This is a genomic window from Serratia sp. BW106 (assembly GCF_002607755.1).
Classification (GTDB): Bacteria; Pseudomonadota; Gammaproteobacteria; order Enterobacterales; family Enterobacteriaceae; genus Serratia; species Serratia proteamaculans.
In genome coordinates this window covers 115,344-172,099 of record NZ_MCGS01000005.1, presented here as the reverse complement: position 1 = coordinate 172,099, position 56,756 = coordinate 115,344, and the positions used below count along the sequence as shown (strand labels likewise).

Here is a 56,756-nt window from a genome sequence, read left to right as displayed (position 1 = left end):
TTAAGTGAACGGTGTTAGCCTTAGGGCGCCTTTTTTATTGCTGTTTCCGCAGTGGGCGGTTTTGTGTCAAACCTGTTCCTTTTAACGCTGCCAATAGCTCACCGACTTGGGGGGTGACTTGGGGGGTAGGGCTTTATTTCAGCGCTCTCAAATCATGTTCGACATGGTTTCAGATATCGCTATTACTCCCCTTTCACCGAAGAATAAGCCCCAAAAGGTGAATCGCGTATCGTATCGCACTCAGTTGATCTATTCTTATAGGCGCAGGGAGTGCAGAAAAAGGGACGGAGTCCGATGAAAAAGCAGGTTTATAACAGGAGTTATGTCACATGGCGGTAGGGATCCAGAGCAGAAATTTCGCGCGTTGGTTGGCCCCGGTATTGGCATTGTTGGTGGTCATGCAATTGACTGCTTGCGGCGATAAAGAGCCGGAACAACGCAAGGCGTTCATTGATTACATACAGAATACGGTGATGCGCAGCGGCGCGAAAATCCCGACGCTGAGCGAAGATCAGAAACAGAAGTTCGGCAACTATGCCGGTGATTACGCCATTTTGGTCGGTTTTTCACAGCAGTTGTCCAAATCACTGGATGCCAGCCTGACGCCGGCGTTGGATCAAATTAACCAGATCCGCACCGCGCAGGACTACATGAGCAAGCGTGATATGCTGCAACAGTCCGTGGGGGCGCTGAACCTGCTGGGGCAGCAGATCCAGTCAGCCAAGTCACAGGCGGATACCGCCCGGGCCGCACTGAAGCAACCTGACGACCTGAAAGCGGTGTATAACCAGGCCTATGACAAGATTGTCACCGGGCCGGCCAATGCGCTGATGCCGGTTATTCCTACTACCGCCAGTTTCGTTCAGGATCTGGTGCAGGTTGGGGATTTCCTGCGTACTCAGGGTAATCAGGTGAGTTTTAACAATAACGGCGTGCAGTTCCGTACCTCCCAGCAGGCAACGCAGTACAACACCATGATGTCGAATCTGGTGGCCAAGCAGCAGGATTTACTGAACGCACAGAAAACCGTTTCAAGCGTCACCCAGTAATAGTGTAAACGCAGAAGCCGGCATAACGGCTTCTGCCATTTTCCTCCTGCCATTGCTTTCCCTTCCAGTCTTTCCAACAACTTGCTCACTTCCTGACCGACGCTTCTGTACTACACTTCAATTAATCATCGTTTTCCAATATGTAGTTTTCTTTCATTCATCGCACCGCTATTTCCCGACGGGATGAATGCTCACAGGGAAGAACGTCCCCCAAACCAGGATTCGGTAGCCACCGATAAATAAATTGTGACCAACATCACAATTCAAAAACAAACACGCAATATTAAAGTGTGATGTATATCTCATTTTTATTGGTTTTCAGGGCGAATTCAGACCATTGTCTTTTTTTTACACCGAGTAAGTGTGACGCATATCACTATAACCACCCTGCCAATGGGGTGTTGTTGGTGATCTGCGTCACAAATGTTCGGAAGGTTCGCCGGGCAAAAAACAGCGTGATAGAGTCCATTTAGTAGACAGCACCAACACAGCTGGACCGTTACAACAATAATCACGCGCTCTATTGTCAGCGCGTAACAATAGGGGTGTGTTTTATGTTTTCACCAGACATCAAAGTCAAAGTTCAAAACTTTGGCCGCTTCTTAAGCAACATGGTGATGCCCAACATTGGCGCATTTATCGCCTGGGGTATCATCACCGCGTTATTCATTCCTACCGGCTGGCTGCCGAACGAAACCTTAGCCAAGCTGGTTGGCCCAATGATCACCTACCTGCTGCCGTTGCTGATCGGCTTTACCGGTGGCCGGTTGGTGGGCGGCGATCGCGGTGGCGTGGTCGGTGCCATCACTACCATGGGTGTGATTGTCGGTGCGGACATGCCGATGTTCCTCGGCGCGATGATTGCCGGTCCGTTGGGCGGCTGGGCGATCAAGCATTTTGACCGCTGGGTAGACGGCAAGATCAAAAGCGGTTTTGAGATGTTGGTGAACAACTTCTCCGCCGGCATTATCGGTATGTTGCTGGCCATTCTGTCGTTTATGGCCATTGGTCCGCTGGTAGAAGGGTTGTCGCATATCCTGGCTACCGGTGTAAATATCATGGTGACCAACAACCTGTTGCCACTGGCGTCGATCTTCGTGGAGCCGGCGAAAATCCTGTTCCTGAACAACGCCATTAACCACGGCATCTTCTCACCGCTGGGCATCCAGCAGGCGACAGAAACCGGTAAATCCATCTTCTTCCTGATTGAAGCCAACCCAGGTCCGGGTATGGGCGTGCTGATGGCCTACATGTTCTTTGGTCGCGGCAGTGCCAAGCAGTCTGCGGGCGGTGCGGCGATCATCCACTTCTTCGGTGGTATCCACGAAATCTACTTCCCGTACGTACTGATGAACCCACGCCTGCTGCTGGCGGTGATCCTGGGCGGTATGACCGGCGTATTCACCCTGACCCTGTTGAACGGCGGTCTGGTTTCTCCGGCTTCTCCTGGCTCGATTCTGGCGGTGTTGGCGATGACGCCGAAGGGCGCTTATTTTGCCAACCTGGCGGCCATCGGTGCGGCATTTGTGGTGTCATTTGTGGTCGCCAGTTTCTTGCTGAAAACCTCAAAAGTGAAAGAAGAGGACGACCTGGAAGAGGCGACTCGCCGCATGCAAGAAATGAAGTCGCAGTCTAAAGGCGGCGCAGCGGCTCATGCCGCCGTGGATGGTGACCTGACCACGGTACGTAAAATCATCGTTGCCTGCGATGCCGGTATGGGCTCCAGTGCGATGGGGGCCGGTGTGCTGCGCAAGAAAGTGGCAGATGCCGGGCTGAAAAACATCTCGGTGACCAACAGCGCGATCAACAGCCTGCCGGACGATGTGGATCTGGTGATCACTCACCGTGATCTGACCGAGCGCGCGATGCGCCATGCGCCACAGGCCCAGCATATCTCGCTGACCAACTTCCTCGACAGCAAACTGTATAACGATCTGACCGAGCGCCTGGTGGCGGCCAACAAAACCACCGATAACCAACAGAAAGTCATTAGCACGCTGGACGACAGCTTTGAAGCGAGCGAGCAAAACCTGTTCCGACTGAGCGAAAGTAACGTGTTCCTTAACCTGCAGGCCAGCGACAAAGAGCAGGCGATCCGCTTCGCCGGTGAGCAACTGGTCAAAGGTGGCTACGTTGAACCGGAATACGTCCCGGCGATGCTGGAGCGCGAAAAACTCACCTCCACCTATCTGGGCGAATCGATCGCCGTGCCGCACGGCACCATCGAAGCCAAAGACCGGGTGTTGCGCACCGGCGTGGTGTTCTGCCAATACCCGCAGGGCGTGCGTTTTGGTGATGAAGAGGATGAGGTGGCTCGGTTGGTCATCGGCATCGCGGCTCGCAATAACGAACATATCCAGGTGATCACCAGCCTGACTAACGCGTTGGATGACGATGGTGTCATCGAGCGGCTGGCGAATACCACCAGTGTGCAGGAAGTGTTGGATCTGCTGGGTGGCAAAAAAGTTGGATAACAGAATCATTTTAAGGGGTGCAGCTTGCTGCACCCTTCGACATTAGAAAGGTAGGAATATGAAAGCATTACATTTTGGTGCGGGAAATATTGGGCGTGGTTTTATCGGCAAGCTGCTGGCAGACGCGCAGGCCGAACTGACCTTTGCCGACGTTAACCAGACGGTGCTGGACCTGCTGAACAGCCGTAAAAGCTATCAGGTCCACGTGGTCGGCGAGCAGGCCCGGGTCGAACAGGTTAACAACGTCAGCGCGGTGAACAGCGGCAGTGAAGAGGCTGTCGCTCTGATCGCCGAAGCGGATATCGTGACCACCGCCGTGGGCCCGCAGATCCTGGCTAAAATTGCCGGGACTATCGCCAAAGGGCTGATCAAACGTCATCAGCAGGGCAACAGCCAACCGCTAAACATCATCGCCTGCGAGAACATGGTGCGTGGCACCAGCCAGTTAAAACAGCACGTGTTCGATGTCTTGCCGCAGGATGAGCAGGCATGGGTCGAACAGCATGTCGGCTTTGTCGACTCGGCGGTTGACCGTATTGTGCCGCCGGCCGAAGCAGGCAGCAGCGATCCACTGGAAGTGACGGTAGAAACCTTCAGCGAGTGGATTGTCGATCAGACCCAGTTCAAGGGCCAGCCACCGGCGATCGCCGGCATGGAGCTGACCGATAACCTGATGGCGTTTGTTGAGCGCAAGCTGTTCACGCTCAATACCGGCCATGCGATTACCGCCTATCTGGGCCAGCAGGCCGGGCTGCTGACCATTCGCGATGCCATTCTCGACCCGGCGATCCGCCGCGTGGTGAAAGGTGCGATGGAAGAAAGCGGTGCGGTGCTGATCAAACGCTACGGTTTTGATGCCGCCAGGCACGCTGCTTACATCGACAAAATCCTCAGCCGCTTTGAGAACCCGTATCTGCACGACGACGTTGAGCGTGTGGGCCGTCAGCCGCTGCGTAAGCTGAGCGCCGGCGATCGCCTGATCAAACCGCTGCTCGGTACGCTGGAATACGGTCTGCCGCATGCCAATCTGATCCAGGGGATTGCTGCTGCCATGAGCTACCGCAGCGAGCAGGATCCGCAGGCCAAAGAGCTGGTGGAGCTGCTGGCCAAACTGGGGCCAAAAGCGGCGCTGGCGCAAATTTCCGGCCTGCCGGCGGAAAGTGAGGTTGTAGAACAGGCTGTTGCTGTGTATAACGCCATGCAAAAGTAGATTCGGCATGATGAATCTTCGGGCGCAGCCCATTGCGCCCCTACACCCCGACTTCGGCATTGACGGCGCCACCCAGGCCATTCGAAAAGCGACGATGGAAGAAGCACAGGCATTTGAAAATCAGGTTCTGGAACGACTGAACGCAGGCAAGACGGTGCGCAGTTTTCTGATCGCGGCAGTAGAGCTGCTGGCGGAAGCGCTCAACGTGCTGGTGGTGCAGGTGTTCCGCAAGGACGACTATGCGGTGAAGTATGCCGTCGAACCCCTATTGTCCGGTGCCGGGCCATTGGGTGAACTGTCGGTGCGCCTGAAGCTGATGTATGGGCTGGGGGTGATTTCACGTCACGAGTACGAAGATGCCGAACTGCTGATGGCGATGCGCGAAGAACTGAACCACGATGGGGAGGAATACCGCTTTGTCGATGATGAAATTCTCGGGCCGTTTGGTGAACTGCATTGCGTGGCCGCACTGCCACCGGTGCCCACCTTCCTGCAGCCTGGTGAGGCGGACGAATCGCTGATCGCCATGCAGCGTCAGCGATATCAGCAGGTATTGCGTTCGACTATGGTGCTGTCGGTCACCGATCTGATTGCCGGCATCGGTGCCAAGCAACCGTCCCGGCTTTCCCCGCTCGGCCGCAATTAAGCAAAGGCCGCGCGCCACTCGTCGAATAACAGCCACAGAGCCGTGGCTGCCATCAACCCCGCCATGACGCCATTAAACACCCGCAGTTTCCAGGTCACGCGCAGCGCATCACGCAGGCGATCGCCCAATATCGCCCATACCAGTACGCAAGGAATGTTCAGGGCGGTGAAACCGGCAATGATCATCAGCGTATGGCTGAGGCTGGCCCCTTCGCGTGGGGTGAACAGAATGGCCACGTTAATTGCCATCAGCCAGGCTTTGGGATTCACCGCCTGAAACAAAGCGCCGTGGATTAAGCGCATCGGCTGTGCCTGCTGTTTACCGTCCGGCGATGCCGCCCTGAACAATTTCCATGAAAGCCACAGCAGGTAGGTACAACCGATCACCGCCAGCGGAAAGCGAATCATACCGGCTGAACTCAGGATCAGGGCCAGCAGGGTGGTGGTCAGAGCCAGTTGTACCGCACAGCCGACGCTAATGCCAAACACCATTGGCAGGGTGCGACGCAGACCAAAATTAACCCCGGACGATGCCAGCAGCAGGTTGTTGGGACCAGGGGTAATCGACATGACGGTGACATAACTGATAAAGGCGGAGTCCAGCATAAGGGTTCCTTAAAAGGCCGAGGAGCAAGGGAACCAGCATAAAACCTACGGGCAGATGGTGACAGAACCAAAAACCCGCTATTGTCATGGATACAGTTGTATCAAATTCGAACTGTACCCATTGCCTGGAGACAAACTGTGACCCTGCTCGATGAAATGCCGGAAACGCGTTATCAGCAACTGGCGGATACGCTGGCGGAAGCCATACGCCGCGGCACGCTGCTGCCCGGCAGCCGTTTACCTTCGGTGCGCCGCTGCGCGCAGACCCATAGCGTCAGTATCAATACCGTGGTGGCGGCTTACCGCACGCTGGAAGATCGCGGGTTGATAGAAGCACGGCCACAGTCTGGCTTCTATGTGTGCAATACCTTACCGGCGCTGAAAGCCGCCTCACCGACCAGCAGCCGGATAGAGCCACCGGCGGATGACGTACTGGCGTTGATCGACACGGTGTTCGCCGCCCAGCAGAATTCGGCGTTCACCAACCTTTCGCTGGCCTGCCCGCAGACCTCTGATTTCTATCCCGGCGGCAAGTTGGGGCGAATGCTTTCCTCGCAGTTACGCCGTCAGCCGAATCTGATTGGCCAGTACGCGCTGCCGCCCGGCAGCCTGCGGCTGCGCCAGCAGATAACCCGGCGTTCGATGACGTTGGGCATGCTGCTGGAGCCCGGCGATATCACACTGACTCACGGTTGCATGGAGGCGCTGCAACTGGCGCTGCGTGTGACCACCAGGCCGGGCGACTGCGTCGGGCTGGAGTCACCGACCTATTTTTATCTGCTGCCGCTGCTGGCCAGCCTGGGGTTGAAGGCGCTGGAAATCCCTACCGATCCGCAGCACGGGTTGTCGCTGGATGCGCTGGAGCTGTTGCTGAACGAGAAGCGGCTGAATGCGGTGATCGCCATGCCGACGGTGCAAAACCCGTTGGGCTGCACCATGCCGTTGGCGGCCAAAAAACGTCTGGCGCGGCTGATGAACGATCATCAGGTGCCCCTGATTGAAGACGGGCTGTACGCAGAGCTGCAGTTCGGCGGTGCGCTGACCCCGGCGGTGAAAGCTTTCGATCGCGACGGCTGGGTGCTGTTCTGCTCCAGCTTTACCAAGACGCTGGCGCCGGACTTCCGCATCGGTTGGATCAGCGGCGGCCGCTTTAACGAGGCATTGCGCAAGCTGAAGGCGGTATCGTCGATGTCGGAATCGCAGTTGCTGTCGGAAACGCTGGCGATGTTCCTGGAAACCGGCGGCTACGATCATCACCTGCGCAACCTGCGAAAACGCTATGCTGCCCAGGTGGATGAAGCACGGGCGCTGATTGCACGCCATTTTCCACGCGGTACCCGGGCGACTCAGCCGGCGGGCGGTTTTGTGTTTTGGGTGGAGTTCCCGGCCGGGGTCGACAGCGTGGCGCTGTTCCACCAGATGCTGGAGGAACAAATATGCCTGACGCCGGGCACGCTGTATTCCCCCAGCGGCCGCTATCGCAACGCATTGCGGCTCTCCTGCTGTTATCCGTTTAATGCGCGTTACAGCCAGGCGCTGGCGCGTGTCGGTGCCAAAGCCTGCGAGATGAGTGGCTTGCCGCCGGGCATTGCGCAAGACGAGTAACCACGCGCGCATTTTGCTACAATGTGGTCATCATTGATTAGCGTGCCGTACAGGCACAACAGGCCAGAAACCATGAAAGAGATAGAAAAGGCAGAGATCAAGCGCCTTAGCGACCTGCTGGACGCACTGAAGCACAAAGATACCCTGGTAATCCAACAGGGCAATCTTGACCTGATCGCTCAGCACACCAAAGAAAAAGAGAAGATGGCAGCAGAAATCGAGCGCCTGAAAGGTGTGCGCGTTGAGAAGCTGAGCGCCGAAGCGCAAAAGCTGAGCCAACTGCCGTTCAGCCGTGAAATCACCAAGAAAGAACAGGCGGACATGGGCACGTTGAAGAAAAACGTGCGCGGCCTGATCGTGGTGCACCCGATGACCGCACTGGGCCGTGAAATGGGCCTGAAAGTGGTCACCGGTTACGCCAAGAAAGCCTTCTGATTAGCGGTACCCGTCATACTTGAAGTTGCATCTGTGTTAGCTGCGAGCGCTTACCCCAGTCACTGACTTGAGTCAGCTCCTGGGGACTCTCGCTCTTGCCGCCTTGATGCAACTCCAATTATTTTGGGTATGTGGCGCCCGGTTTTCATAGCTTGGTGGTGAAATACGCCTTGGTTTGATAGGGCACGGTCACGCTGTCCTTACCCTGCAATTCCCCTTCCTCTGCCACCAACTGCCGAATCTGTTCGATCACCTGTTCCTGCTGCTGTGGCGGTAAGGCGGCGATAAAGCTGGTGGAGCGCACCCGGTTAAAAATCACATCCTCAACCGCACCCTGATGACCGAGCATAAACACCTGCTCCTGCAACGCATCTAAGCCTTTGAACGGGAAAAGCTTACGCCATTCACCGGTGTAGAAACGCGGCGCGTCGCCTTCGTGACGGTCAACAATCTGATTCAGCTTACGCACCCAACTCACACGCGCATCGCGCATGTTCCACACCAGGCCAAGTTTGCCGCCGGGCTTAAGGATACGTTGGATTTCGGCCAAAGCCTTTGGTGTGGCGAACCAGTGGAAGGATTGCGCGCAGACCACCGCGTCGACCGACTCATCCGGCAGCGGGATAGATTCGGCGGTGCCCGCCAGGGTTTTTACCTGCGGCAGTGCGGCCGACAGCTTTTCCAGCATCTGTGCCACCGGTTCAACGGCGATCACCTGCGCACCGGTTTCCAGCAGGCGCGGGGTGAACTTGCCGGTACCGGCACCGAGATCGATCACCGTCATACCGGCGTGCAGGCCGATGGTGTCGCGCAGCCAGGTGGTGATTTCCGGTGGGTAGTCCGGGCGACCTTTAACGTAACGATCGGCGTTGGCCTGGTAGCCTTCGGCTGCCGCGTGGTGGATCGAATGAGACGGGGTGTTCATAACTTTGCTCCTGCCTGAAAGAGGGGGTCGGAACGACCGACGCTGAACAGTATAGGCCGATGAAAGCTTTTAGCGCTGCATGCGGCCATCAGGTTTGATTCCTGAGCGGTTATATTCAGCGGCCGAGCAAACGGCGATTAAAGTCTTCAAGACGGCCTTCGCTGATGCGCATCAGCATGGTTTTGCTCCAGCTGGCGGACAGCCCGGCTACCGCCAGCAGGCGGCGATACTGTTCTTCATCAAACGGCATATGCCAGGCAATACCGATGGCCTCGGCAACCGAGACATCGCTGCTGCGCGTCACCAGTTCCAGCGGATGATCGCCGCTGACTTTACCGGCAGACACCACGCGGTACAGCCAGCCACAGCGGCCGCTTTGCTGCATCAGCACCGAGATGTCATCGATATCAAAATGGTAGTTGAGCTTAAAGCATGGAGAGCGGGGCTGGGTGACCTGGATCAGCGCTTCGCCCCAGAGGAAGATATCGCCCATAAATACGTTGTGCTCAGTCAGCCCCAGGGTGGAAATGTTCTCGCCGAAGGCCGGTGCGCAGAACTGTTCTGCCTGCGCCGGAAACTGCTCGCGCCAGTGGTGGTAATGTTCACGAGGATAGTGACACAGCGCGCGGTCTGGCCCGCCGTGATAACTTTTTTCCGCCTGTTCGTCGCCTTCCAGGCCGAGCGGGGTCAGCTTGACGGCTCCGTCCACCAGACGTTTGGCAATGCCGCTGGGCCGCCCGCCTTCGTAGGGTTGGATAGTGCCGATGTAAACCTCTGGGTGATGCATATGCGCCTCCATGTCTCGCGTCGAAGGTCCAGCATAGCCTGAGTTGGCAGGGAGGAACAATAACCCGCCCGAGAGGTTTCGGGCGGGGGAAGTATCAGAAGGTGGTCCAGTTGTCTTGCGCGGCGGTATGGGTAGCCTGGGGTTTGCCGACCGGTGTTTTGATGGCGGCGCTTTTCACTGCGGCAGGGGCCTGATGCTCCGCCAGTCGGAACACCGAGACGCTCTGCAACAGCATTTCCGCCTGTTCTTCCAGCGAGTCGGCGGCGGCGGCGGATTCTTCCACCAGCGCGGCGTTCTGCTGGGTGGTGTGATCCATTTCGACAATCGCCTGACCAATTTGGGCGATGCCGCGGGTTTGCTCGTCGGAAGCGGCAGCAATCTCCGCCATGATGTCCCGCACATGGGTGACCGACAGAACGATTTGCTCCATGGTATTACCGGTGTTTTCCACCAGGCTGGTGCCGGTCTGTACCCGACTGACCGATTCGGTAATCAACCCTTCGATCTCTTTGGCTGCCTGGGCGCTGCGCTGTGCCAGGTTACGCACCTCGCTGGCCACCACCGAGAAGCCGCGCCCCTGCTCACCGGCGCGCGCGGCTTCTACGGCCGCGTTGAGCGCCAGAATATTGGTCTGGAAAGCAATGCCGTTGATCAGGGTGGTAATTTCGGCGATCCGCTGCGAACTGCTGGAGATATCACGCATGGTGTTGACTACGCTCGCCACCAGCTTGCCGCCCTGTTGGGCCGTCTGAGAAGCATCGGTGGCCAACTGGTTGGCATGGTGGGCGTTTTCGGCGTTCTGCTTCACCGTGGCGGTCAGTTGTTCCATGCTGGCGGCGGTTTCTTCCACCGCGGCGGCCTGTTGCTCGGTGCGTGAGGACAAATCGGTGTTACCGGCGGCAATCTCTGCGGCGGCGGTGGACACCTGGCTGACCCCCATCTGGATTTTTTCAATCATATCGCGCAGGTTCTGGCTCATCGCTGCCACGGCGTTCAACAGCTGACCCAGTTCGTCGCGACGGGTGCTGGTCTGAGCCTGGCGCAGATCGCCGCTGGCGATGCGTTCCGCCAGCGCCAGCGTACTTTGCAGCGGCCGGGTGATCTGCAGCGTGATGCGCCAGGCCACCAGCAACCCGGCAATAATGGCGATCAGCGTGGTGATGCCCATCTGCCACTGCGCCGAATTGATATCGTTATGGGTTTGCGTCAGTTCGTCCTGCATAAAGGCGTTAACCAGCGTGCCCACTTCCTGCGCGCTGTTGCCCAGCCGTTGGCTGATCGCTTGTTCCTGCTGATAGGCCGGCAGGTAGGCTTCAATACGGTTTTTGTAGTCGTCGAGCGCGGTCAGCAAGGGCTGCAACAGAGGGCGCTGGGCGTCGCTGAGCCGCCGACTGAGCGCGTTGGCCGCGCTGCGTGCATCGTCAATCGCTGCCACCAGCGGGGCTTCAGATTCCGCACTCAGGCTCAGCAACAGGCCACGGGCCCCGTAGCGCACCAGAGTCAGTTTCTGGTTCAACTGAATAAAGGCCAGTTGCAGATCAGCGTTGGTGATTTGGCGCTCCACCTGGTTAAGACTGTCCTGCACTTCCGACATGTTCCAGCTTTGGCGCACCGCGTCTTTCGCCGCCACCGCTTGCTCGAAGGCGTTTTGCTGCTGCTGGTATTGGCCGATCAGCCCAACCAGGCGCTGCAGGTCTTTTCGGCTCTGGGGATCCCAGTCCAGATCCTGGCCCTGGTTGATCAGCTTCACCGCGTTTTCGATATTGGTGCGGTTGTTTTTCAGGTATTCCGGTTTGTAGGTTTGGCCGAACAGTGCACGGTTGTATTTGGCCTGATTGATCTCGTCGTTCAGCCGGTTGCTGAAGTCGATGCGATCGGCGCGGGATTCGATAATATGCAGATACTGCGCGCCGGTTCCGGCGATGATTGCCGTCAGCAACAGCATCAGACCAAATCCAAGGCCGAGCTTTTTACCCACGGTGAGATGAACGAATTTTCCTGCCAATGTTTGCAATGCCGCCATAGTGATTTTCCTTTCCGGGCGAACGTCAATTGAACAAACTATCGGCAAAGGAAGGTCAAACTTTAGCGAATTTTGGGCAAAAAAATGCCCGCATTAAGCGGGCATCTTCATAGCCGGGGACGAATTACTTCTTCGCCGCGAAGCGTGCTGCTGCTTCGTCCCAGTTAACCACGTTCCAGAATGCCTTGATGTAATCTGGACGTTTGTTCTGATATTTCAGGTAGTAAGCGTGTTCCCATACGTCCAGGCCGACGATTGGGAAGCCTGAAGCGCCGGCAACGGCTTCGCCCATCAGCGGGCTGTCCTGGTTAGCGGTAGAGACCACAGCCAGTTTGTCGCCTTTCAGCACCAGCCAGGCCCAACCTGAACCGAAGCGGGTCGCTGCGGCTTTCTCGAATTCTTCCTGGAATTTCTCAACGCTGCCGAAATCACGTTCGATAGCGGCTTTCAGATCGCCACCCAGCGTGGTGCCGATTTTCAGGCCTTTCCAGAACAGGCTGTGGTTAGCATGGCCACCGGCGTTGTTACGCATGAAGGTGCGCTTGTCAGCAGGGACTTTATCCAGGTCCTGGATCAGTTCTTCAACGCCGTATTGAGCCAGCTCTGGGTAGGCTTCCAGCACGGTGTTGGCGTTGTTAACGTAAGTCTGGTGATGTTTGGTGTGATGGATTTCCATCGTCTGCTTGTCGAAATGCGGTTCCAGTGCGTCGTAGGCGTACGGCAGGGATGGCAGTGAATAACTCATGATCATCATCTCCAATGGTATAGGGGCGGCGCAATATGTGAGCACCGCGTAAGCAGTCGGATCATTATAGTTATTTAAATGATATTGAAAATGATTATCAATGCCCTACTTGTTGTAGGGTTTTTGGTTAGTCCACAATACGCTGCGGGTGGGTAAACACCGTGGCGCGGCCGGGTTTGCTGAAGCCGACCAGCGTCAGGTTGCTGCGTTCGGCAATTTCCACCGCCAGTGAGGTGGCCGCAGAAACCACAAACAGGATCTCGACGCCGCACATGGCCGATTTTTGCACCATTTCGTAACTGGCGCGGCTGGAAACCAGGATAGCTCCCTGCTGCCAGTCTTGTTTCGCGCGCACCCCGAGCAGCTTGTCGAGCGCGACGTGGCGGCCTACGTCTTCACAGCCACCCAGCAGTTCACCCTGCGGCGAAATCCAACTGGCGGCGTGGGTACAGCCGGTGAGTTGACCGACGGCCTGCACCTGCTTGAGTTGCCCCAGGGCACGGTCGAGGTTGGTGAGGGAAAAGGTCTGGGTGAACGGCAAAGCAGGCAGCGGGCGAAAAATATCCGCCAACTGTTCGATGCCACACACCCCGCAGCCGGTGCGGCCTGCCATGGCACGGCGACGCTCTTTTAAACCGGCAAAGCGACGGCTGGAGAGCTCGATTTGCACCTCCAGTCCATTACAAGTTTGGTTAATCTCTATACTGTAGATATCGCGCGGTGACTCAATGATGCCTTCGGACAGAGAAAAACCCAGGGCGAAGGCCTCCAGATCCTTGGGGGTACACATCATCACCACGTGAGAGATGCCGTTGTAGACCAGTGCGACCGGAACCTCTTCCGCCAGCCAATCCTGTTGTGCGGTAGTGAGTTGCCCACGTTGATAAACCTGAGACTGGGTTACCCCCGTGAGCAAGGTCTCATTGATGTCATTGATATGTTGGTCTGGCTTTATATTGTTCACTTAAGTGGCACCTGTCTGTAACAACCACATACACGCTGTGGTAATATTGCCGCGTAAAAACAACAGTAATTTTAGCGCTTCCCGCTTCCAGGGGGAAAGCGCCATTTGAAACAATGTGACAATCGCAAGTGAAAGGAGACCCCCATGCAGGTCAGCAGAAGGCAGTTCTTTAAGATCTGCGCTGGCGGTATGGCAGGGACGACGGTGGCTGCTCTGGGCTTTGCCCCGGAAGTGGCGTTAGCGGAAACCCGGCAGTACAAACTGCTGCGCGCCCGTGAAACCCGTAATACCTGTACGTATTGTTCCGTCGGCTGTGGGCTGTTGATGTACAGCCTTGGTGATGGCGCCAAAAACGCCAAAGAAAGCATTTTCCACATTGAAGGCGACCCGGATCACCCGGTCAACCGCGGCGCGCTTTGCCCGAAAGGCGCAGGTTTGGTCGACTTCATCCACAGCGCCAGCCGTCTTAAGTACCCGGAGTACCGTGCGCCAGGCTCTGATAAATGGCAGCGCCTCAGTTGGGACGACGCCTTCACCCGCATCGCCAAGCTGATGAAGGAAGACCGTGACGCCAACTTCGTTAAAACCAACGAACAGGGCGTGACCGTCAACCGCTGGCTGAGTACCGGCATGCTGTGTGCCTCGGCTTCCAGTAACGAAACCGGTTATTTAACGCAAAAATTTAGTCGCGCTCTCGGCATGCTTGCCGTAGACAACCAAGCACGTGTCTGACACGGACCAACGGTAGCAAGTCTTGCTCCAACATTTGGTCGCGGTGCGATGACCAACCACTGGGTTGATATCAAGAACGCGAATCTGATTATCGTCATGGGCGGTAATGCGGCGGAAGCGCATCCGGTGGGGTTCCGCTGGGCGATGGAAGCCAAAATACACAATAAAGCCAAGCTGATCGTCATCGATCCGCGCTTTACCCGTACCGCATCGGTGGCGGATTTCTACACGCCGATCCGTTCCGGGACCGACATTGCCTTCCTGTCGGGCGTGTTGCTGTACCTGATGACCAACGACAAGATTAACCGCGAATACGTCCACGCCTATACCAACGCCAGCCTGCTGGTACGGGAAGACTTTACCTTCGAAGACGGCCTGTTCAGCGGTTATGACGCGGAAAACCGCAAGTACGACAAAACCACCTGGAACTACCAGTTCGACGAAAACGGCTTCGCCAAGCGTGATCTGACGCTGCAGGACCCGCGCTGCGTGTGGAACCTGCTGAAACAGCACGTCAGCCGTTATACGCCGGAGGTGGTGAACAATATCTGCGGTACGCCGACCGAAGATTTCATCAAGGTCTGTGAATACATCGCCGAAACCTGCGTGGCGGATAAAACCGCGTCGTTCCTGTACGCCCTGGGCTGGACTCAGCATTCGGTCGGCTCGCAGAACATCCGCACCATGGCGATGATCCAGTTGTTGCTCGGCAACATGGGCATGGCGGGCGGCGGCGTCAACGCGCTGCGCGGCCACTCCAACATTCAGGGTCTGACCGATCTGGGTCTGCTGTCGCAGAGCCTGCCGGGCTATATGACGCTGCCGTCGGAGAAACAGACCGATCTCGACACCTATCTGAAAGCCAATACGCCGAAGGCGCTGCTGCCTGGCCAGGTGAACTACTGGAGCAACTACCCGAAATTCTTCGTCAGCATGATGAAGAGCTTCTACGGCGACAAGGCGCAGAAGGACAACGGTTGGGGCTTTGACTGGTTGCCGAAGTGGGACAAAGGCTACGACGTGCTGCAGTACTTCGAGCTGATGTCACAAGGCAAGGTCAACGGTTACTTCTGCCAGGGCTTCAACCCGGTGGCGTCGTTCCCGAACAAGAACAAGGTGGTGGCCTCGCTGTCAAAACTGAAGTTCCTGGTGACCATTGATCCGCTCAATACCGAGACCTCCAACTTCTGGCAGAACCACGGCGAGTTCAACGACGTTGATCCGTCGAAGATTCAGACCGAAGTGTTCCGCCTGCCGTCCACCTGCTTCGCCGAAGAAAACGGTTCGATCGTCAACTCCGGGCGCTGGCTGCAGTGGCACTGGAAGGGCGCGGATGCCCCGGGTGAAGCGATGAACGACGGGGAAATCCTGGCGGGCATCTTTATTCGTCTGCGTGAGATGTACGCGCGTGACGGCGGTGCGGTACCGGAACAGGTACTGAACATGACCTGGGATTACCTGACGCCGGAAAATCCTGCTTCGGAAGAAGTGGCGATGGAAAGCAACGGTAAAGCGCTGGCGGATGTGCTCGACGCCGACGGCAAAGTGTTGGCGAAAAAAGGTGAGCAGCTCAGCACCTTTGCCCATCTGCGTGACGACGGCACGACGGCCAGCGGCTGTTGGATCTTCGCCGGTAGCTGGACGCCGGCCGGTAACCAGATGGCGCGGCGCGATAACGCCGATCCGTCCGGCCTCGGTAATACGCTGGGTTGGGCCTGGGCCTGGCCGCTCAACCGCCGCATTCTGTACAACCGTGCGTCGGCCGATCCGCAGGGCAAGCCTTGGGATCCCAAACGTCAGTTGCTGGAGTGGGACGGCACCAAGTGGGGCGGGGTGGATATCCCGGACTACAGCGCCGCCGCACCGGGCAGTGATGTTGGGCCATTCATCATGCAGCCGGAAGGCATGGGCCGCCTGTTCGCCACCGATAAAATGGCCGAAGGGCCGTTCCCGGAACACTACGAGCCGTTTGAAACGCCGCTCGGCACCAACCCGCTGCACCCGAACGTGGTTTCCAACCCGGCAGCTCGGGTGTTCAAGGACGATCTGGCGGCAATGGGCACGTCCGACAAGTTCCCGTACGTCGGGACCACTTATCGTCTGACCGAGCACTTCCACTACTGGACCAAGCACGCGGTACTCAACGCCATCGCGCAGCCGGAACAGTTTGTGGAGATTGGCGAGAAGCTGGCGGAGAAAAAAGGCATTCAGCACGGGGATACGGTGAAGGTCAGCTCCAACCGCGGCTTTATCAAGGCCAAGGCGGTGGTGACCAAGCGTATCCGCACCCTGCAGGTGAATGGGCAAGACGTCGACACCATCGGTATCCCGATCCACTGGGGTTACGAAGGGGTGGCGAAGAAAGGCTTTATTGCCAACACGCTGACGCCGTTTGTCGGTGATGCCAATACGCAAACGCCAGAGTTCAAGGCGTTCCTGGTCAACGTGGAAAAGGTGTAACGGAGACGAATTATGGCAATGCAATCTCAGGACATCATTCGTAAATCCGCCACCAATGGCTTCACGCCGGCGCCACGCGCCCGTGACCACCAGGAAGAAGTGGCCAAACTGATCGATGTCACCACCTGTATCGGCTGCAAGGCCTGTCAGGTGGCGTGTTCCGAGTGGAACGACATCCGCGATGAAATCGGGCATAACGTCGGGGTGTACGATAACCCCGCCGATCTGACCGCCAAGTCGTGGACGGTGATGCGCTTCTCCGAAGTGGAGGAAAACGGCAAGCTGGAGTGGCTGATCCGCAAGGACGGCTGCATGCACTGCGCCGATCCGGGCTGCCTGAAGGCCTGCCCGTCGGAAGGGGCAATCATCCAGTACGCCAACGGCATTGTCGACTTCCAGTCCGAGCACTGCATCGGTTGCGGTTACTGCATCGCCGGTTGCCCGTTCGATGTGCCGCGCATGAACAAGGACGACAACCGGGTGTACAAGTGCACCCTGTGTGTCGATCGCGTTGATGTCGGCCAGGAACCGGCCTGTGTGAAGACCTGCCCGACCGGCGCTATCCATTTTGGCACCAAGGACGCCATGAAGGAGATTGCCGCCGAGCGCGTCAGCGAGCTGAACACCCGTGGTTATCAGAACGCCGGTCTGTACGATCCGGCGGGCGTGGGTGGCACCCATGTGATGTATGTGCTGCACCATGCCGACAAACCGCAGCTGTATCACGGTTTGCCGGATAACCCGACCATCAGCCCGGCGATCACGTTCTGGAAAGGCGTGTGGAAACCCCTGGCGGCCATCGGCTTTGCCGCCACCTTTGCAGCGAGTGTGTTCCACTATGTCGGTGTCGGTCCAAACCGCGTCGAAGAGGAAGACAACGACGAGCTGCACGATGAGGAGACGCGCAAATGAGGAAGGAAAAGCGTATTCAGCGCTACAGCGCGCCGGAGCGGATTAACCACTGGATTGTGGCGTTCTGCTTTGTGTTCGCCGCCATCAGCGGACTGGGGTTCTTTTTCCCCTCCTTCAACTGGCTGATGAACATTTTCGGTACGCCGCAGCTGGCGCGCATTCTGCACCCCTTCGTTGGGGTGATCATGTTTGCGGCCTTCCTGCTGATGTTTTTGCGCTACTGGAAGCATAATCTGATCAACCGCGAAGACATCGTCTGGGCCAAAAACATCCAAAAAATCGTCATGAACGAGGAAGTGGGTGACACCGGGCGTTATAATTTCGGTCAGAAATGCGTATTCTGGGCGGCAATCATTAGCCTGGTGCTGCTGCTGGCCAGCGGTGTGGTGATCTGGCGGCCGTACTTTGCGCCGTCCTTCCCGATACCGCTGATCCGCATCGCGCTGCTGGTGCATTCGCTGGCTGCGGTGGGGTTGATCATCGTGATTATGGTGCACATTTACGCCGCGCTGTGGGTAAAAGGCACCATTACCGCCATGGTGGAAGGCTGGGTGCCGGCGGCCTGGGCTAAAAAACATCATCCGCGTTGGTACCGAGAGGTCCGCGAGAAACAACAGGAAGACAAACCCTGATGAGCATCCGCATTGTTCCTAAAGAGCAACTAGGGGCACAGCGTGAGAAGTCCACAACGGCGGAAACCATCCCGCCGTTACTTTTCGCGAATCTGAAAAGCCTTTACAACCGCCGTGCTGAACGCCTGCGCAAGCTGGCGACCGACAACCCGCTGGGCGACTACCTGAACTTCGCCGCCCAACTGGCCGAGGCGCAACATCATGCGCTGCACGACAACCCGCTGACGCTGGATTTGACCGACGCGTTGCAGCAGAGTGCCGCCAGCGGCAAACCGCCGCTGGATCTGAGCGTCTACCCGCGCAGTGAACACTGGCACAAGCTGCTGGCCTCGCTGATTGCCGAGTTGCGCCCGCAGGCGCCGGAACACATTCTGGCGGTGCTGGATAACCTGGAAAAGGCCTCGTCACACGAGCTGGAGTTGCTGGCCGACGCCTTGCTTAACCAGGATTTCGGCAAAATTGGCAGCGAGAAAGCGCCGTTTATCTGGGCCGCGTTGTCGCTCTATTGGGCGCAGATGGCCGGGCAAATCCCTGGCAAAGCGCGCGCGGAATATGGCGAACACCGCCAGTTCTGCCCGGTATGCGGTAGCATTCCGGTGTCCAGCGTGGTGCATATCGGTACCGTCAGCGGCCTGCGTTATTTGCACTGCAACCTGTGCGAAAGCGAATGGCACGTGGTGCGGATCAAGTGCAGTAACTGTGAGCAAACGCGCGATCTCAACTATTGGTCGCTGGACAGCGAACTGGCGGCGGTGAAGGCGGAAAGCTGCGGTGACTGCGGCACTTACCTGAAGATTTTGTATCAGGAAAAAGACCCGCAGGTTGAAGCGGTTGCCGACGATTTGGCCACGCTGGTGCTCGACGCCAAAATGGAAGATGAAGGCTTTGCCCGCAGCAGCATCAACCCGTTCCTGTTCCCGGGGTCGTAATCTCTGGCATATTGGGCTGAATGTATTCGGCCCTTAGCATTTACCGGATGATTAATTTCGGATTGGGCTTCTGGCATTCGCCCGGGCGAGTTGCTACGTTTACGGCATGACGCGCGAAGCGAAAGGAAAGGGATTGACGATGTTGAAGACCATTGCGAAATTGACGGCGGTTGCAGTTTTGACCCTTGTGCTGGCGGCCTGCGACAACAAGGACGACACCAAGCCGGAAGTGCCGAAGCCGGATACCAAACCGACCGTCACTCAACCTGCACCGCCACCGCCGGTGGTGGAGGCCCCACCCGCGGCGCCTCCAGGCCTGAAAGTCTCGATGCAAAAGGGCAAGATTACCTTTGAATTGCCGTCGGGCTTTAGCGATCAGACCGAGAACAGCGGCATTATCAACGACAGCAAATCCACCATTCAGCGCTTCCTTGACGGCAAGTCGCGTCAGAGCACCGTCTCTTCCGAAGTGATCCCGCCGGACGACATGAAGCTCAACAGCAGCGATAAAATGCTGAAAGAGCTGACCCAGAGCATTATCACCGAACTGGGCGACCGCTATCAGAACATCCAGACCACTAAAGAAGAGAGTTTCACCGTTGGTAAACAGAAATTCCATCGTCTGGATACCGAGCAGAGCGTCAACGGGCAGAAGGTGATGTCCACCATCATGCTGACGGTATTCAATAAGCGGGTGGTGACGTTGCAAATGTTGTCGCCGGCCAAAACGCCGGAGGCGCATCAGGCGCTGGTTCAGCAGGTTATCGACACGCTGGCGGTGAAATAACACCGCTGTGGTTTGCAAACCGAGGGGAAGACTGATGAAGCTTATTGGCAGTTACACCAGCCCTTTTGTCCGCAAGATTTCCGTGATGTTGTTAGAAAAGGGGATCGCGTTCGCATTCGTTAACGATCCGCCGTATGAGCCGGGCAGTCGGGTGGTGGAGCTGGATCCGCTCGCCAAGGTCCCGGTGCTGGTGGCCGAAGACGGTGCCGTCTTTTACGACTCGCGGGTGATCGCCGAATACCTCGAACTGCTGTCGGTGGCCCCGGCGTTTTTGCCCGCCGATCGCGCGGCAGCGCTGCGCATTCGTCAGGTGGAAGCCCTGGCGGATGGCGTAACCGAGGCCGCCGCCACGCTGTTTCGCGAGAGCAAGCGGGCGTCAGAAAAACAGGACGAAAACTGGATCCTGCGCCAGCGCGCCAAGCTGACGCACGGACTGGACGCGCTGGAAAAACTGGCGCAGGAAAAAACGCTGCTGAACACCGACACGCTGACGCTGGCCGATATCGCCACCGGCTGCGCGCTGGGCTACCTTAATTTCCGCCGCATCATGCCCAACTGGTGCGTTGAGCGACCGGCGTTGATCAAGCTGGCCGAACGGCTGTTTGCCCGCGAAAGCTTTGCCCGCACCTCGCCCCCCTGATCTCCCTCACCCCGCTGCTGCGGGGTTTAGATTGATGACAAACACCCGAAAAACGTGGTTTTCGGATGTTTGGGGTAAACCAGGAGACATAATTCTTTTGTTTTTATTGGTACTCAAATCATTACGTTAACCACCAAGGCTTGGTCAGCAGTCTTACCCCGCTGCTGCGGGGTTTTGCTTTATGCCGAGACCACTACATTAAAACCGAGCGACCATGAGCACTGAATCCCAGTATCTTTACAGCCAGTTACCCGCCATTGACCGCCTGCTGCGCGATCCCGCTATTGAACCGCTGGTGGAACAACATGGCCAGACGCTGATTAGCGACCTGCTGCGCCAACTGCAACTGCAGGCGCGTGAAACCATTAAACAACATCAACGGCTGCCCGACTGGTGCGCCGATTGGCCGCAGGCGCTTGGCGCAGCGCTGGCACAACGGCAGCGCACGGCGTTGACACCGGTATTCAACCTGAGCGGTACCGTGCTGCACACCAATCTGGGCCGTGCCCTGCTGGCGCAGCCGGCGATTGAGGCGGTGACGCGCTCAATGGGAGAGCCGGTGACGCTGGAATACGATCTGGATGGCGCCGGGCGTGGGCATCGCGATCGCGCCATCGCGGATTTATTGTGTCAGCTGACCGGCGCGGAAGACGCCTGTATCGTCAATAACAATGCGGCAGCGGTGCTGCTGATGCTGGCGGCAATCGCACCCGGCAAGCAAGTGGTGGTGTCGCGCGGTGAGCTGGTGGAAATCGGCGGTGCATTTCGCATACCTGACGTGATGCGTCAGGCGGGCTGCCAGTTGGTGGAGGTGGGCACCACCAACCGCACTCACCTGAAAGACTACCGTAACGCCATTAACGACCAGACCGGGTTGCTGATGAAGGTGCATACCAGCAACTACAGCATTCAGGGCTTTACCGCCGCGGTGGACGAAACCGAACTGGCGCAGCTCGGTGCAGAGCACGGCCTGCCGACCGCCACCGATCTGGGCAGCGGCTCACTGATTGATATGGCGCAGTATGGTCTGCCGGCCGAGCCTATGCCGCAGCGGTTGCTGGCCGCCGGGGTTGATCTGGTGACCTTCTCCGGTGACAAACTGTTGGGCGGCCCGCAGGCCGGTATCATCGTCGGTAAAAAGGCGCTGATTGCCCGACTGCAGCAGCATCCTTTAAAGCGTGCGCTGCGCGTTGGCAAGCTGACGTTGGCAGCGCTGGAGGCTACCTTGCGGCTCTATCAGCAACCCGAGCTGCTGGCGCAACAGCTGCCGACGCTACGATTGCTGACTCGCCCACAGCAGGCGATGCAGCAGGCTGCCGAACATCTGTTACAGGTGCTGACGCCACAATTTGCCGGGCATTTCCAACTGCGTGCCGAGCCCTGCTGGTCGCAGATTGGTAGCGGCTCGTTGCCGGTGGATCGGTTGCCGAGCTATGCATTGACCTTTACGCCGCAGGACGGCCGCGGCGCGACGTTGGAGGCACTGGCGGAACGCTGGCGCCGTCTACCGCAGCCGGTGATTGGCCGAATTAACGACGGCAGGCTGTGGCTCGATCTGCGCTGCCTGGAGCAGGAAGAGGCGTTGATTGAGGCATTGAGCGCATGATTATTGCTACCGCAGGCCATGTCGACCATGGCAAGACCACCTTGCTGCAGGCGATCTCCGGGATCAACGCCGATCGCCTGCCGGAAGAAAAACGCCGGGGCATGACCATAGATCTGGGCTATGCCTACTGGCCGCAGCCCGATGGCCGGGTGCTGGGCTTTATCGACGTGCCTGGCCATGAAAAATTCCTCGCCAATATGCTGGCAGGCGTCGGCGGCATTGACCATGCGCTGCTGGTGGTGGCCTGCGACGACGGCGTGATGGCGCAAACCCGTGAGCACCTGGCCATCTTGCGGCTGAGTGGGCGGCCGACGTTGACGGTGGCGCTGACCAAGGCCGATCGGGTGGATGAGGCGCGCATTGAAGAGGTACGACGCCAGCTAAGTGACGAGCTGGCGCAGCAGGGGTGGCATCAGGTGCCGATGTTCGTCACCGCAGCGCTACAGGCGCGGGGGATCGATGCATTGCGTGCGCACCTGTTGGCGTTGCAGCCAAACGAACATGCGTTAAGCCGTCGCTTCCGTCTGGCGGTGGATCGCGCGTTCAGCGTAAAAGGTGCGGGTCTGGTGGTGACCGGTACCGCGCTGGGCGGGCAGGTGGCGGTGGGTGACTCGCTGTGGCTGACCGGCGCCGATACCCCGGTGCGGGTACGCGGCCTGCACGCGCAAAACCAGCAGGTTGAGCTGGCGCAGGCCGGGCAGCGTATCGCGCTAAATATCAGCGGTGACGTCAGTAAAGAACAGGTGGCACGCGGTGACTGGCTGCTGGCGCAAAAGCCGCTGGCCGCTGCCGAGCGCATTTTGGTCGCGTTGGATGCTGATCAACCGATAAAACATTGGCAACCGCTGCATCTGCATCATGCCGCCAGTCATATCACCGGGCGAATTTCGCTGCTGAATGAAGGCTTGGCAGAGCTGATCCTCGATCGCCCGTTGTGGTTAGCGGAAAACGATCGGCTGGTGCTGCGGGATATTGGCGCTCGCCAAACGCTGGGGGGCGCCAGAGTACTGAGTTTGACCACCCCGAAGCGAGGCAAGCGTCAACCTGAGTATCTGGCCTGGCTGGCGACGCTGGCACAGGCTGATGATGACCGGCAGGCGCTGGCGTTGCATCTGCCTAACGGCGCAATGGATCTGGCCGCCTTTGCCTGGGCCCGGCAACTGACCGAAGGCGAGCTGGCGGCGCTGTTGGCGGGCCGTGAGTTGCTGATTAGCGGCGATATGGCATTGGCGCAGGAGAATGCCCAGCAGGGCCAGCAGCGTTTATTACAGGTATTGGCCGAGTATCACCTGCAGCATGCCGATCAACTCGGTCTGGGGCGGGCACGCCTGCGGCGTATGGCCTTGCCTCAGTTGGCCGAACCGCTGGTATTTATGATGATCGATCGGCTGCTGGCCGAGGGTTTTATAAACAATACGCGGGGCTGGTTGCACCTGCCGGAGCACGGTCTGGCGTTCAGTGCTGAGGAACTGACCCTGTGGGAAAGTATCGAGCCGCGGTTCGGTGATGAAGCCTGGTGGGTGCGCGATCTGGCGACCGAATTGGGCGAGGATGAGGCCCGGGTGCGGGCGACGTTGCGTAAAGCGGCGCAGTTGGGGCATGTCACGGCGGTGGTGGTGGATCGTTACTACCTAAGCCGACGCATAGAACAGTTCGCTGCACTGATCCGCGAGCTGGATGTGGAACAGGGCAGTGCCAACGCCGCCGATTTTCGCGATCGGCTCGGTGTGGGCCGCAAACTGGCGATCCAGGTATTGGAGTTCTTCGACCGCAGCGGTTTCACCCGCCGCAAAGGTAACCAGCACCTGCTGCGCGACGGCGGGTTGTTTAATCATTGATTGTGTGTTTTTTGTTCTCTTGCCGCGCTATAATCAAAACTAATCATCCTGATTGATATTGATTATGCTCAGAGGTAACTACGATGAATACTAAAGTCATCACCGCACATGTGCCGTTACCCTTGGCGGACAAAGTTGATGAGATGGCAGCTAAGCTGGAACGTTCACGCGGATGGATCGTTAAGCAGGCCCTTGCCGCATGGCTCGATCAAGAAGAAGAACGCCGCCGCTTAACATTGGAAGCCCTTGCCGATGTTGAACAGAAAAATATTATCGACCATGAATCGGTAGAAGCTTGGGCAGCAAGCCTGGACAGTGAGAAGCCTCTGCCGGTACCACGCTGATGGAATTAAAATGGACTAGTAAGGCGCTATCGGATTTGGCGCGTTTGTTTGAATTTCTTGCCCTGGCTAATCGAACCGCTGCAGCCCACATGATGCAGGCTTTGGTCGCGGCGCCGAAGGTGTTGCGTGATAACCCTCGAATAGGCGAGAGATTGGATGAGTTTTTGCCCCAAGAGGTACGCCGTATACTCATAGGTCATTATGAAATGCGCTACCAGCTGCACTCTTCAACGATCTACATTCTGCGAATCTGGCATACACGCGAGGAAAGATAGTTTCATCGCATGCCAGCGTTTTCACTTCTGCGGCTTTTAAACAATTTTAAGCGGGGCATTTGATTACAACGCGGCGTTAGGCGTCGGGGTTGCGTCGCCGCTGCGGCGTTTGCTGAGGAACAGCGCCACCAGCGCCAGCCAGCACAGGCCGCTGACCAGGTTGAACAAATTGAACAACCCGCTGCCGCCCCAGACGTAGGCCACTTTCGCCAGCTCAATTCCGACGGTGAACACCATCATGCTCAGCATGCCCATGGTGGCGGAAACCGTGCCCTTGCTCACATTGCTTGAGAACAGCGTCAGGCGATACAGCCCGGCGTTGGCCAGCCCGATACCGTAAGCGTACAGACTCAGGCCCGCAGTCATCCACAGATAGGCGTGAGTTGAGAACAGCGTGGCCAGCACCGCGATCAGCAGCCCCAGCATCATTGGCCCTGCGCCCAGTTTGATCAGCCGTTGGACGCTGTTCTTGCCGGTCATCCGCGCCAGCGTCAGGTTGCCGAGGATCAGCGCGCCGAACACCGGAATTTGCAACAGGCCGTAATCCAGCGTCGACAGCGACTCGCCACTGATCAGGATCACCGGTGATTGGGCAATCCAGGCCAGCAGCGGCAGGCTGGCGAAGCCAATGGCCAACGCACCGCAGACAAAGCGACGGTTGGACAGCACCTGGCGATAGTCACGCCACAGGTTGGCAGCCGAGAGTTTCTCACCCTGCAGCGACGCGGTTTCCGGCATCGCTTTCCACAGGCCGTAGAAGGCAAACGCTGCCAGTGCCGCAAACAGTACGAACATGCTTTGCCATGGTGCGACGTGGATCAGCGCTGCACCGGCCAGCGGCCCGAGCAGCGGGGCGATCAGTGCCACGTTAGCCATCAGCGCGGTGATTTTTATGCACACCGATTCCTCAAAGGATTCCTGTATCGTGGCGTAGCCCACCGCACCGATAAAGCACAGGCCAATCCCCTGCAGGAAACGCATAAAGATAAACTGTTCAATGCTGGTCACCAGCAAAATCGCCAGGCAGGCGACGATAAAGAACGCCACGCCGGCCAGCATCACCGGGCGACGGCCACGGCGATCCGACAACGGCCCCAGCAGCCATTGCAGGAAAATACCGCCGGCCAGATAGGCGGTCATGGAGGTGGGCACCCACTCTTCACCGGCGTTGAAATCGGCCACCACCGCCAGCATGCCAGGCTGGATCATATCGTTGGCGATATAGGTGGCGAATTCGAACAGCACCAGACACAGAGGGAATAAAAGCGCCTGTCGACCCAAGCGAGCCGCAGGTGGTAATGTTGTTTTCATATTTATCGTACTGAAAGTAAAGAAGAAATAAGGAACTGTCAGGGCGGGAAGCGCTATCTGAGCGAGTTGTGGCGGCTATTTTGCAGCCAATTGTTCACCTTGGCAATAATAAGGTGTTGTTTCAGCACATTCTGATATTGCCCGTCAGGGTTGCCACCCACACTTTCGCTGGTTAACCTCCTTTTAACAGACGAAGATGACAATATTGCGGGCGACCTTTTGAGTAATAAAATTGGCTGGATAGATAACTTGCGCGCGGTGGCGTGCATGATGGTGGTGATGATCCACGCGACCACCTATTACGTCACCAGCGGGGTGGCGGTGGGCGAACACAACTGGGATATTTCCAACCTGTTGAATTCGATGTCGCGCGTCTCGGTGCCGTTATTTTTCATGATTTCCGGTTATCTGTTTTTCGGTGAGAAAAGCGCCGGTAAGAAACATTTCATCCGCATTGGCTGCTGTATCTTGTTCTACAGCGCCATCGCGCTGATCTATATTGCGACGTTCACCAAGATTGGCTTCTGGCCGTCGCTGCGCGGCATATTGCTGAAACCGGTGTTCTATCACCTGTGGTTCTTCTATGCGATCGCGGTCATTTATTTGCTGTCGCCGTTGATCAACGTCAAACCGGTATCGCGCCGCTATCTGGCCGCTGTACTGGTGATCCTGGCGGTGATCGCCAACCCCAATACCCGCCCGCTGACCCTGGGCAATGTGCACCTGCTGCCGGTGAATCTGTATATCTATGGCGACACCTTCTATTACCTGCTGTATGCGTTGGCCGGCCGGGCGATTGGCATGATGGACACCCAGGGACGTGGCATCAGTTGGCTGGCGGCGTCAGGTTTTGTGTTTAGCGTGGCGTTGATTATTCACGGCACCAAAAGCCAGATGTTTATTAACGGTAATTTCGCCGATACCTACTACATCTACTGCGGCCCGCTGGTGTTTATCGCGGCGGTATCACTGCTGATCTGGTTTAAAAACTGTCTGCCGGAGCCGATTGGCTGGTTGGGCGTTTTTTCCCGCCATTCGCTGGCGATCTACGGTTTTCACGCCATTATCGTTAACTTTATGCGTAACCGGCATCTGGAGCTGACGGCCCATCCATTGCTGGATATCTTCTGGGTGTTCGGGGTGGCGTTGGCACTCAGCCTGCTGTTGTCGATAGGGCTGCAGAAAATAGACCCTCGACGGTTGGTGTCATAGCCCGGTTGAACCGCGCTGTTGGGCGCGCCTCAGTTGGCGGCCGGAGGAGAACCCCGCCGCCAAGGCCGCTTTCTCCAGCCCGTAGCCTTGCTGCAGGCGCTGCTGCGCTACTGCCAGCCGTAGCTGCTCATGATACTCGCGCACGCTGATACCGATATGGCTACGGAACAATCGTGCCAGATGACGGCTACTGACGTGGGCCTTTTCCGCCACCTGCGGCACCGACCATTCCGCTTCCGGCTCGGCGGCCATCACGTCTTGCGCACGGTGCACCGCCGGGTGCAGATGGTTACGGTAGCGTAGCCAGGGCGAAAGCTGCGGGTCGTCGCCGGAACGGCGAAAATACACCACCATCTCACGGGCGATTTCCATTGCCCGGGTAGCGCCACACTGGCGGTTAATCAGGTGCAGAGCCAGATCGATACCGGCGGTGATCCCCGCGCTGGTGTAAACGCCGCGGTCTTCAACAAAGATGCGATTTTCTTTCACCTGCGCTGCCGGGGCCTGCTGGCGCAGGCGATCGAGCACGTCGTGATGGGTGGTGCATTGGTAGCCGTCGAGCAAACCGGCCTGCGCCGCCAACAGGGCGCCGGAACAGACGCAGACCAATGTGATACGTTGCTGTTGCAGGTCGGGCTTCAGCGCAGCCAGCCAGCGGCGGGCCTGTTCGGCTGGCGCAGTGGCGAAGAAATGCTGCGAATCACTGACGCCCGGAACCACCAGAATAGCGCCGTTTTCCAGCCGGTCAGGCAGCGGCTGTAGCTGACTCAACGTCATGCCGATCGAACAGGTGACCTGCGGCAGTGGGCTGATGTAGCGCAGGCTGAACTGCCCGGCCAGGCGCAGAGTTTCCGCCGGGCCGCTGACGTCCAGCGACAGCACCTGGGGCAGCATCAGAAAGTAGACGGCCTGCGGCATGATTACTCCTGTGAGAGTTGCGCCAGTGCCTCATCCACGCTGGCGATGCGGGCGAAGCGATCGACCAGCACCGTCTCAGTATGCCGCTTGAGCTGTTCGCTGGTAAAGACTTGTCCGTCGGGGTGTTGCATCGGGAAGGTCAACGTGGCTTCGGTGACAAAGGTGACCTGATAGCCGAGATCGGCCGCTACCCGGGTGGTGGTTTCACAGCACTGCTCGGTACGGATGCCGCAGATAATCAAATGCTTGATATGTCGCTCAAGCAACCAGGCATCCAGGCCGGACTCGGTCAGTGCGTTGTGCACCTGTTTGTGTACCGTGACATCGGCCTGATGGTCGAGGAAGGGCAGGCGCTTTACCCAGCCGGACGCCAACGAAAAGGGCCCCTCTGGCGACACGTGGAACACGTCAACCAGCGGCACGCCTTGCTGGTGACAGCCTGCGATCAACCGCGTCAGCGCCTGTTGGAACGCCGGCAGATCCTCTTCTTGCCAGAATGGACGATGCTGGAATGATTGCTGAACATCGATGATCAATAACGCGCTCTGTGACATTTTCGGCCCTCCGCCAATTAGGTATAACGCCATACTGCGCCGTTATCCTGCAGGGAAGAAGGCCAAAAACGGCCATTATGGTGGCATCAGCGGACCAGCATCAGGCTTTGCCGATCTGGCCGGCGACCAGCCGCCCCTGATGGAAGGTGGCGCGGCGAGTTGGCAGGCGGGCTACCGCTTCGGCGGAGCAACTGGCGTTGATCAGCACGAACTCTGCGCTGTCACCGGCTTTGGGCCACACTCGTTGACCCTTGTCATTCAGCGGCAGCACGCCGCCGGTGGAAATGGCCATGGCGCGTGATAGATGAAACTCGTCAGAACCCCGGTAAAGTTGGGCGTAAAGGTTGGCTTTTTCCAGAATGTCGCCAGTGCCGAATGGGGACCAGTGGTCGATCACGCTGTCGGTTCCGGTCATCACAAATACCCCTTTCTCACTGAGCTGTGGCAGCGGCATCATCAGCCCGCCAATCGGCACCGTGGAGGCGATGGTGATTTGCTGCGCGGCCAGGCGGGTGGCGGTTTCCTCCAGCTCATTCGGGTTCAGCGAGGTCAGGGCAAATGCGTGGCTGATGGTGACTTTACCGCGCAGCGAAGGGTTCTTTTCTACGGTGGTAATCATGTAGTTGATGGCGGCCACCCCGGCCGGGCTGGTTTCATGCAGGTGGATATCGACGCCTTTGCCGGTGTCGAGCGCAATCTGGAACATGGCGTCCAGTGACTGTTCCATCGCGCCGTCGACGTTGGTCGGATCCAGCCCGCCAACGTATTGCACCCCCATCTGCATGGCTTCACGCATTAAGCCGTCAACTTTAGAGTGCAGCAGGCCGTGCTGTGGGAAGGCGACGATTTCACAGCTGAAATCGGCCTGGTGAATTTCCAGCGCGCGCTGCAGGTGTTCCAGGCTTTTCAGCCCGCTGACCGGATCGATATTGCAGTGGCTACGCGCCACGGTACTGCCTTTGGATTGCAGCAGGGCGATCAGGTTTTCTGCACGTTGTTGTGAGGTAGGCAACAGCTTGGGGATCAGCGTCTGTTCCAGCGCAATCATATCCATAATGGTTTTGCCCTGACGCGGACGCGGTGCCTGCCATGGGCCGCTGTAAAAGGTTTTATCCAGGTGGATATGCATGTCGCGAAATGCCGGCAACAGCAACTGACCCTGTGCCTGATAGCGAGGCACACCAGTGGGAACCGCTGCCTCTTTTGGGTGGATGGCGGCAATTTTTCCGTCTTTGATTTCAAGCTGATAGAGCGCGGTGCGGGTGCCGATCACCGTGTTGCCATCGTACTCAAAACCGTCTTCCAGCCGCACATCGCTCAGCCAGTAGTGGCTGTCGGTCAGGGTCATGGGTTGGGTCTCCGGTGTACAGGGGCTGCCCGTCGGCACGGCGGCCTGCGCCACGCCACCGGTCAGGCCGATCACCGCACAGGCAGTGGTAATTTTGCCGGTTTGGCTGAGGAAAGCTCTGCGGCTTTGTTGTTGATTTTTTTCCACGTTCAGTTCCTTAATCCAGAGGTGAGGTGTGTCAAAAGACAGCCACCAATTTAGGAGAGGAGCCGACGGGTTGGCAGTGACATTTGCCACTGGCGACTATTCGATTTGGCAATAATAAGGGGGGCGGGTATTACCCCACCCCTGTTTTTACATCAGCGGCAACAGACGGGTATAGAGTTCGCGGAAGGTGCTGCGTAGCGCAGTGTACTGTTGGTGGCGCTCGGCATCTGGGGTATGTACCTGCTCCAGCGGTAATTCAGGCAGCAGTTCGCCGAGTGGGCGCTGCGGGTTCAGTGCGATCTGCGCCAGCCGCGCGGCCCCCAGCGCCGGACCGACGTCGCCGCCGGTTCGGTATTCCAGCCGCTGGCCACTGATGTCCGCCAGCATTTGCCGCCAGAATGGACTGCGTGCGCCGCCGCCAATCAGGGTGATGCTGGAGGGCTGCAGGCCGCTGGCGTGCAGCACGTCCATTCCGTCGGCCAGGGCGAAACCGACGCCTTCCAGTACCGCCCGCGCCAGATCGTTCGGACCATGTTGATGGGTGAGCCCCCAGAATGCCCCCTTGGCGTTCGGATTATTATGCGGAGTTCGCTCTCCGGACAGATAGGGCAAAAACCACAGCGGAGCCGCCGCCGGGGAGGCCTGTTCAACGTTACGCAGCAGGGTGGCGACGTCTTCGACATTAGTCAGTTTGCAAACCCAGTCCAGACAGGAGGCGGCGCTGAGCGTCACCGACATCAGGTGCCAGGTGTCAGGCAACGCATGGCAGAAGCTGTGCACCGCGCTGGCCGGGTTGCTGAGAAAACCGTCGCTGACCGCAAAATACACCCCCGAGGTACCGAGTGACAGCATCGCCTGCCCGGCCTGATACAGCCCCACGCCGATCGCCCCGGCCGCGTTATCGCCGCCGCCGGCCACCACCGGTACCGGCGACATACCCCAGCGGCGGGCCAGTTCGGTATGGGTCTGGCCGGTTACCTGATTGCCCTCGAACAGTTGCGGCATCTGGCGGCGGGTCAGGCCGCAGGCGGCCAGCATCTCGTCGCTCCAGTCGCGTTGCGCTACGTTCAGCCAGCCGGTGCCGGCGGCGTCCGACATGTCGCTGGCGAAGTCGCCGGTGATGCACCAGCGCAAATAATCTTTGGGCAATAGCACTTTATCGATGTGCTGAAACACCTGGGGCTCATGCTGTTGTACCCACAGCAGCTTAGGGGCGGTGAAGCCCGGCATCATCAGGTTGCCGGTGATTTGCCGTGATTGCGGTACCGCCTGTTCCAGCGCCAGACATTGCGCGGCGCTTCTGCCGTCGTTCCACAGGATCGCCGGGCGTAGCACCTGTTGCCGTGCGTCCAACAGCGTGGCGCCGTGCATCTGGCCGCTGAGACCGATGGCTTTTACCTGCTGCAGGCTGTGCTGCTTGCCCAGCGCCAGCATCGCGCGATCGGTGGCGTGCCACCAGTCCTGCGGCGCTTGCTCTGACCACAGGGGGTGAGGGCGGGAAATGGGCAGCGACTCACCGTGGCTGGCAAGCAGTTGGCCCTGCTCACTGAGCAAAATGACTTTTACGCCGGACGTGCCGAGGTCGATGCCGATATACATGGTTAAGGATCCTTAAATGCGCGGCGGAGTGCCGCGCGGGGTCAGTTAGCCGAACAGGTAGCGGTTCATCAGGTTTTCAAGCTGCTCCTGGCGGCCGCTGACGTGCTGTGGCGCCAGTGCATGTCCTTCAGCGTACTGCGCCAGGGCTTCGAGCGACAGTTTGCCCTGCAAAATTTGCTGGCCCAATTCACCATTCCAGCCGGCATAGCGTTTGGATACCTGCTGGTGTAACTGACCGTCAGTCACCATTTTCGCTGCGACCTTCAGCGCCAGCGCCATGGTGTCCATGGCACCAATATGGCCATAGAACAGGTCGTATTTGTCGGTGCTTTGACGGCGTACCTTGGCATCAAAGTTCAGCCCGCCGGTGGTAAAGCCCCCGGCCTTGAGAATTTCGAACATCACCAGCGCGTTCTCTTCTACGCTGATCGGGAACTGGTCGGTGTCCCAACCCAACTGCGGGTCGCCCCGGTTGGCATCGACGGAACCAAAGATGCCGAGCGCAATGGCGGTGGCGATCTCATGGTGGAACGAGTGACCCGCCAGCGTGGCGTGGTTGGCTTCGATATTCACCTTGATCTCTTTCTCCAGGCCGAACTGCTTGAGGAAGCCGTAAACGGTGGCGACATCGTAGTCGTATTGATGCTTGGTCGGCTCCTGGGGTTTGGGCTCAATCAGCAAGGTGCCCTGGAAACCGGTTTTATGTTTGTGCTCCACCACCATCTGCATAAAGCGGCCAATTTGCTCACGCTCCTGGCGCAGGTCGGTGTTCAGCAAGGTTTCATAGCCTTCGCGCCCGCCCCACAGCACGTAGTTCTCACCCCCCAGGCGTTGAGTGGCATTCATGGCGGTAAACACCTGAGTGGCAGCCCAACTGAATACTTCCGGATCCGGGTTGGTGGCGGCACCGGCGCCGTAACGCGGGTGGGTAAAGCAGTTGGCGGTGCCCCACAGCAGTTTTACGCCGCTGCCGTGTTGTTTTTCCTCCAGTACGTCGGTCATGACCGCAAAGTTGTGCAGATACTCTTTCAGCGAAGCGCCTTCCGGCGAAACGTCGACGTCATGGAAGCAGTAGTAGGGGACGTTCAGCTTGTGGAAGAACTCGAACGCCACGTCGGCTTTGCGTTTGGCCAGCGCCAGCGCATCGCCCGGTTGCTGCCAGGGACGATCGAAAGATCCGACGCCGAACATGTCCGCGCCGTTCCAGCAGAAAGTATGCCAGTAGCAGGCGGCAAAACGCAGGTGCTCCGCCATACGCTTGCCGAGCACCAGTTCATCCGGATTGTAATGATGAAAGGCCAGCGGGTTATTACTGGTGGGGCCTTCGTAGCGCACTTGCTCAAGCTGATCAAAATAAGATTGCATTATCGACTCCTGGGTAGCAATGCCCGGTTTACGGGATGCCTTTATCTTCGGAGTTTGCGACAGGTTGCTCAATTACGTTATTTCACACTTAAATTCACAGAATTATTAAATGTGCGACAGATCTCATAATCGGTTATTAACCGCAGTTTATTTAAGGCTTAATTCATTTTTATTTGTCGACCTGCTGCTTTTCAGCCTGAAAGCATGACCGCCATCATAAAAACAACATTAAACCAAAAATCATAATTGGCCGGTAAAAATCAGCAATTGCTGAATATTAAATAACCGATAACAATCCGCTCTAAGTTGTATCGCCAGTCTGTTTCAATTATTGCCCCTACCCGTTAAATAAAAAAGGTATATAAGATGAAATTCAAACCTGTGTTCCTTTCGGTCTGCGCACTGCTGGCGCTGGCCAGCCAACCGGCGTTCAGCAAAGAAGTCAAAATTGGCATGGCGATCGACGACCTGCGCCTGGAGCGCTGGCAAAAAGATCGCGATATCTTTGTCAGTAAAGCCAAGTCACTGGGGGCAGACGTGTTTGTTCAGTCGGCCAACGGCAATGAAGAAACCCAGATGGCGCAGATTGAAAACATGATCAACCGCGGCGTCGACGTGCTGGTGATTATTCCCTACAACGGCAAGGTGTTGAGCAACGTGATCAGCGAAGCCAAGCGGGAAGGCATTAAAGTGCTGGCTTACGATCGCATGATTAATAACGCCGATATCGATTTTTACATCTCCTTTGATAATGAAAAGGTCGGTGAGCTGCAGGCGCAAAGCCTGGTGCAGCGGGTGCCGCAGGGCAATTATTTCCTGATGGGCGGCTCGCCGGTGGATAACAACGCCAAGCTGTTCCGCCAGGGGCAGATGAAGGTGCTGCAACCGCTGATCGACGGCGGGAAAATCAAGGTAGTGGGCGATCAGTGGGTCGACGGATGGTTGCCGGAAAACGCATTAAAAATCATGGAAAATGCGCTGACTGCCAACAATAACAAGATTGATGCGGTAGTGGCTTCCAACGACGCCACCGCCGGTGGTGCGATCCAGGCGCTGGCCGCTCAGGGCCTGGCGGGCAAGGTGGCCATCTCCGGTCAGGATGCCGATTTGGCGGCGGTGAAGCGTATTGTCGCCGGTACTCAGACCATGACGGTGTATAAGCCGATCAGCAAGCTGGCCGACGAGGCGGCGGGCATCGCGGTGCAACTGGGCAAGGGTGAACAGCCGAAGGCCAACGCCACGTTAAATAACGGCAGTAAAGACGTGCCATCCTGGTTATTAACCCCTATTCCGGTGGATAAATCGAATATCGACAGCACCATTGTTGCCGACGGTTTCCACAAAAAAGCCGACATTAATTAATTCCGACAGCCGGTAATGCGGAGGGAATAATGCCCAGCCTATTAGAAATGAAAAATATCACCATGCAATTCGGGGTGGTCAAGGCGGTGGATAATGTCAGCCTGAAATTAGAGGCCGGACAGGTATTATCGCTGTGTGGTGAAAATGGTTCGGGAAAATCCACCCTGATGAAAGTGCTGTGCGGAATATATCCGCACGGCAGTTATCAGGGCGATATTTATTTCTCTGATGATTTATTAGCGGCAAAAAACATTCGCGACACCGAGCAGAAAGGCATCGCCATCATCCATCAGGAGCTGGCGCTGGTGAAGCAGATGACGGTGCTGGAAAACATGTTTCTCGGCAATGAATGGTGTCGATACGGCGTAATGGATTACGACGCCATGTACCTGCGCTGCCGACGGATGTTGGCGCAGGTCAAGCTGGAGGTGGATCCCAACACCCCTATCGGCGAACTGGGGTTGGGCCAGCAGCAGTTGGTGGAGATCGCCAAGGCGCTGAACAAGCAGGTGCGGCTGCTGGTGCTGGATGAGCCGACGGCGTCGTTGACCGAAAGTGAAACCGCTACGCTGCTGGCGATCATTGGGGATCTGCGCGATCACGGTATCGCCTGTATTTACATTTCGCACAAGCTGAATGAGGTGAAGGCGATCTCGGATCTGATCTGCGTGATCCGCGACGGCAAGCACATCGGCACGCACCCGGCGGCGGAAATGAGCGAGGACGATATTATCGCCATGATGGTCGGGCGTGAGTTAACCGAGCTGTATCCGCAGCAACAGCATGATATCGGTGAGGTGATCCTGCAGGTGGATAACCTGACCGCCTGGCACCCGGTGAATCGCCATGTTCGACGGGTGGACGATGTTTCTTTCAGCCTGCGACGCGGTGAAATACTCGGTGTGGCCGGGTTGGTTGGCTCCGGGCGGACCGAAACCATGCAGTGCCTGTTCGGCGTCTACGCTGGCCGGTGGCAGGGAAGCATTACCCTCAATGGGCAACCGGCCGTTATTAACAATTGCCGCCAGGCAATGCGGTATGGCATCGCCATGGTGCCGGAAGACCGCAAGCGTGATGGCATCGTACCGGTGATGGGCGTGGGGGCCAATATGACGTTGGCTGCGCTGAGTGACTTTAGCGGTGCGCTGACGGTGATCGATGATGCTCTGGAACAGGCGACCATTCGCCAGTCGCTGGCACAGCTTAAGGTAAAAACTTCCTCGCCTGAACTGGCGATTGCCCGGCTGAGCGGCGGTAATCAACAGAAGGCTATTCTCGCCAAGTGCCTGCTGCTGAAGCCGAAAATTCTGATATTGGATGAGCCGACGCGCGGTATCGACATCGGCGCCAAACATGAAATCTATAAGTTAATCAATCAACTGGTACAGCAGGGCATTTCGGTGATCGTGGTGTCTTCGGAACTGCCGGAAGTGCTGGGGTTAAGCGATCGCGTCCTGGTGATGCACCAGGGACGCATCAAGGCGTCGTTGATCAACCAGGGTCTGACCCAGGAACAGGTGATGGAAGCCGCATTGAGGAGTGAAACAGATGTCGAAAAACACGCAGTCTGAAGCGATCGTGCCGGCAATGGTGGAGAAAAAACCCATAGTGAAGTTGAAATCCATCAATTTGCAGGTGTTTGTGATGTTGGCGGCGATAGTCGTCATTATGCTGTTCTTTACCTTTACCACCGAGGGGGCTTATCTCAGCGCGCGTAATATTTCCAACCTGCTGCGCCAGACGGCGATCACCGGCATTCTGGCGGTCGGTATGGTGTTCGTGATTGTGTCGGCAGAAATCGATCTGTCGGTCGGTTCAATGATGGGGTTGTTAGGTGGGGCGGCGGCGATTTTCGACGTTTGGCTTGGCTGGCCATTGCCGCTGACCATCGTGGTGACGTTGCTGGCCGGTCTGCTGTTAGGGGCCTGGAACGGTTGGTGGGTGGCTTATCGCAAGGTTCCGTCGTTTATCGTTACCCTGGCGGGGATGTTGGCCTTTCGCGGCATCCTGATCGGCATTACCAATGGTACTACCGTGGCACCGACCAGCGGCGCGATGTCGCAAATTGGCCAGAGCTATTTGCCGAACGGTCTGGGTTTTGGCATCGGTGCGGTTGGGCTGATGCTGTTTGTTGCCTGGCAGTGGCGGCGGCGCAGTCGGCGTGCCCAGCTCGGTTTGCCCGTGGCCACACCGACCGGTGATGTCACCCGGCAAAGTATTTTGGCACTGCTGGTACTCGGTGCCATCTATTTACTCAACGATTACCGTGGGGTGCCGACGCCGGTGCTGATCCTCACCGCACTGATGCTGGCGGGGATATTTATGGCCACCCGCACCGCCTTTGGCCGTCGGATCTACGCCATCGGCGGCAATATTGACGCTGCGCGGCTGTCGGGTGTCAACGTCGAACGCACCAAGCTGGCGGTGTTTGCCATCAACGGTTTGATGGTGGCCATTGCCGGTCTGATCCTCAGTTCACGCCTGGGGGCCGGTTCACCTTCGGCGGGCAATATCGCCGAGCTGGACGCCATCGCCGCCTGTGTGATTGGCGGCACCAGCCTGGCCGGGGGCATCGGTAGCGTGGCTGGCGCGGTGATGGGCGCGTTCATCATGGCATCGCTGGATAACGGCATGAGCATGCTGGACGTGCCGACCTTCTGGCAGTACATCGTCAAGGGCGCTATTTTGCTGCTGGCAGTATGGATGGACTCCGCCACCAAGCGCCGGGCATAAGAATAGCGTCTGAGCTCACAGTTATGAGGTGATGCCTGCTGCTCTCGCAGATAATACCCTGTAGCTTTCAGGTTGCAGCCAGGCGACTCACTCGCCTATCCCCAGACATTGTAGGGGCGCTGCATGCTGCGCCCGCCTTAATCGGGGCGAATTTATTCGCCCCTTACAGTCACTGGGGGTTACCGGGGATGCCCATGTTCGAGAAGCGCTTTCGCATTACCTTGCTGTTCAACGCCAATAAAGTGTACGACCGCCAGGTGGTAGAAGGCGTCGGCGAGTATTTACAGGCTTCACAATGTGACTGGGACATCTTTATCGAAGAGGATTTCCGCTGCCGTATCGACAACATCAAGGACTGGCTGGGCGATGGGGTGATCGCCGATTTCGACGACGGTGAAATCGAACGGTTGCTGCATAACGTCAGGGTGCCGATCGTCGGGGTGGGTGGTTCTTATCATCGCGATGAAGACTACCCGCCGGTGCACTACATTGCCACCGACAATCAGGCACTGGTGGAGGCGGCATTTACTCATCTGAAAGAAAAAGGCATTAACCGTTTTGCCTTCTACGGTTTGCCCAGCGAAGGCGGTAAACGCTGGGCACAGGAACGTGAGCATGCTTTTCGTCAGCGGGTGGCGCTGGAGCAGTATCAGGGCGTGGTGTATCAGGGTATGGCGACCGCGCCGGAGAACTGGCAATACGCACAGAACCGGCTGGCAGACTGGGTGCAGACCCTGCCGCAGCAGACCGGCATTATCGCGGTGACCGATGCGCGGGCACGGCATTTGCTGCAGGTGTGTGAGCATCTGGATATCTCGGTGCCGGAAAAGCTGTGCGTGATCGGCATCGACAATGAAGAGCTGACGCGCTACCTGTCGCGGGTGGCGCTGTCTTCGGTGGCGCAGGGCACCCGGCAGATGGGGTATCGCGCCGCCAAATTGCTGCACCAATTGCTCGATCGCCGCGAACTGCCGCTGCAGCGCATTTTGGTGCCGCCGGTGAAGGTGATTGAACGTCGCTCTACCGATTTCCGCTCGCTGCGCGACCCGGCGGTGATCCAGGCGATGCATTACATTCGCCATCACGCCTGCAAGGGCATCAAGGTCGAGCAGGTACTGGACGCGATCGGCATGTCGCGCTCCAATCTGGAAAAACGCTTCAGGGATGAAACCGGCGAAACTATCCACCATGTGATCCATCAGGAAAAGTTGGATCGCGCCCGTAACCTGCTGACGGCTACCTCACTGACCATCAACGAGATCTCACAGATGTGTGGCTACCCGTCGCTGCAGTATTTTTATTCGGTGTTCAAGAAAGGCTATGACATGACGCCCAAAGACTATCGCCAGCGTTATGGCGAGGTGAGCTATTAGGCTGCTTGTTTAATGTAGCCAATATGGCTACATTTGTAGCTAATATGGCTACAAAGAGAAGCATCATGTGCGGTTCCCTGCTTGATCTCTTATTCAGTGAATATCGGCGAAAAGTGCTAAGTCTGTTGTTAACACAACCAGAACAAGCATTTCATGTCCGCGAAATTGCGCGCCGTACCGCAACTCAGGCCGGTACCCTACATAAAGAGTTGAACAAGCTGGCGCAGAGCGGCATCTTGCTCAGGCAGCAACAGGGAAACCAAATCTGTTATCGGGCTAACCCCGATTGCCTGATTTTTCCTGAACTGGCGGCTATTTTCCGCAAAACCTCCGGGGTGGCCGAGCGTTTGTGCCAGGCGTTGGTCGAACTTAACGCCGAGCTTGAACTGGCCTTTATTTTTGGTTCGATTGCCAGTGGTAAGGCCAAGGCTGACAGTGATATAGACGTCCTGATCGTCGGCAACTTGTCTTTCTCTGAGGTGATTAACGCGTTTTACCCGTTGCAGCAGGAATTGGGCAGGGAAATTAACCCCAAACTGTACTCGCCGGCAGAGTGGCGGGCGGCTTTGGCGGAAAACTCCGCCTTTATTCAGGACATTATGAGTAAGCCCCAGCTAGGGATTTTGGGAGGCAAGGATGACGTTAGACAATTTGATAGGCCTTGGCCTGGAGGCGATACGACCTGACGCAGGCGCAATCAGAAAATTACTCTCCGCTGCTGCGCGTAATCGGCATGACGCCAGTATCACTCTGCTCAGCAATGAAACGCGTTTTGACACGGCGTATAAAGCGGTCATGCAAATCGCGAATGCAGCCCTGCAGGCAGAGGGTTTTCGGACCTCGACCCATAAACCCGGTCATCATCAACTCATGATCCAATCATTGCCGCTGACCCTGGGTATTTCGCGTGAAGCAATGATCTGTTTGGATGCTTTACGAAAACAACGCAATATCGCTGATTATTCAGGTGATTTGGTGACGGATGCGGCGGTGCATGCCTGCCTGGAACAGGCAGAGATACTTTGGCTGGCGGCTAACGATTGGCTGCAGCTCAAACATCCGCAGTTTTTGGAATAACCTTCTCACACCAACCCACAAAACGCCTTTAGCCGTTCGGCCAGCGCCGGGGTGGCTGCGGGGGCACCGTCGCGGTAATACAGCGCCAGTTCAATGTTGTCGATCGGCGGTAATCCTTCGGCGATGCCCAGTACCCGGTGGCAGGGCAAACGGCAGCCGGCTGGCAACAGGGTGACACCCAGCCCAGCGGCGGACGCGGCGGTAAGCGCGGCCAGACTGGCGCTGCTGTAACCGATGCGCCAGCGTTTGCCGAGGTTATCCAGCGCCTGACACAGGGAGTCGCGGTATAACCCATTGAGTGGGAACACAGCCAGCGGCACCGGCGATTGTTCGATTGCCGGGAAGGCCAGACTGTCCAGCCACAGCAGAGGCTCCGGCCTGGCGGCACGCGGTGGCTGGCTGCGACGCTGCTTAACCAGGATCAGATCCAGCTCTTCGCGGGCATAGGCGCTGTGCAGATCGGCACTCAGGCCGCTGGTGACATCCAACCGCAGATGCGGGTTTGCGCGGCTGAACTCCGCCAGCAGTTCGGTGGTGGGCGCGGCGAAATCCTCCGGCATCCCCAGCCGCAGTACACCGTCTCGCCAGATGCCGGTCAAGGCATCGTGCGCCTCTTCATTCAGCGCGATGATGCGTCGCGCATAGCTCAACAGCTTGACGCCTTCCTCGGTCAGCAACACCTGATGGGAAGACCGTTCAAACAGCGGTTTGCCCAGCATCTCCTCCAACCGGCGTACCTGTTGGCTGACGGTAGATTGTGACAGAAACACCCGTTCTGCGGCGCGGGTGAAGCTGTTGCTGTCACACACCGCGACGAAGCTGAGCAGTAACTGCGGATTGAACATCGGATAACGATTCATTTTCCCACTGTTGGCTATTTTATTATTTAATTTCCCAATACTAGCGGGGATGCCTAGAGTAAGGCAACGCTGCGGCGGCCACTCTGTGACTCCGCACTCTTCATCCCGGAAGTTCAGGAATAGACCGTGTTAAATCATTTTGTTGTTCCCTCCTTGTTACGCCGCTGGTTCAACCCCCTGCTGTGGGCGCTGGTGCTGATTGGCCTGAATATGCGGCCGTTGCTGACCTCGATCGGCCTGTTGTTACCGACGCTGCGGCAGGTTACCGGACTGAGTTTTGGCGGCGCAGCCCTACTGACCACCTTGCCGGTACTGATGATGGGGCTGATGGCGCTGGCGGGTGGGGCGATTAACCGCCTGTTCAGCGAACGCACTGGCGTGGTGTTGAGCCTGCTGGCGATTGGTGTGGGTGCCGCCTGGCGTGAGCTGGCACCGGGCAGCACGCAATTAATGCTGAGTGCGGTACTGGGGGGGCTGGGGATTGGGGTGATCCAGGCGGTGATGCCCGGCATTATCAAACATCACTTTCTCAAGCAGATGGCGCTGGTGGCCGGGCTGTGGTCGGCGGCACTGATGGGCGGTGGCGGCCTGGGGGCGGCGATTACCCCTTGGCTGATGAGTGTCGGCCATGACTGGCATAGTGCCCTGGCCTGGTGGGCGGTACCGGCGCTGGTGGCGTTAATCGCCTGGTGGCCGGTCAGCCGTGGCCTGGCTCGCCTGACGCCGACGGGGACCTCCAGCGGGCCGAGCCTGTGGTTCAGCCGTCGTGCCTGGTTGCTCGGCGCTTATTTTGGTTTGATCAACGGTGGCTACACCAGCCTGATCGCCTGGCTGCCACCCTATTATATGCAGCTCGGCTGGCAGCCGCAGGCCAGCGGATCGCTGTTGGCGTTGATGACCTTCGGCCAGGTGGTGGGAGCACTGCTGTTGCCGGCGCTGGCCCGCTCTGCGGATCGTCGCCCGCTGTTATTGCTGGCACTGGCCATGCAGTTGGTTGGTTTCATTGGCCTGATCTATCTGCCGCAGACGCTACCCTGGCTGTGGGTGTTGCTCTCGGGTCTGGGGCTGGGCGGTGCCTTCCCACTGTGCCTGGTGCTGGCGCTCGATCATATCCCACACCCGGCGGCGGCGGGACGGCTGGTGGCCTTTATGCAGGGCATCGGTTTCCTGCTGGCGGGTACCACGCCGTACATTTCCGGTCTGCTGCGTGATTACAGCGGCAGTTTTGTGCTGGATTGGCAAATCCATGCGCTGCTGGTGGTGGTGCTGATCGCCATCACCTGGCGCTTCCACCCGCACAGCTACCAGCAGGCCTTCGCCGAATAATATTTCTGTCATTGCGGCTCCCTATAGTGACGTTGCTTTTACTTCTGGGTAATAACAACAAAAAGGGAACCAAAACATGCACATCACCAAAACCCGCCTGGCGCTGTTGGCCGGCTGTATGGCGCTGAGCAGTAACCTGTGGGCAGAAGCTCAACCGGTGCCAGCGACCTTGGCCGGACACGCGTTACTGGCGGTGAAATCCAACGTTGCAGCCCCACAGGATGCCCCCGCCGATTTACAGCAAAGCGGTAAATACACCAGCGGCAAACGCGTGACCGAACTGGGCAGCGTGGCGGGCAAATCCGCCGATCGCATGACCGGTATCGGCCTGCCGATCAACGGCCAGCCGCTGCAGGGCCATTCCGGCATCAAGCATATGCCCGACGGCACTTACTGGGTGCTGACTGACAACGGCTTCGGCAGCAAGGCCAATTCGCCGGACGCCATGCTGTACCTCAATCACTACAAAATCGACTTCGGCAACGGCACGGTGACGCCACTGAAAACGGTGTTTCTGCACGATCCCGACAAAAAGGTGCCCTTCCATATCATCAATGAGAGCACCGATAAACGTTACCTGACCGGCAGCGATTTTGACCCGGAAAGCTTCCAGTTCGCCGACAATGCCCTGTGGATTGGTGACGAGTTCGGGCCTTATCTGATCAAGGCCGATCTGAACGGCAAGGTGCTGGCGGTGTTTGACACCAAGGTGGACGGCAAGGTAGTGAAGTCGCCGGATAACCCGACGCTGACCCTGCCGGGCGCGCCGGACGGCAAACAGAACTTCCAGGTGGCACGTTCCAAGGGCTTTGAGGGCATGGCGGCGTCACCGGACGGCAGCAAACTGTACCCGTTGCTGGAGGGCGCACTGTGGGACGGTGAAAAGTTTGAGAACCTCGACGGCAAACGCTACCTGCGGGTGCTGGAATTCGACGTGAAGCAGCAGGCCTGGACCGGTCGCAGTTGGCAATATGTGCTGGAAGACAATCAGAACGCCATCGGTGATTTCAATATGATCGACGCCACCCACGGGCTGGTGATTGAGCGTGATAACGGCGAAGGCACGCAGGACAAAGCCTGTGCGGCGGGCGCACCGACCGACAACTGCTTCAATCAGGTGGCGAAGTTTAAACGGGTATATAAAATTGCTTTCTCCGACGATAACGTCGGTAAACCGGTCGACAAGTTGGCCTATATTGACCTGATGAACATTCAGGATCCGAACAAACTGGCGCACAAACCGCTGAACAACGGCGTGCTGACCTTCCCGTTCTTTACCATTGAAAACGTGGATGTGGTGGACGGTAGCCATATCATTGTCGGCAATGATAATAACTTCCCGTTCTCCTCCAGTCGTCAGCCGAACGTGGCGGATGACAACGAGTTTATCCTGCTGGACGTGAAGGACTTGCTGAAGCCTTAAACCCTGCCAGCCTCCGGCGCATTGCCGGGGGCTCGTGCTATTTCCCTCTTAGCGCTAAGGGTAAACTGCGCTATAATCAGCCCCTTGCTTCCGATTCCCGAAGGAAGATCCTCGTCCCCGGTGGGGCGGCCGGACTTCAAATCCGGTTGGGGCCGCCAGCGGTCCTGGGCAGGTTCGACTCCTGTGATCTTCCGCCAAATTTCATCCTGACAGTTTCTGTAAATTCCATAAATCCCCCAAAATCAGTGCAGAACTGCTTTCATTCTAACTAATGGCAGATAATAAATTTCTGGTGAAAATAAACTTCACCAGTTTTAGCACAAAGAGCTAAAAACGCGTCTATCTTTACCATTGAACACTGGATCCGTAAATTAGAGGCGGTTATGTTTCTTAATTACTTTGCGCTGGGTGTCCTTATTCTGGTTTTCCTTATTATTTTCTATGGGATTATTATTCTTCATGATATCCCCTATCTTATTGCAAAGGCACGTAACCATCCGCATGCCGATGCTATCCATGTCGCGGGCTGGGTGAGTTTATTTACTCTGCATGTTATCTGGCCGTTTTTATGGATATGGGCTACGTTATACCGCCCCGAGCGTGGTTGGGGTATGCAAGGTCAGGAGGCATCGTTCGCACAGTTGCAGCAACGTGTGGCGGAGCTGGAGTTGAAACTGGGTGATAATAAAATGCCGCCTTCGGAGTAGCCACCATGGATCTGCTCATTATCCTGACGTATGTCGCTTTTGCCTGGTCTATTTTTAAAATTTTCAAAATCCCGGTCAATAAATGGACCGTGCCTACCGCTGCACTGGGCGGAGTGTTTTTAATCGGGGCGTTAATTCTGCTAATGAATTACAACCACCCCTATACTTACCTGGCGCAGAAAGCGGTGATCTCTATCCCTATTACTCCGCAGGTGACAGGTATCGTTAGCGAAGTAACCGATAAGCAAAACGTATTAATTAAAAAAGGTGAAGTGCTGTTTAAATTAGACCCTGTGCGCTACCAGGCAAGAGTTAATAGACTTCAGGCCGACCTGGTCACCGCGATTAATAATACTCAGGTGCTCAAAGGGCAGCTCGATGAAGCTATTGCCAACACTTCTCGGGTTAGCGCGGAACGCGATCGGTTATATAAAGACTACCAACGTTATGTCAGGGGCAGTCAGGCCAAGGTCAATCCATTTTCGGAAAGTGATATTGATAACGCCCGACAGAACTATCTGGCACAAGATGCGTTGGTAAAAGGCTCGGTGGCTGAACAAGCACAGATAAAAAGTCAGTTAGACAGCGTGATTAACGGGGAGCAATCTCAAATCGTGAGCCTCAGGGCGCAGTTAGCCGAGGCCAAATATAATCTTGATCAAACGGTGATCCGTGCCCCAAGCAACGGTTACATCACCCAGGTGCTGATCCGCCCAGGTACCTATGCCGCGGCGTTGCCATTGCGCCCGGTCATGGTGTTTATTCCTGAGCAAAAACGCCAGATTATCGCGCAGTTCCGACAAAACTCGTTGCTGCGTCTGAAAGCCGGTGATGAGGCCGAAGTGGTGTTTAATGCGTTTCCCGGCCAGGTCTTCCCAGGAAAATTGATAAGAATTCTTCCGGTGGTGCCCGGTGGTTCATATCAGGCGCAGGGAACGCTGCAATCGCTGAGCATGACGCCCGGCAGCGATGGTGTTCTGGCCGTGATTGAACTGGCGCCCAACAGTGAAGTTGACGAATTACCTGACGGCATTTTTTCTCAGGTGGCAGTTTACTCTGATCACTTTACCCATGTGGCGGTAATGCGCAAGGTACTGTTACGAATGACCAGTTGGATGCACTATCTGTATTTGGATCACTAACTCAGTATAAAAAAGCCGCTTCCTGAGGAGGCGGCTTAGTGACTTACAACTTAGGCATATTGCGTTAATCGCCAGGTGACAGCCTGGTTATTATAGGGGGGCATGGTATTGCCTTTAGCAATAGGAGCGGTGGTTGATGGTGTACCTACAACTGTCCAGACGCCGCTTTCAGGGCACTTATGCCCGGTAGAGGCTGTAGTACCGATAGGGGATTTAGCCATGATGATCTTTCCTTAATCAGTGCGGTGCTACCCTTAGCCCCGCTAAGAAAGATATTTACAGGTTCTCGTATATATGCAATCCCACAAGCCAAATACAAAGCATTAGTTTGTTATTAGTAAATTCAAGTGTCTATTATTTAAGTTTACATGTTCTTCGCCGTGGATTACTTCAATATATAATAAATTTATATTGTCAGTGTGATGGTATTATATTTTTATATCATTTTTTGAATAATTTAAATTCTTTATTATTAAGTGGAGAGTTGTTCTATTAATAGAACATTGAAATGGAAAATACAAAACAGGCCCAACGTACAGTCATTCCCTAACCCCTGAACAACGAAGTTATCGGTGACAATAGACGTCGGTTGTCTGGCATAGAAAGCAACCCAATAAGGTCGGGTAGACGGCCTGCGGCCCTGGAAAAGATGAGTTTGAAAGAGTAAATTAGCAGGGTTAAGGTGAGGATCCCGGCCAGCAGTGACTTTTTGTCTATTCTGTCTGACCGGAAAGTTTCCCTGGTGTTGGCTGAGTGACCTACCTGATCTTGCAGAGCAGTTTTTTACTCTTCGCCTAACGCGGTTCATTATAAGACAGAGTGCCTGATTCATAACCTGAACTTAAGTGCAGCTCGTACCTCTACATAAGTGCAGGTTTTCTCACTAAATGGACCAAGTCAGACTGCCACGGAGCCCGTATGTTTTCTTCCTTCAGTGAAAATCAAACAATAACGGAAACGCTCAGGGGACATATCGACCGAAAGTTGTCCTCACTCGGTAGCCCTGAATTCGCCTACACGGTGATTAGAAAAAAAGATCCGTCAGATGTACTTATTATTTCCAGCTATCCTGAAGAATGGGTAGATCTCTACCGCACCAACAATTTCCAGCTCACTGACCCGGTGGTGCTGACCGCGTTCAAGCGCAGCTCGCCCTTTGTCTGGGACGAAAATATCACCCTGATGTCAGATAAGATTTTTTGCCTTTCCAGGCGCTACAACATTGTTAACGGCTTCACCTTTGTGTTGCACGACTCTATGAATAGCTTGGCGTTGTTATCGGTCATCCTCGGCGGCAGTGGAGAAGAGGATCTGGAAAAGCGGATCTCATCCGATCGCGGAGCCATGCAAATGTTGCTGATCGATATCAATGAACAAATGTATCGTCTCGCAGGCTCCGTCTCTTCCAGCCGGCGGAAGCATCATACGGATACGGAAAAACCCATTTTTACCCCACGGGAGAGTGAAGTGCTGTATTGGGCCAGTATGGGGAAAACCTATGGCGAGATTGCCGCCATCGCCAGTATTTCCCCGAGTACGGTGAAGTTTCATATGAGAAATATTGTGGTTAAACTTGGCGTCAGTAACGCCCGGCAGGCTATTCGGTTGGGTGTTGAGTTGGGGCTTATGACGTCGTCAGCAGCCAGATAAAATGAGTCAGGCCCGGTGAGACTCCTTTATGTCATCTCACCGAACCAGCCGAAGGCAGTTTGGCTTTATCTGGCAGAAGGACAGGTCTCCGCCAACGCGGTTAACCCTTCGCTTTCCTGCCTGAATGACACCTTGCCTTGATCCAGCGTGACCACGAAGACGCTGTCGAAATCGCTACCCGGCCATTTGGGCACCGAATTGGCGTCGCCTCCGCGTGCGGCCACGATGTTCTTCACCGCCTTATCGAGATTCTTGTGTTCCCAGGCGATGAAAATGCGTGAGTTTTGGTATTTATCGCTGAGCAACTCCTGTTGCAGCCCGGCGATGTCATCGGCGTGGAACTGAATGCCGATCGGTAACCCCACACGCACGGCGGTGGGCATGATGGTCGACAGCGCCCGCAGTGAACTGCCGGCTTTGTTTTCTTTCGGCCCCGCGGCAAAGATAAAGTCCGGCTTGCCGTAGCGGCTCAGCAGTATGTCCGGCAGCGCCAGCGCGCGGTTCAACCCTTTGCAGGTCAGCTGCCCGCTGTTGTTGGCCGGCTTTTCCCCGTGTCGCACAAAGATCAGCGTTTCCTGCGCCAGTGCACTTTGGCTGAACAGCAGCAACACTGCCAAACCGCCGAGTGTTTTGTGAGCTACGTTGTTAAACATCCTCAACCCTTATGTAATGGCTTGCTGATTTCTGTGCGCTTTTCGCCGCGTTACTCGCTATCATAACCGGCGTGACAAAAGGCCTACCGCACCGATGCGGGGCCTCTGGGATAATTAAATACTGGCCTAAGGAAGGATTTACAATGAAAAACATTTTCTTTTTTGATGCGATGCTGACACCGAAAATCATCACCGGTGTTTACTGGCTTTGCCTGCTGAGCATTGTTGTTGGCGGGATTGGGGCGATGTTCTACGGTGAGTTTTTCCGTGGTCTGTTCGCGATCATTATTGGCGGCGTGTTTACTCGCGTTTGCTTTGAAATGATCATTATTGCGTTTAAAAATAACGAATACCTGCGCAAAATCTCCGAAAAGCCGTAATGCAATAAAAATGCCGGGCATCGCCCGGCATCCTGTTATTCCCCCAAAGTCAGCGCCAGCCGTTCCCGCATCAGCTCGATAAAATTATCCGGCAATGTTTTCGCCGTTGGCGCCCGCAACGCCTGGCTCCAGACCGGCTCAGGGAAGTGCGAGTCGTCGAGGTAACGCGGGACGATATGCCAATGCAAATGCGGCAGCGCGGTGCCCAGGCTGGCGATGTTGATCTTCGCCGGCGTCAGTAGTTGGCGCAACTGCGCCTCAACCTGTGCCACCACCGCCATGATGCTGTTGCGTTGGTCGTCACGCAGGTCGCTTAACTCGGCGATGTGTTCATGCCACACCACCCGACACCAGCCGGGGAATGGGCTGTCGGCGATAAAAATTGCCCGGCACTGTGAGTTTTGCCACAGCACGATTTCATCGGTCGGATGGCAGTAAACACAAGATTCATGATTCATTTTATTCTCCTGCTGCGGTTTTGGGCGCAGCGAAACCCCGCCGCGCGTTAGCACAGCCAGGTATTCAGTGTGAAAGAGAGCGGGACCGGCGGCCCCGCCGGGGCTACGAGTTAATCACCGACTGGCGGCGTACCAGGCTGGGGGCAAATAAAAACTCCTCAACTGGCAGTTCCGGGTTTTCCAACCGGCCGATCAGCCGATCGACAATTTTCACTGCCATCTCGCGCAGCGGGGGTGCCACAGAGCTGAGCGCCGGGTTGAACAGTTCGGACAGAAACATGTTATCGATGCCGACCACCGAAATATCCTCCGGTACCCGCACCCCCAATCGCTGCAAGGCAGAAATCATGCCGATGGCCAGCATATCGTTCAGCGCTACCACACCGTCCGGCCGTGGTTCACTCTGGCAGACTTGTTCGGCCAGCGTTTTCCCCAGTTCGGCCATTTCGGCATCGCCGTAGGCGAACTGCGCTTTACCTTCGATCACCCTGACCGGCAGCCCGGCAGCCTCCAGTGCCTGCCGGTAACCGGCAATCTTGTTGGCGCGGCTGCTGGTCATGCCGGAGGCGGTGGCGAAAGCGATACGGCGGCAGCCCTGGGCGATCAGATGCTGGGCCGCCATGCTGCCGGCGGCGCTATTGTCCATCGACACGCTGTCGATCGGCAGTGCCGTCTCATCCGGTGCCGTCAGGGTACGTTCATCGTAGTTAATCATTACCAGGCCGCGTTTCAGGGCGTCACGGAAATGGGGGCGATCGTAAAAGGTGGAGGCGACCACCACGCCACGGATGCCTAATGCCAGCAGATCGTCGAGAAAACGGATCTCTTCTTCCTGCTGGCGATGGGTATCACCCAGCAGCACCTGATAGCCGTAGTTTTGCTTGGCCGCCAGCTCAATCTCACGCACCAGCGCAGCGAAGCTGGGGTTGACGATCGAAGGCACCAGCAGGCCGAGCATTTTGATCTGTCCGGTTTTGAGCTGCTGCGCCGCCCGGTTCGGTTGGTACTGCAACACCGCCATCGCCTGCTCAATACGGGCCAGCGTATCCTTGCGCATCTGATCGACCCGGCCGTTCAGCACGTTGGAAACCGTACTGACCGAAACCCCGGCATGACGTGCCACATCACGTATATTCGCCATCACATTCCCGTTTTGCATTAACCCATTACCGCGACTTTATCACGCGCTCGAAAGTGAGTCACAGACCCTTAGGGCGCGATCTGTCCGCCGTTGACGTCGATAATCTGTCCGGTGATGTAGCCGCTGCAGTTATGCGATGCCAGGAACAGGTAAGTGGGCGCCACTTCTTCGCTGCGGCCAAAGCGGCCCATCGGGATCGAAGCGCACATCTTGCCCAGCACTTCTTCGCTTTTGCCATGATGGAAGGCGGTGTCGATACTGCCCGGTGAGACGATATTGAAACGGATGTTGTCCTGGGTGAACTCCTTCACCCAGTTTCGGTGAATGTTGTGCAGCCAGGCCTTGGCGCTGGCATACAGACCGGCACCGATACCGCCGCCTTCACGTGCGGCGATGGAACCGGTGCTGATCACACTGGCGGTAGCACCGCTCTCGCGTGCCGAGGCGCGCAGGTGTGGGATAGCGAATTTGGTGACCATCAGCGCCGAGCGGCAGTTCAGGTCCATCACCCGGTCAAAGAATTCGTCGTCTATCGCTTCCAGACCGTTGCGTCCGCCCAGCCCGCCGGCGTTATTGATCAGAATGTCGATGCCACCAAAGCGGGCGATAAAGGCTTCGACCAGCGCTTCACAGCCTGCGGAGCGCGATAAGTCGGCCGAGAAGAATGCGCATTCACCGGGAAAGGCGGCTATTTCTGCCGGTGGTTCGCTGCGCATGCCGTTAATGCCCACTTTGGCGCCGTGTTGGGCGAACAGGGCGGCGGTCGCCAGACCAATACCGGCGGTGGAACCGGTGATCAGCACGCGTTTGTTGGTTAAATCAGAGAACATGGTGTGACTCCTTGCTTGAGAAAATCAGTAACCCAGCTGCGTGGGCAGCCAGGTAGTGAGCGCCGGGAACAGCGCGATAACGATGATGCCGAGCAGTATGATCAGCAGGTATTTGGCCATCGGCTTAATCACGTCCTGCATCGGCACACCGCAGATGGCGCAGGTGGTGTACAGACCCAGGCCGATGGGTGGGGAAAACAGGCCGAAACCCATCGCCAGAATCATCACAATGGCGTAGTGCAGCGGGTTAAAGCCAAGTTGGGTAGCGATAGGCACCAGGATCGGGGCAAAGATAATCAGCGCCGGAGCGCCCTCCAGCACCGCGCCGAAGATAATCAGGATGACAATCGACAGCAGCAGGAACAGCCACGGGCCGTAGTCCGCGCCGATGGCGACCAGCAGCTGTGCGCACTGCTGGGGGATCATCTCGATGGTCAGGGCGAAGGACAAACTGGTGGCGCAGGCAACGATAAACAGCAGCATGCCGGACAGCGCGGCAGTATCGACAAACAGCTTCAGGGTGGCTTTCAGGGTCAGTTCCCCAAAGGCCAGCCGACCGACCACGATGGCGTAAACCACGGCGAAGGCGGAAATCTCGGTGGAAGTGGCGATACCGGCCACCACGCCCTTGCCGATCATCAAAATCATTACCAGCCCGACGGCAGCCCCGATCAGCAGTTGGCGGGTCGGCATACGCACCGGGTAGGCGTCATCGACGTTGATGCGTTTGCCGAAAATCACGGCGGCAATCAGCAGCAATACCAGCAGGCACAGCGCCGGGATCAGTCCGGCGATGAACAGTGCGCCAATGGATATGTTGGCGATAAAGCCCATCACGATCAGGTTGACGCAGGGAGGAATGGTTTCCGCCATGATGGCCGAGGCGGCGAACACCCCAGCCGACTCTGCCGCCGGTTGGCGCGCTCGTCTTACTGCGGGCATCAGCACGCCGCCGACCGTGGCGACGTCCGCCAGCTTGGAACCGGAAATGCCGGAGAAAAACGCCATCGACACAATGGTGGTCATGTGCAGGCCACCGCGATAACGCCCCATGCCACGGACGATCAGCTCAACCAACCGCGACGACATGCCGTTGACTTCCATCACTGCACCGGCCAGCAGAAAGAATGGGATAGCCAGCAGCACGAAATGGTCGACGCCGGCAGTGACCTGCTGGGCAAAGAACACGAACGGCAGCGACGGATCGCTGAGGAAGAACACCATCGCCGACATGCCGAGGGTAAAGGCGATCGGCACGCCGGAGATGATGCCCAGAATAAAGCAGGCCAGCATCAGCACGGCGGGCAGTGAGCTGAATCCCAGCGGGATATGCAGGCTGAGGTAGCCCGCTCCGCCCAGAAGAGCGACGGCGGCGGCGCTGATTAACACCACTTTCAACGGTGCCTGGCAGGCGTGATCGAGCGCGCTGACCAGCATCACCGCCGCGCCGATAAACACCGGCACCACAAAGATCGCCTGCGGCAGGCCGTGTTCGGTGGTCTGCGGCAGTGAAATACCCACCAGGCTGAAGCTGGAGATCGTCAGCCCCAAAGCCACCAGGACCAGCACCCAACGGCTGGCATGCACTACGTAGGGCCGGGCTACCGCGGGCATCCAGCGCAGGAACAGATCGACGCCGATGTGCCGACCACGCCCGGTGGAGGTGGCGACGCCGAAGAACACCAGCGTCACCATCAGCGCGCGCGCCACTTCTTCCGCCCATTCAATTGGGCTGTGCAGCGCGTAGCGCCAAATCACCGAGGCGAACACCACCACCACGTTGATCAGCAGCGCCAGTGCGCCACCCCAGGCGGTAAAACGGGTCAGGGCGCGGCTTAACTGCGTCAGGATGGCCACTTTTTTCACACTCATTTCAAGGGTTACAGGAAGGGTCATAGCAAATCCTCCGCCAGAGGGGCGTTACGGCTGCGCGGTGGCATGAATGGCATCCAGCACCGCTTTGGCCTGTGGATATTTCCCGCTAAACGCCGCCTGAAGTGGCCGCGTTTGCTGACGGAAATAGTCGCGGTCGGTTTCGGTAAAGGTCACGCCGGCGGCTTTCAGTTTTTCCATCGCCTGAGTTTCTTTTTCCGCCGCGATTTTGCGTTCATAGACTGTGGCTTCGCTGGCTGCCGCCAACACCTCGGCTTGCAGTGGCTGCGGGATGCGTTGGAACGCCGCCTGGCTGATGGTGGCGACAATCGGGTTATAGATATGGCGGGTCAGCGTGGCGTATTTGGCGATCTCGTAATACTTGCTGGTGTAGACCGTGGCAGCGTCATGTTCCACGCCGTCGATCACCCCCATCTGCAGCGCGGAATAGACTTCACCGCCGGGCATCGGGATCGCCGTGGCATCCATGCTTTTCAGCGTGGCGATAAAGTTGGGTGCCGGCAGCACGCGTACTTTCATTCGGTTGAGGTCGTGCGGCGACTGCAGCGGCTTTTTACTGTAAATGTTGCGCGCGCCCAGGCTGAAGCCGTAGCCCAGTACCTTGATATTGCTTTGTTTGGCCAGCATGGCGCTCAGCAGTTGGCCCGCCTGGCCATCCAGCGCCCGACCCAATTGCGGGTTATCGTTAAACAGATAACCCAGATCCAGCACGCCGATTTCCGGTACTAGCGTGCCCCAGATGGAGGTGCCGGAGATCATCATGTCGATCGCGCCAATACGCACCTGCTGGACGGCATCGGCCTCTTTGCCCAGCATGCCGTTGGGGAAATAGTTGAGGGCGATTTTGCCCGGCAGGCGCTGGTCCAGATTCTGTTTGAAACGGTTAAACCAGATGGCGTGCGCGGAATATTCATCATCGGGCAGCGATGAATAGACCCGCAGGTTAACTTCGGCCGCATTGGCGCGCAGTGGCAAGATAAACAGCATAAATAACAGCGTGATAAACAGGCGCGGTGTTAAGCGGCATGTCAGTGATTTCATCAGCCTGGCTCCCGATCGCAGACAGCCTGCGATGCTGGTGGTGAAGATGATTTCCCCTGCGTGGCAAAGCTGTAGGGACAGGGGGAACGGGTACGATACTTTGTCTCTGGTCTTTCACTGTAACGTTTTAGTGTATCGTTACAGAAAACCTACAAACATTCCGTCGGCAGATCAATTTTTATCCGCAAAAATGGCTGGGAAATGCGGGTTCTGTGAGCAAGTTCTAAAAATCGGTGGGTCATGGCCGGCGATCGTCGGGCTGCCCTGCGGGCATTTAACTTCTATAATCGCAGCTGGGATCACCGTGAATTCAGGAGTGGGCATGCCTTCCAGGGCGATAATTAAATGGACCAAACGGCTGACGATTGTGGCTGTCACCGTGTTGCTCACGCTGTTTGCGGTGCGCATTTATGATACTCAGAGCGGTCCGGCACTGGAGCCGTGGCATACCTTTGTGCCACACGAACTGTCGGCTGCCGAAATGGACAAGACCGACTGGCAGGGCTATCTGGCCGCAGAGAGCCGGGTGTTTGATGAGGTGAAGACCAACGTCACGGACAAACTTTCCGCCAGCGAACGCATCCCACTTAACCGCTACTTCGATGGCAGTCCGGTGTATCCGGAGCACTTTGCCCGCGACTGGAACCGTTCCTACGAACTGCTGCCGCAGGGGGAGCCGCGCGGTGCCGTGGTGCTGTTGCACGGCCTGACCGACTCCCCTTACAGCCTGCGGCACATTGCCGAGAATTACCGGCAGCAGGGTTATGTGGCGGTCGGCATTCGCCTGCCGGCACACGGTACGGTACCGGGCGCCCTGACCGATATTGAATGGCAAGACTGGTTGGCGGCGACGCGGTTAGCAATACGTGAGGCGCGCAGCCAGGCCGGGGGCGACAAGCCGCTGCATATTGTGGGCTTTTCCAACGGCGGAGCGCTGGCGATGAAGTACGCGCTGGATGCATTGGATGATCCACAATTGGCGGCGCCGCAGCGATTGATCCTGATCTCACCGATGATCGGCGTCACCAGCTTTGCCCGCTTCGCCGGTATTGCCGGTTGGCCGGCGGTGTTCCCGGCGTTTGCCAAAGCTGCCTGGCTTGGGGTGCTGCCGGAGTTTAATCCTTTTAAATACAATTCGTTCCCGGTAAATGGGGCACGCCAGTCCTATCTGCTCAGCAATGGTCTGCAACAGCAAATCGCCCGCGCGGCGCGTGACGGCAAGCTGGATAAATTAGCGCCGGTGCTGACTTTCCAGTCGGTAATGGATTCCACCGTCAGTACCCGGGCGGTGATCCGCGCGTTATATAACGAACTGCCGGCGAACGGCAGCGAACTGGTGCTGTTTGACGTCAATCGTACGGTGAACTTCGGTCCGCTGTTGCGGCCAAACGCGGCGGCGGCGGTCAGCCAACTGTTGCCTGCGCCTCCGCGTCGTTATCAGACCACGGTGATCGCCAACGCCTCACCGGAAAGCAGCGAGGCGATCGCCAGTGTGACACCGGCCGGGGCTACCACGCCAAGCGAGCAACCGCTGGGCATGACTTACCCGGCGGATATTTATTCGCTTTCGCACGTGGCGCTGCCGTTCCCGGTGAGTGATTCGCTGTATGGTCGGTTTCCGGCGCAGCGTGATGAGTTCGGTATTAGCCTGGGCACCCTTGCTGCGCGCGGCGAACGTTCCGTGCTGGTGGTCGATCTCGATTCGCTGATGCGCATTGCCTCGAACCCGTTTTTCCCCTACCTGTTGCAGCGCATCGATAGCAAACTCTAGGCGAAACCCAGGATGCTGAATGCATCGTCCTGCGGGTAGTAGCCGAGCAGGCGACTGGTTTCCTCCAGCGACAGTCGCTTATAGCGGTTATTGGACACGCCGTGCACCACCGCATGGTGCACGCCTTCAATGCGCAGGCAACGTTCCAACAGATCGGCGGCGTCACGGTGGCTGAGAAAAGCGCTCATGTCACGGGCGCTGAGCTGCTCGCCGGGTTCCAGCGTGGTGAAGTTGGCGATGCGTACCGACAGGGCGGAAAGCCCTTCCTGATGGGCGAAATAGGCGGCGATACCTTCGCCAAAGGCCTTGCTGACGCCGTACATATTTTTCGGTTTGGGCGCGTCCTGTGGCCGAATCTGGTAATCCAGCGCATAGCCTTCCACTGCCTGCGCACTGCTGGCGAAGACTACCCGTTTGCAGCCGGCGTCTTTTGCCGCCCGGAAAATATTGAAGGTACCGAGGATGTTGTTATCCATCAACGAATGGCAAAAGTCCGCATCGGGCGAGGGATCGGCCGCCAGATGCAGCACGGTGTCAATATTGGCGCAGGCCGCACGGCAGGCTTCAATATCGGCGATATCAAAGCTGATCACCTCATCACCAGGCAGCAGATCGGTCAGCCGATCGAGGTCTTTTTCCGCCAACCGTAGCTGATAGCGATTTCCCACCGATTGACGGAATGCCGTCGCCACCCGGCCACCCGCGCCGGTAATCAGAATTCGTCCAAATTCAGTACGCAAAGTCATGATCTTAGCCAGCCCCTAAAGTCCATTATGTCGTGACCAGTAATAATCCGCCGCGTAAGATTTGTCCAGTATCAAATTAGCATGACTTATGTTTCAGCGCGTCAGTGGGCATTTTTCTCCGATGAGATCAGTCAGAAAAGTCATCACCGCGCGCACGGCCGTTGAGCGTGCCAAATCCGGGTAAGTGACCAGCCACAGTTCGCGGGTCGGTGCAGCGATTGAAGTCGGCAGTGTCACCATGTCTGGGTCGCTATCGGCGACAAACGTCGGCAATACCACCGCTCCTAGTCCCGATCGTGCCGCTTCCTGGAGCGAGAACAGATCGCTGGCCTGAAATACCACCGGACGGCCCTGCAACAGCTGTTGTAGCCACTGCTGATGCGGTTGGTTTTGGTAGTGGTGGTCGTAGCCGATAAAGGCCCGCGCCGACTCCGGCAGGGCGGCGTGCTGCGGCGTGGCGTACAGCCCGTAGCGCATCATGCCGATACGCTGCACCAGCAGATCCGGTTGTTGCGGGCGCACCATACGCACCGCGACTTCGGCTTCACCGCGATCCAGCTCGGCGATCGCCGATTCGCCGGAGAGTATCAGCGTAATGTGCGGAAAAGTATGATGAAATTGCGCAATTTGTGGGGCGATAACCCGTGCGGCAATCGACGGCGGCGCGCTTATACGCACCTGAGTTTGCGGCGTCTCACCGGCGCTGCGCGCATGGCGGGTAATGGCGTGGCTTTGATTTTCGATGTCGGCCGCCAGCCCGGCAATCATTCTGCCGTCCTGCGTCAGCGGCGTACTGCGTGGCAGACGCAGGATCAGTCCCAGGCCGAGCGCCTTCTCCAGCGCCGCCACCCGTCGGCCTACCGTGGCGTGATCGCAGCCCAGCTCCCGCGCCGCTGCCGACAATGAACCGGTGCGTGCCAGCACCACGAAGTGTTTTAAATCCTGCCAATCGAACATCAGTGAATTCCTGCACAGTCTTGCCGCGAATTTATGGAATATTCACACAGACTGGGACGTGATTCAATGACGTTATCTTTGTAACCAGGTTGAATTATTCAATTAGGATATCTTATGAATTTGCATCTGCAGGGGCGTATCGCGTTGGTGACGGGT

General features: G+C 57.2%; 52 protein-coding genes and 1 tRNA gene (1 of these 53 only partly in view). 32 read left to right on the top strand and 21 right to left on the bottom strand.

From position 1 onward, the window contains the following. Positions 1-329 precede the first annotated feature (329 nt). The 4 genes from BEI65_RS04245 to BEI65_RS04230 all read left to right on the top strand — a co-directional run bounded on the left by BEI65_RS04245 (position 330) and on the right by BEI65_RS04230 (position 5,379). Positions 330-1,049, top strand: coding sequence for a DUF3053 domain-containing protein (locus tag BEI65_RS04245; RefSeq protein ID WP_099062268.1), 720 nt, complete (start codon positions 330-332; stop codon positions 1,047-1,049). Positions 1,050-1,603: 554 nt separating this feature from the next. Then, positions 1,604-3,523, top strand: coding sequence for a PTS mannitol transporter subunit IICBA (locus BEI65_RS04240; protein ID WP_099062267.1), 1,920 nt, complete (start codon positions 1,604-1,606; stop codon positions 3,521-3,523). A 58-nt stretch (positions 3,524-3,581) separates the two neighbouring features. Beyond that, the gene (locus BEI65_RS04235) at positions 3,582-4,733 is read left to right on the top strand and encodes a mannitol-1-phosphate 5-dehydrogenase (protein WP_099062266.1); all 1,152 of its coding nucleotides are present in this window, start codon (positions 3,582-3,584) and stop codon (positions 4,731-4,733) included. A 94-nt stretch (positions 4,734-4,827) separates the two neighbouring features. Beyond that, the gene (locus tag BEI65_RS04230; RefSeq protein ID WP_221344842.1) at positions 4,828-5,379 is read left to right on the top strand and encodes an MltR family transcriptional regulator; all 552 of its coding nucleotides are present in this window, start codon (positions 4,828-4,830) and stop codon (positions 5,377-5,379) included. On the opposite strand, the gene BEI65_RS04225 is transcribed toward BEI65_RS04230, so the two are convergent. Beyond that, complete coding sequence (locus tag BEI65_RS04225; protein ID WP_099062264.1) at positions 5,376-5,984, bottom strand: LysE family translocator; 609 nt, start codon at positions 5,982-5,984, stop codon at positions 5,376-5,378. The genes BEI65_RS04230 and BEI65_RS04225 overlap by 4 nt on opposite strands. Before the next feature lie 138 nt (positions 5,985-6,122). Here BEI65_RS04225 and BEI65_RS04220 point away from each other — a divergent pair, with 138 nt between their 5' ends. After that, positions 6,123-7,589 (top strand): PLP-dependent aminotransferase family protein, encoded by a 1,467-nt coding sequence (locus tag BEI65_RS04220; protein WP_085115204.1) that lies wholly within the window; start codon positions 6,123-6,125, stop codon positions 7,587-7,589. Between the two features lie 72 nt (positions 7,590-7,661). Further along, positions 7,662-8,024 carry a YibL family ribosome-associated protein gene (locus BEI65_RS04215; RefSeq protein ID WP_099062263.1) on the top strand — a complete coding sequence of 121 codons (363 nt, stop codon included), beginning with the start codon at positions 7,662-7,664 and terminating at the stop codon, positions 8,022-8,024. Between the two features lie 145 nt (positions 8,025-8,169). Here the strand turns inward: BEI65_RS04215 and BEI65_RS04205 are convergent, their stop codons facing one another. From BEI65_RS04205 to fdhD, 5 genes are all read right to left on the bottom strand, one after another. Next, positions 8,170-8,949, bottom strand: a complete 780-nt coding sequence (locus BEI65_RS04205) for a class I SAM-dependent methyltransferase (RefSeq protein WP_099062261.1) — start codon at positions 8,947-8,949, stop codon at positions 8,170-8,172. Between the two features lie 115 nt (positions 8,950-9,064). Further along, complete coding sequence (gene yiiM / locus BEI65_RS04200) at positions 9,065-9,736, bottom strand: 6-hydroxyaminopurine reductase (protein ID WP_099062260.1); 672 nt, start codon at positions 9,734-9,736, stop codon at positions 9,065-9,067. A 94-nt stretch (positions 9,737-9,830) separates the two neighbouring features. Further along, positions 9,831-11,759, bottom strand: coding sequence for a methyl-accepting chemotaxis protein (locus tag BEI65_RS04195; protein ID WP_099062259.1), 1,929 nt, complete (start codon positions 11,757-11,759; stop codon positions 9,831-9,833). A gap of 124 nt (positions 11,760-11,883) precedes the next feature. Continuing rightward, complete coding sequence (sodA, locus tag BEI65_RS04190; protein ID WP_085115209.1) at positions 11,884-12,504, bottom strand: superoxide dismutase [Mn]; 621 nt, start codon at positions 12,502-12,504, stop codon at positions 11,884-11,886. 127 nt (positions 12,505-12,631) lie between these two features. Then, positions 12,632-13,468 (bottom strand): formate dehydrogenase accessory sulfurtransferase FdhD, encoded by an 837-nt coding sequence (gene fdhD / locus BEI65_RS04185; protein WP_099062258.1) that lies wholly within the window; start codon positions 13,466-13,468, stop codon positions 12,632-12,634. A gap of 144 nt (positions 13,469-13,612) precedes the next feature. Here fdhD and fdnG point away from each other — a divergent pair, with 144 nt between their 5' ends. The 10 genes from fdnG to BEI65_RS04135 all read left to right on the top strand — a co-directional run bounded on the left by fdnG (position 13,613) and on the right by BEI65_RS04135 (position 24,623). Beyond that, positions 13,613-16,660: a formate dehydrogenase-N subunit alpha gene (gene fdnG / locus BEI65_RS04180; RefSeq protein WP_099062257.1), complete on the top strand. Its 3,048-nt coding sequence runs from the start codon at positions 13,613-13,615 to the stop codon at positions 16,658-16,660. A 12-nt stretch (positions 16,661-16,672) separates the two neighbouring features. Continuing rightward, positions 16,673-17,572, top strand: coding sequence for a formate dehydrogenase subunit beta (fdxH, locus tag BEI65_RS04175; protein ID WP_085115213.1), 900 nt, complete (start codon positions 16,673-16,675; stop codon positions 17,570-17,572). Then, entirely contained in the window at positions 17,569-18,204 is a 636-nt protein-coding gene (gene fdoI / locus BEI65_RS04170) for a formate dehydrogenase cytochrome b556 subunit (RefSeq protein WP_085115214.1), read from the top strand. The genes fdxH and fdoI overlap by 4 nt, the downstream gene beginning before the upstream one ends. Continuing rightward, positions 18,204-19,133, top strand: a complete 930-nt coding sequence (gene fdhE / locus BEI65_RS04165; RefSeq protein ID WP_099062256.1) for a formate dehydrogenase accessory protein FdhE — start codon at positions 18,204-18,206, stop codon at positions 19,131-19,133. Before fdoI ends, fdhE begins: the two co-directional genes overlap by 1 nt. Before the next feature lie 139 nt (positions 19,134-19,272). Next, a complete protein-coding gene (locus BEI65_RS04160; RefSeq protein ID WP_099062255.1) occupies positions 19,273-19,920 on the top strand; it encodes a DcrB-related protein in 648 nt (215 codons plus the stop codon). A gap of 34 nt (positions 19,921-19,954) precedes the next feature. Further along, positions 19,955-20,560 carry a glutathione S-transferase gene (locus tag BEI65_RS04155; RefSeq protein WP_099062254.1) on the top strand — a complete coding sequence of 202 codons (606 nt, stop codon included), beginning with the start codon at positions 19,955-19,957 and terminating at the stop codon, positions 20,558-20,560. A 214-nt stretch (positions 20,561-20,774) separates the two neighbouring features. Further along, a complete protein-coding gene (selA, locus tag BEI65_RS04150) occupies positions 20,775-22,166 on the top strand; it encodes an L-seryl-tRNA(Sec) selenium transferase (RefSeq protein WP_099062253.1) in 1,392 nt (463 codons plus the stop codon). Beyond that, positions 22,163-24,004, top strand: a complete 1,842-nt coding sequence (gene selB / locus BEI65_RS04145; RefSeq protein ID WP_099062252.1) for a selenocysteine-specific translation elongation factor — start codon at positions 22,163-22,165, stop codon at positions 24,002-24,004. The genes selA and selB overlap by 4 nt, the downstream gene beginning before the upstream one ends. 83 nt (positions 24,005-24,087) lie before the next feature. Next, a complete protein-coding gene (locus BEI65_RS04140; RefSeq protein ID WP_099062251.1) occupies positions 24,088-24,348 on the top strand; it encodes a CopG family ribbon-helix-helix protein in 261 nt (86 codons plus the stop codon). Beyond that, the gene (locus BEI65_RS04135) at positions 24,348-24,623 is read left to right on the top strand and encodes a type II toxin-antitoxin system RelE/ParE family toxin (RefSeq protein WP_099062250.1); all 276 of its coding nucleotides are present in this window, start codon (positions 24,348-24,350) and stop codon (positions 24,621-24,623) included. Before BEI65_RS04140 ends, BEI65_RS04135 begins: the two co-directional genes overlap by 1 nt. Positions 24,624-24,686: 63 nt before the next feature. On the opposite strand, the gene BEI65_RS04130 is transcribed toward BEI65_RS04135, so the two are convergent. Further along, positions 24,687-25,934, bottom strand: coding sequence for an MFS transporter (locus BEI65_RS04130; protein WP_099062249.1), 1,248 nt, complete (start codon positions 25,932-25,934; stop codon positions 24,687-24,689). A gap of 219 nt (positions 25,935-26,153) precedes the next feature. Between BEI65_RS04130 and BEI65_RS04125 the strand changes: the two genes are divergently transcribed. Continuing rightward, a complete protein-coding gene (locus BEI65_RS04125) occupies positions 26,154-27,146 on the top strand; it encodes an acyltransferase (protein WP_099062248.1) in 993 nt (330 codons plus the stop codon). Here BEI65_RS04125 and BEI65_RS04120 read toward each other — a convergent pair. The 5 genes from BEI65_RS04120 to xylA all read right to left on the bottom strand — a co-directional run bounded on the left by BEI65_RS04120 (position 27,141) and on the right by xylA (position 33,077). Next, complete coding sequence (locus BEI65_RS04120) at positions 27,141-28,064, bottom strand: GlxA family transcriptional regulator (protein ID WP_099062247.1); 924 nt, start codon at positions 28,062-28,064, stop codon at positions 27,141-27,143. The two genes, BEI65_RS04125 and BEI65_RS04120, sit on opposite strands and share 6 nt — an antisense overlap. A gap of 2 nt (positions 28,065-28,066) precedes the next feature. Then, the gene (locus BEI65_RS04115; protein ID WP_085115225.1) at positions 28,067-28,618 is read right to left on the bottom strand and encodes a cysteine hydrolase family protein; all 552 of its coding nucleotides are present in this window, start codon (positions 28,616-28,618) and stop codon (positions 28,067-28,069) included. A 100-nt stretch (positions 28,619-28,718) separates the two neighbouring features. After that, a complete protein-coding gene (locus tag BEI65_RS04110; RefSeq protein ID WP_099062246.1) occupies positions 28,719-30,113 on the bottom strand; it encodes an amidohydrolase family protein in 1,395 nt (464 codons plus the stop codon). Between the two features lie 147 nt (positions 30,114-30,260). Beyond that, positions 30,261-31,712, bottom strand: coding sequence for a xylulokinase (gene xylB, locus BEI65_RS04105; protein ID WP_099062245.1), 1,452 nt, complete (start codon positions 31,710-31,712; stop codon positions 30,261-30,263). Positions 31,713-31,757: 45 nt separating this feature from the next. Further along, positions 31,758-33,077 carry a xylose isomerase gene (xylA, locus tag BEI65_RS04100; protein WP_099062244.1) on the bottom strand — a complete coding sequence of 440 codons (1,320 nt, stop codon included), beginning with the start codon at positions 33,075-33,077 and terminating at the stop codon, positions 31,758-31,760. A 366-nt stretch (positions 33,078-33,443) separates the two neighbouring features. Between xylA and xylF the strand changes: the two genes are divergently transcribed. The 6 genes from xylF (at position 33,444) to BEI65_RS04070 (ending at position 39,622) form a co-directional block, all read left to right on the top strand. Then, positions 33,444-34,439, top strand: coding sequence for a D-xylose ABC transporter substrate-binding protein (gene xylF / locus BEI65_RS04095; RefSeq protein WP_099062243.1), 996 nt, complete (start codon positions 33,444-33,446; stop codon positions 34,437-34,439). A gap of 29 nt (positions 34,440-34,468) precedes the next feature. Next, positions 34,469-36,010 (top strand): xylose ABC transporter ATP-binding protein, encoded by a 1,542-nt coding sequence (locus BEI65_RS04090; RefSeq protein WP_099062242.1) that lies wholly within the window; start codon positions 34,469-34,471, stop codon positions 36,008-36,010. Continuing rightward, on the top strand, positions 35,988-37,172 hold the full coding sequence (xylH, locus tag BEI65_RS04085; protein ID WP_099062241.1) for a xylose ABC transporter permease XylH: 1,185 nt from the start codon (positions 35,988-35,990) through the stop codon (positions 37,170-37,172). Before BEI65_RS04090 ends, xylH begins: the two co-directional genes overlap by 23 nt. Positions 37,173-37,366: 194 nt before the next feature. After that, on the top strand, positions 37,367-38,545 hold the full coding sequence (gene xylR / locus BEI65_RS04080; RefSeq protein ID WP_099062240.1) for a D-xylose utilization transcriptional activator XylR: 1,179 nt from the start codon (positions 37,367-37,369) through the stop codon (positions 38,543-38,545). A gap of 23 nt (positions 38,546-38,568) precedes the next feature. Next, positions 38,569-39,231, top strand: coding sequence for a nucleotidyltransferase domain-containing protein (locus BEI65_RS04075; RefSeq protein WP_232518978.1), 663 nt, complete (start codon positions 38,569-38,571; stop codon positions 39,229-39,231). Further along, positions 39,182-39,622: a DNA-binding protein gene (locus tag BEI65_RS04070; RefSeq protein ID WP_099062239.1), complete on the top strand. Its 441-nt coding sequence runs from the start codon at positions 39,182-39,184 to the stop codon at positions 39,620-39,622. The genes BEI65_RS04075 and BEI65_RS04070 overlap by 50 nt, the downstream gene beginning before the upstream one ends. Before the next feature lie 5 nt (positions 39,623-39,627). On the opposite strand, the gene BEI65_RS04065 is transcribed toward BEI65_RS04070, so the two are convergent. Beyond that, positions 39,628-40,482, bottom strand: a complete 855-nt coding sequence (locus tag BEI65_RS04065; protein WP_099062238.1) for a LysR family transcriptional regulator — start codon at positions 40,480-40,482, stop codon at positions 39,628-39,630. Between the two features lie 126 nt (positions 40,483-40,608). Between BEI65_RS04065 and BEI65_RS04060 the strand changes: the two genes are divergently transcribed. From BEI65_RS04060 to BEI65_RS04035, 6 genes are all read left to right on the top strand, one after another. Then, positions 40,609-41,808 (top strand): CynX/NimT family MFS transporter, encoded by a 1,200-nt coding sequence (locus tag BEI65_RS04060; protein ID WP_099062237.1) that lies wholly within the window; start codon positions 40,609-40,611, stop codon positions 41,806-41,808. Positions 41,809-41,884: 76 nt separating this feature from the next. After that, a complete protein-coding gene (locus BEI65_RS04055) occupies positions 41,885-43,231 on the top strand; it encodes an esterase-like activity of phytase family protein (protein ID WP_099062236.1) in 1,347 nt (448 codons plus the stop codon). Positions 43,232-43,333: 102 nt separating this feature from the next. Continuing rightward, positions 43,334-43,428 (top strand) — tRNA-Sec (locus BEI65_RS26690). Between the two features lie 186 nt (positions 43,429-43,614). Then, positions 43,615-43,938 (top strand): DUF3302 domain-containing protein, encoded by a 324-nt coding sequence (locus BEI65_RS04045; RefSeq protein ID WP_099062235.1) that lies wholly within the window; start codon positions 43,615-43,617, stop codon positions 43,936-43,938. Between the two features lie 5 nt (positions 43,939-43,943). Continuing rightward, the gene (locus BEI65_RS04040; protein ID WP_099062234.1) at positions 43,944-45,080 is read left to right on the top strand and encodes an HlyD family secretion protein; all 1,137 of its coding nucleotides are present in this window, start codon (positions 43,944-43,946) and stop codon (positions 45,078-45,080) included. A 918-nt stretch (positions 45,081-45,998) separates the two neighbouring features. Beyond that, positions 45,999-46,730 carry a LuxR family transcriptional regulator gene (locus BEI65_RS04035; protein ID WP_099062233.1) on the top strand — a complete coding sequence of 244 codons (732 nt, stop codon included), beginning with the start codon at positions 45,999-46,001 and terminating at the stop codon, positions 46,728-46,730. Positions 46,731-46,795: 65 nt separating this feature from the next. Here BEI65_RS04035 and BEI65_RS04030 read toward each other — a convergent pair whose 3' ends face one another. Next, positions 46,796-47,383, bottom strand: coding sequence for a histidine phosphatase family protein (locus tag BEI65_RS04030; RefSeq protein ID WP_099062232.1), 588 nt, complete (start codon positions 47,381-47,383; stop codon positions 46,796-46,798). 143 nt (positions 47,384-47,526) lie between these two features. Here BEI65_RS04030 and BEI65_RS04025 point away from each other — a divergent pair, with 143 nt between their 5' ends. Further along, on the top strand, positions 47,527-47,763 hold the full coding sequence (locus tag BEI65_RS04025) for a DUF4282 domain-containing protein (protein WP_099062231.1): 237 nt from the start codon (positions 47,527-47,529) through the stop codon (positions 47,761-47,763). Positions 47,764-47,798: 35 nt separating this feature from the next. On the opposite strand, the gene BEI65_RS04020 is transcribed toward BEI65_RS04025, so the two are convergent. The 5 genes from BEI65_RS04020 to BEI65_RS04000 form a co-directional block, all read right to left on the bottom strand. Next, entirely contained in the window at positions 47,799-48,221 is a 423-nt protein-coding gene (locus tag BEI65_RS04020; protein WP_099062230.1) for an HIT family protein, read from the bottom strand. 103 nt (positions 48,222-48,324) lie between these two features. Continuing rightward, positions 48,325-49,362, bottom strand: coding sequence for a LacI family DNA-binding transcriptional regulator (locus tag BEI65_RS04015; RefSeq protein WP_099062229.1), 1,038 nt, complete (start codon positions 49,360-49,362; stop codon positions 48,325-48,327). A 68-nt stretch (positions 49,363-49,430) separates the two neighbouring features. Continuing rightward, complete coding sequence (locus BEI65_RS04010) at positions 49,431-50,192, bottom strand: SDR family NAD(P)-dependent oxidoreductase (RefSeq protein WP_099062228.1); 762 nt, start codon at positions 50,190-50,192, stop codon at positions 49,431-49,433. A gap of 24 nt (positions 50,193-50,216) precedes the next feature. Continuing rightward, positions 50,217-52,088 (bottom strand): TRAP transporter large permease subunit, encoded by a 1,872-nt coding sequence (locus tag BEI65_RS04005; protein WP_099062227.1) that lies wholly within the window; start codon positions 52,086-52,088, stop codon positions 50,217-50,219. Between the two features lie 24 nt (positions 52,089-52,112). Next, positions 52,113-53,126 (bottom strand): TRAP transporter substrate-binding protein, encoded by a 1,014-nt coding sequence (locus BEI65_RS04000; protein WP_099062226.1) that lies wholly within the window; start codon positions 53,124-53,126, stop codon positions 52,113-52,115. A 322-nt stretch (positions 53,127-53,448) separates the two neighbouring features. On the opposite strand from BEI65_RS04000, the gene BEI65_RS03995 reads away from it, so the two are divergent. Continuing rightward, a complete protein-coding gene (locus tag BEI65_RS03995; protein ID WP_099062225.1) occupies positions 53,449-54,897 on the top strand; it encodes a carboxylesterase in 1,449 nt (482 codons plus the stop codon). Here BEI65_RS03995 and BEI65_RS03990 read toward each other — a convergent pair. Next, positions 54,894-55,643, bottom strand: a complete 750-nt coding sequence (locus tag BEI65_RS03990) for an NAD(P)-dependent oxidoreductase (protein WP_099062224.1) — start codon at positions 55,641-55,643, stop codon at positions 54,894-54,896. The two genes, BEI65_RS03995 and BEI65_RS03990, sit on opposite strands and share 4 nt — an antisense overlap. A gap of 93 nt (positions 55,644-55,736) precedes the next feature. Continuing rightward, entirely contained in the window at positions 55,737-56,600 is an 864-nt protein-coding gene (locus tag BEI65_RS03985) for a LysR family transcriptional regulator (RefSeq protein WP_099062223.1), read from the bottom strand. Between the two features lie 114 nt (positions 56,601-56,714). On the opposite strand from BEI65_RS03985, the gene BEI65_RS03980 reads away from it, so the two are divergent. Continuing rightward, positions 56,715-56,756, top strand: the 5' end (the start) of a protein-coding gene (locus BEI65_RS03980; protein ID WP_099062222.1) for an SDR family NAD(P)-dependent oxidoreductase. It continues 717 nt past the right edge of the window; only the first 42 of its 759 coding nucleotides appear in the window; it begins with the start codon at positions 56,715-56,717; its stop codon lies off the right edge, out of view.

Bases quoted from the DNA above. Each gene is read 5' to 3' on its own strand.
- BEI65_RS04090 (WP_099062242.1), top strand. From the start codon at position 34,469: ATGCCCAGCCTATTAGAAATGAAAAATATCACCATGCAATTCGGGGTG.
- BEI65_RS04240 (WP_099062267.1), top strand. From the start codon at position 1,604: ATGTTTTCACCAGACATCAAAGTCAAAGTTCAAAACTTTGGCCGCTTC.
- selB (WP_099062252.1), top strand. From the start codon at position 22,163: ATGATTATTGCTACCGCAGGCCATGTCGACCATGGCAAGACCACCTTG.
- BEI65_RS04025 (WP_099062231.1), top strand. From the start codon at position 47,527: ATGAAAAACATTTTCTTTTTTGATGCGATGCTGACACCGAAAATCATC.
- BEI65_RS04195 (WP_099062259.1), bottom strand. From the start codon at position 11,759: ATGGCGGCATTGCAAACATTGGCAGGAAAATTCGTTCATCTCACCGTG.
- BEI65_RS04115 (WP_085115225.1), bottom strand. From the start codon at position 28,618: ATGTCACAGAGCGCGTTATTGATCATCGATGTTCAGCAATCATTCCAG.
- BEI65_RS04030 (WP_099062232.1), bottom strand. From the start codon at position 47,383: ATGTTTAACAACGTAGCTCACAAAACACTCGGCGGTTTGGCAGTGTTG.
- BEI65_RS04065 (WP_099062238.1), bottom strand. From the start codon at position 40,482: ATGAATCGTTATCCGATGTTCAATCCGCAGTTACTGCTCAGCTTCGTC.
- BEI65_RS04205 (WP_099062261.1), bottom strand. From the start codon at position 8,949: ATGAACACCCCGTCTCATTCGATCCACCACGCGGCAGCCGAAGGCTAC.
- BEI65_RS04000 (WP_099062226.1), bottom strand. From the start codon at position 53,126: ATGAAATCACTGACATGCCGCTTAACACCGCGCCTGTTTATCACGCTG.
- BEI65_RS03995 (WP_099062225.1), top strand. From the start codon at position 53,449: ATGCCTTCCAGGGCGATAATTAAATGGACCAAACGGCTGACGATTGTG.
- sodA (WP_085115209.1), bottom strand. From the start codon at position 12,504: ATGAGTTATTCACTGCCATCCCTGCCGTACGCCTACGACGCACTGGAA.
- selA (WP_099062253.1), top strand. From the start codon at position 20,775: ATGAGCACTGAATCCCAGTATCTTTACAGCCAGTTACCCGCCATTGAC.
- BEI65_RS04130 (WP_099062249.1), bottom strand. From the start codon at position 25,934: ATGAAAACAACATTACCACCTGCGGCTCGCTTGGGTCGACAGGCGCTT.
- BEI65_RS04135 (WP_099062250.1), top strand. From the start codon at position 24,348: ATGGAATTAAAATGGACTAGTAAGGCGCTATCGGATTTGGCGCGTTTG.
- fdhE (WP_099062256.1), top strand. From the start codon at position 18,204: ATGAGCATCCGCATTGTTCCTAAAGAGCAACTAGGGGCACAGCGTGAG.
- BEI65_RS04245 (WP_099062268.1), top strand. From the start codon at position 330: ATGGCGGTAGGGATCCAGAGCAGAAATTTCGCGCGTTGGTTGGCCCCG.
- BEI65_RS04235 (WP_099062266.1), top strand. From the start codon at position 3,582: ATGAAAGCATTACATTTTGGTGCGGGAAATATTGGGCGTGGTTTTATC.
- xylR (WP_099062240.1), top strand. From the start codon at position 37,367: ATGTTCGAGAAGCGCTTTCGCATTACCTTGCTGTTCAACGCCAATAAA.
- fdxH (WP_085115213.1), top strand. From the start codon at position 16,673: ATGGCAATGCAATCTCAGGACATCATTCGTAAATCCGCCACCAATGGC.
- BEI65_RS04225 (WP_099062264.1), bottom strand. From the start codon at position 5,984: ATGCTGGACTCCGCCTTTATCAGTTATGTCACCGTCATGTCGATTACC.
- BEI65_RS04070 (WP_099062239.1), top strand. From the start codon at position 39,182: ATGACGTTAGACAATTTGATAGGCCTTGGCCTGGAGGCGATACGACCT.
- xylF (WP_099062243.1), top strand. From the start codon at position 33,444: ATGAAATTCAAACCTGTGTTCCTTTCGGTCTGCGCACTGCTGGCGCTG.
- BEI65_RS04230 (WP_221344842.1), top strand. From the start codon at position 4,828: ATGGAAGAAGCACAGGCATTTGAAAATCAGGTTCTGGAACGACTGAAC.
- BEI65_RS04055 (WP_099062236.1), top strand. From the start codon at position 41,885: ATGCACATCACCAAAACCCGCCTGGCGCTGTTGGCCGGCTGTATGGCG.
- fdoI (WP_085115214.1), top strand. From the start codon at position 17,569: ATGAGGAAGGAAAAGCGTATTCAGCGCTACAGCGCGCCGGAGCGGATT.
- yiiM (WP_099062260.1), bottom strand. From the start codon at position 9,736: ATGCATCACCCAGAGGTTTACATCGGCACTATCCAACCCTACGAAGGC.
- BEI65_RS04010 (WP_099062228.1), bottom strand. From the start codon at position 50,192: ATGTTCTCTGATTTAACCAACAAACGCGTGCTGATCACCGGTTCCACC.
- BEI65_RS03985 (WP_099062223.1), bottom strand. From the start codon at position 56,600: ATGTTCGATTGGCAGGATTTAAAACACTTCGTGGTGCTGGCACGCACC.
- BEI65_RS04075 (WP_232518978.1), top strand. From the start codon at position 38,569: ATGGCTACATTTGTAGCTAATATGGCTACAAAGAGAAGCATCATGTGC.
- BEI65_RS03990 (WP_099062224.1), bottom strand. From the start codon at position 55,643: ATGACTTTGCGTACTGAATTTGGACGAATTCTGATTACCGGCGCGGGT.
- BEI65_RS04005 (WP_099062227.1), bottom strand. From the start codon at position 52,088: ATGACCCTTCCTGTAACCCTTGAAATGAGTGTGAAAAAAGTGGCCATC.
- BEI65_RS04020 (WP_099062230.1), bottom strand. From the start codon at position 48,221: ATGAATCATGAATCTTGTGTTTACTGCCATCCGACCGATGAAATCGTG.
- BEI65_RS04040 (WP_099062234.1), top strand. From the start codon at position 43,944: ATGGATCTGCTCATTATCCTGACGTATGTCGCTTTTGCCTGGTCTATT.
- BEI65_RS04215 (WP_099062263.1), top strand. From the start codon at position 7,662: ATGAAAGAGATAGAAAAGGCAGAGATCAAGCGCCTTAGCGACCTGCTG.
- BEI65_RS04015 (WP_099062229.1), bottom strand. From the start codon at position 49,362: ATGGCGAATATACGTGATGTGGCACGTCATGCCGGGGTTTCGGTCAGT.
- BEI65_RS04140 (WP_099062251.1), top strand. From the start codon at position 24,088: ATGAATACTAAAGTCATCACCGCACATGTGCCGTTACCCTTGGCGGAC.
- BEI65_RS04160 (WP_099062255.1), top strand. From the start codon at position 19,273: ATGTTGAAGACCATTGCGAAATTGACGGCGGTTGCAGTTTTGACCCTT.
- BEI65_RS04045 (WP_099062235.1), top strand. From the start codon at position 43,615: ATGTTTCTTAATTACTTTGCGCTGGGTGTCCTTATTCTGGTTTTCCTT.
- BEI65_RS04120 (WP_099062247.1), bottom strand. From the start codon at position 28,064: ATGCCGCAGGCCGTCTACTTTCTGATGCTGCCCCAGGTGCTGTCGCTG.
- xylA (WP_099062244.1), bottom strand. From the start codon at position 33,077: ATGCAATCTTATTTTGATCAGCTTGAGCAAGTGCGCTACGAAGGCCCC.
- xylH (WP_099062241.1), top strand. From the start codon at position 35,988: ATGTCGAAAAACACGCAGTCTGAAGCGATCGTGCCGGCAATGGTGGAG.
- BEI65_RS04035 (WP_099062233.1), top strand. From the start codon at position 45,999: ATGTTTTCTTCCTTCAGTGAAAATCAAACAATAACGGAAACGCTCAGG.
- BEI65_RS04155 (WP_099062254.1), top strand. From the start codon at position 19,955: ATGAAGCTTATTGGCAGTTACACCAGCCCTTTTGTCCGCAAGATTTCC.
- xylB (WP_099062245.1), bottom strand. From the start codon at position 31,712: ATGTATATCGGCATCGACCTCGGCACGTCCGGCGTAAAAGTCATTTTG.